This window comes from Acidihalobacter yilgarnensis, from assembly GCF_001753245.1.
Classification (GTDB): Bacteria; Pseudomonadota; Gammaproteobacteria; order DSM-5130; family Acidihalobacteraceae; genus Acidihalobacter; species Acidihalobacter yilgarnensis.
In genome coordinates, this window is the sequence record NZ_CP017415.1 from 3,183,049 (window position 1) to 3,240,719 (window position 57,671).

A 57,671-nucleotide genomic window follows, 5' to 3' on the forward strand; every position below is an offset into this window, starting at 1 on the left:
CCGACTTCACGGAGCACAAGCGCAATCAGCAGAAAATCCACCAGCTGGCCTTCTACGATCCATTGACCGGCCTGCCCAACCGAAGCCTGCTGCTGGACCGAGCCAAACACGCACTCGACAACTACGTGCGCAGCCAGTCGGTTGGCGCCCTGCTGTTCATCGATCTGGACAACTTCAAAATACTCAACGACACCCTTGGCCATGGGCAGGGCGATATTTTGCTGGGGCAGGCCGCCACCCGCCTCGGCGCCCAAGTGCGTCACAACGACACGCTCGCCCGACTCGGCGGCGATGAATTTGTACTGCTGATGGAAAACTTGGGCGAAACACTCGACACGGCGATTTCCGACGTGGAAAACATCGCGCGTAAACTGCTGCAGGCCTTCACCGAACCGTTCCAGCTCGACAACGGCATCTACAACATCACGGCCAGTATCGGCGTGGCGCTGTTTTCCGAAGCCGATCATCGCGTCGAGGAGCTGCTCAAGCGCGCCGACATGGCCATGTACGAAGCCAAGGCCAGCGGACGCGATCAAGTCAAGTTCTTCAACCCCATGATGCAAGCCTCGCTGTCGGCGCGTGCGGCCGTGGAAACCGAACTGCATGAGGCCCTCAAGCACGAACAGTTCATCCTGCTCTACCAGCCCCAGGTCGGTTGCGAAGGGCGCTTGCTCGGCGCAGAGGCACTGGTCCGCTGGCAACACCCGAGGGATGGCCTGGTCTCTCCCGCCGTGTTCATCCCCGTGGCCGAATCCACTGGCCAGATCCTGATGCTCGGCCGCTGGATACTGCATACCGCCTGCCTACAGCTCGTGGCCTGGCAAGGTAAGCCCGAATACGCCGGGTTGGTTCTTTCGGTCAACGTCAGCGCGCGTCAGTTTCACCACCCGGACTTCGTCTCCGAAGTCCTGCGGACTCTCGACGAAACCGGCGCAGATCCGACACATCTGGGGCTAGAGCTAACCGAGACCCTGCTGGCCGACGACATCGACAACCTGATCGCGAAGATGAAGGCACTCAAGGCACGCGGCGTACGCTTCTCGCTGGACGATTTCGGCACCGGCTACTCCTCGCTGAGTTACCTCAAGCGCCTGCCGCTGGATCAGCTCAAGATCGACCAATCGTTCGTCCGCGATCTGCTCGTCGACCCCAACGACACGGCCATCGTCCGCACCATCCTCGCGCTCGGCGAAAGCCTGGATCTCGAAGTCATGGCCGAAGGCGTGGAAACGATTGAGCAGCGCGATGCCCTGCTCAACCTCGGCTGTCGCCGGCAGCAGGGCTATTTCTTCGGTTATCCTGGCCCGCCCGAGGCCCTGCTGGATGGACGCGCAAACGCACGCTGACCCCGGCGTAACCCACCTCGGGGAACCCCACCCGCAGCGCACGGTCTGATTTCCACAATGCCACTCAGGTCAACCGGTGGCGACGCCACGGTTGCAAACAGGGGCACTGGGGCGCCTCATCCGACACCCGACGGGGGAATTGACCTTGGATCCAAGACGACTGGGCAAGACTGGACCACAGACCGCCACACTCGGACTCGGCTGCATGAGCATGTCAGGCATGTATGGCCCGACCGACCGCGCGGCCGCCATTCGGACCATCCACGCCGCACTGGAAGCCGGCATCACCCTGCTCGATACCGGCGACTTCTACGGCATGGGGCACAACGAACTGCTCATTGCCGAGGCGCTCAAGGGTCAACCGCGTGAAGCCGCCCTGCTCAGCGTGAAATTCGGCGCCCTGCGCGACCCCGCCGGTGGCTGGTCGGGCTTCGACGCCCGCCCCGCCGCACTGAAGAATTTCATCGCCTACTCGCTGCAGCGACTCGGTGTCGATCACATCGACATCTATCGCCCCGCGCGCCTCGACCCGCAGGTGCCCATCGAAGACACCATTGGCGCCATCGCCGACCTGGTGCAGGCCGGTTACGTACGCCACATCGGCCTCTCCGAGGTCGGCCCGGAAACCCTGCGACGCGCCGCCACCGTACACCCCATCTGCGACCTGCAGATCGAATATTCTCTGATCTCGCGCGGCATCGAACACGGCATCCTGCGAACCTGCCGCGAACTCGGCATCGGCATCACCGCCTATGGCGTGCTCTCGCGCGGCTTGCTCGGCGGACACTGGCGGCCCGGTGCCGCGACGACGGGCGACGGCCGCGCGCGATTCCCGCGATTCCAGTCCGGCAACGTGGAACGCAACCTCGCAGTCGTCGAAACGCTTGAGCGCATCGCTGCCATCAAGGGCGCCACCGTCGCCCAACTCGCTATTGCCTGGGTCGCAGCGCAGGGCGTCGACATCGTGCCCCTGATCGGTGCACGCCGCCCCGAACAGCTTGCCGAGGCACTCGGCGCGCTCGACCTGACCCTCGATGCGGCCGACCTCATAACCCTCGAACGCGCTACCCCGGAAGATGCCGTCGCCGGCAGCCGCTATCCGGCGCCCCAAATGAACTCGCTGGACAGCGAGCGAGGTGCCGGCGCCCCACCGGCATAAACGCACGCGTGTGCCCCGGAACCACTACTCCGGCATTCCACCCACGGCCAGACAATATCAACCTGCAGACCCAGTCATTGAAAATAACTATTTAGAACTTAGGAATAATTTATTTTATTAATTGCTCATGACGGCCTATACAGGTAGGTAACTGGCGAAAGCCACGTATCAGCCCCTATGGAGGAATCGTCATGTCAGCCAACCAATGCCCGTTTCATCAAACCGCCGGCGGTGGAACCGCCAACCACGACTGGTGGCCCAATCAGCTGCGCCTGGACATCCTGCGCCAGCACGCTCCCCAGTCCAATCCGATGCGCGGCATCGACTACGCCGCGGCGTTCAGGCAACTCGACCTCGAAGCTGTGAAGCGCGACCTACACGCGCTGATGACGGATTCGCAAGACTGGTGGCCGGCCGACTTCGGCCATTACGGCCCGTTCTTCATGCGCATGGCGTGGCACAGCGCGGGCACCTACCGCACCGGCGACGGTCGCGGCGGCGCCGGGACCGCCAATCAACGTTTTGCGCCAGTCAACAGCTGGCCGGACAACGTCAACCTGGACAAGGCGCGGCGCCTGCTCTGGCCGATCAAGCAGAAGTACGGGCGCAGTCTCTCCTGGGCCGATCTCATCATCCTCACCGGCAACGTCGCGCTGGAATCGATGGGCTTCAAGACCTTCGGGTTCGCGGGTGGTCGTGTGGACATCTGGGAGCCTGAAAAGGACACCTACTGGGGTTCGGAAAAGACCTGGTTGGACGATCAGCGCTACGCCGGCGAACACGAAGCCCTGGAACACCCCCTCGCCGCCGTGCAGATGGGCTTGATCTACGTGAATCCAGAAGGCCCCAACGGCCACCCGGACCCGATCGCCTCGGCCCATGACATTCGCGAGACCTTCGCGCGGATGGCGATGAACGACGAGGAAACCGTGGCGCTTATTGCCGGCGGTCACACCTTCGGCAAGACCCACGGCGCGGGTGACGCGGCGCTGATCGGCCCCGAACCCGAGGCCGCGCCCATCGAGGCGCAGGGCCTCGGCTGGCACAGCCGCTACGGCAGCGGCAAGGCTGGCGACACGATCACCAGCGGCCTGGAGGTCACCTGGACGCAATCGCCCACACAGTGGAGCCACTACTTCTTCGAAAACCTGTTCGGCTACGAATGGGAACTGACGAAGAGCCCGGCGGGTGCGCACCAGTGGATACCCAAGGATGGCGCAGGCACGGGCGAGATCCCGGACGCGCACGACCCGGCGCAGCGCCACGTGCCGACCATGCTCACCACCGACCTCGCGCTGCGCTTCGACCCGGCCTACGAGAAGATCTCGCGGCACTTCATGGACAACCCGGATGCGTTCGCCGACGCCTTCGCGCGCGCCTGGTTCAAGCTCACTCATCGCGACATGGGACCGCGCACACGCTACCTCGGCCCGGAAGTGCCCTCCGAGACACTGATCTGGCAGGACCCGATCCCGACAGTGGACCACGCGCTGATCGACGCGCACGACATCGCTGACCTCAAGGCGCAGATCCTCGGTGCGAATCTTTCGGTCTCCGAGCTGGTGTCCACTGCCTGGGCCTCGGCCTCCACCTTCCGCGGCTCAGACATGCGTGGCGGCGCGAACGGTGCCCGCATCCGCCTGGCACCGCAGAAGGACTGGGCGGTGAACGAGCCGACGCGACTGGCGAAGGTGCTGGCCGTGCTGGAAGGCATCCGCGACGCATTCGACCGCACAGAAACAGGCGGCAAGCGGGTTTCGATAGCCGATCTCATCGTGCTTGCGGGCAATGCCGGCATCGAGGAGGCCGCACGGCGCGCCGGCCACCCGGTCGACGTGCCGTTCACGCCGGGCCGCATGGATGCGACGCCGGCACAAACCGACGTGGACGCCTTCGCCGTGCTGGAGCCCATCGCCGACGGCTTCCGCAACTACCAGAAGGCGCGCTACACAGTGCCGGCCGAGGCGCTGCTGGTGGACCGGGCACAGCTGCTCACGCTGACCCCGCCCGAGATGACCTTACTCGTTGGTGGACTGCGCGTGCTTGGTGCCAACTTCGAGCAGACCCACCATGGCGTGTTCACCAGCCGACCGGAGATCCTGAGCAATGATTTCTTCGTGAATCTGTTGGACATGGGCACGGCATGGACGCCGACGTCCGAGGCGGAGGAACTGTTCGAGGGCCGCGACCGGCGCACCGGCGAACACCGGTGGACCGCGACGCGGGTCGACCTCGTCTTTGGCTCGAACGCAGAGCTGCGCGCCCTCGCCGAGTACTACGGCAGCGCGGACGCCCAGGCGCGATTCGTCGAGGACTTCGTCGCCGCGTGGACCAAGGTGATGATGCTCGACCGCTTCGACATGGCCTGATCGCGTCAATGGTTGCCCGCACGCCGGGCGGCGTCCCGACCTCGGACGTCGCCCCTTTATTCGTCACCACGTGGGAAACCAGCGTATCGTCGGCAGTTCGTCGGCAGTCGAATATCCAACGTCGATCCAGTGAAAAACCCGGGTCGATTCCATCCGCATGACCCAACCGAACACGTGAGGCACAACGACATGAGCGAACAACCCAAGATAGCCCGCAAGGGACCGTACGCCGTCGCCGTGGAGGCGAACAAATCCTACTTCTGGTGCGCCTGCGGATACAGCCGCAAACAGCCCTTCTGCGACGGCGCGCACACCCCCACCGGATTCACCCCGCTCCAGTTCACCGCTGAACGCACGGAAACCGTCCACCTCTGCGGCTGCAAGCGTACCGGCAACCCGCCCTTCTGCGACGGGACGCACGAGACGCTGTAACTTCCCCGCGGAAAACCGCTCCAGGCTGTTGGCCGACGCGGCCCGCTCGGCTACGCTAGACGACTCGGTTCATTTCACTGGACGGGGACAATCAGGTGGACACCCAATCGGGCATACGTAACCCGGGCGTCATGGCCGCGCTGGCCGCGGCCCTGCTGTTCGGCGCCGGAACGCCGCTGGCCAAGGCACTGCTGAACGACGTCGGACCGTGGCTACTCGCCGGTCTGCTCTACCTCGGCTCGGGCATTGGACTGATGGCGTACCGCATCGCCACGCGAGCCCCGCGCGTGTCCATTTCCCGCACCGAAACCCTCTGGTTCGCCGGCGCCGTGGCGGCCGGCGGCATCGTCGGGCCGGTCCTGCTGATGTTCGGTCTGACCCGCATGCCGGCCACCGGGGCGTCGTTACTGCTCAATGCCGAGAGCGTGTTCACCGCGCTGCTGGCCTGGTTCGCCTTCAAGGAAAATTTCGACCGGCGCATCGCGCTGGGCATGGCCGCCATCGTACTGGGCGCGGTGGTGATCAGCTGGCCGGGCGAAGCCCGCTTCGCCGGATGGTGGCCCTCGCTGGCGATCCTGGGCGCCTGCTTCGCCTGGGGCATCGACAACAACCTGACACGCAAGGTCTCGCTCAGCGACGCCACCTGGATCGCCGGCATCAAGGGGCTCGTCGCGGGCATCGTCAACCTGGGATTGGCATTGGCGCTGGGCGCCACCTTGCCGAGTCCGTCCGCGATCACCGGAGCGATGCTCCTCGGCCTGATGGCCTACGGCGTCAGCCTAACGCTGTTCGTCGCCGGGCTGCGCCATCTCGGCACGGCCCGCACCGGCGCGTATTTTTCGGCGGCACCGTTTTTCGGCGCCGCCCTCGCGGTACTGATGGGCGAGCCCTTCACCCTGAAGCTGCTGGTCGCAGGCATGTTGATGGCCTTGGGTACCTGGCTGCACCTGACCGAGCATCACGCACACCGGCATACACACGAGGCGCTGCTGCACGAGCACATGCACATCCACGACGAACACCACCAACACACACACCCGTTTCCAGTCGCCCCCGGCACCCGCCACAGCCATGCCCACCGACACGAACCGCAGACGCACACCCATGCGCACTTTCCCGACGCACATCACCGTCATGGCCACTGACTGCAGCGCCATAGGCGAAGTGACTGCGCATGCCCTCGCGCACCAGACAACTTGAACCATGAATGCCAGCTCGCGCCCACCGACCCGACGCATACCGATTCAGAACCCCGAGTGGGACGTGATCGCCACCGACGTCAAAAGGGTGATGCGCCTGACTACGGAACTGAACCGACTCGGCTTCGAGGGCGATGTGACAATCGGAGCGCTGGCCAGCGAATTGACCGGCCACTCGGTCGATGAGACCTTCACGCTGAACCCGCCGCTCTACACGGAGGGCGGGCGCAACATCCGCACGGGCGCAAGGCCATCATCAACCAGGGCTGCTCCGTCTACGACATGAGGGGGCTGGAGATCGCCGATTGGGTGATGATCGGACCGAACGTGAACCGGATCACCGCGAGCCACCCGCTCAACCCGACCAAGCAGCGAATTAATGGAATCGATTTCCGGCGACAGGCCGAGGGTGCCGATGTGCGGTCAGTAGCGCCGGGTGTTGCGCCCGCTCCAGTAGATGTTTTCGTCGTCGAGCGGAATGCGGCGAACCTTCTCCGGCAGCGGGTCATTCAGCATCGCGGTATATTCCGTGCCTGTGAGCGCACCGAATTCTGGAATCCTGCAGCAGGTGCCCATGGGATTTTCACCGCGCGGCTTCATGCTCTCGTTATACACCGCTACCACATCGCCCAGCTCCGCCCCGCGAATCATGATCGGCCCGTTTTGCGGGTTTAGAAAAGGACACGCAGCACCTTAGACGGCAGATCCTACTCGGTGTGGATATGGCCATCGAAGGCGTCATGCGTCTCCACCACCACGACATCATTTTCGTAGCTAGATATATCCCATCCGTCTTCCAAATCAAAACTCGTGATATCTAATTCGGCTGGATGAAGATTACAGCCCACCACCGCTATCAACTTGTATTTGCAATTGATATAACAGCGGATACGGGCGCTCGAATGTCACTTCTATGTGTAAATAACCGCATCACAATCGACTCTCTGCACATCGATGGCTCATTGAGTCTCGCCTAGGTTCCGGAATAGGGTGCAATGAGCGCAGATACGATCCGAGTGGTTGCCCACCACAAACAGAAACACCCGAAAACATCCAGATTCAGAAACATCAGATTAAATTTCATGTGGATACAAATTCATGCGTGAGAGCAATGAATTAAAATCAACAACCAAAACAATCAGCTATTTTGCAAAACCTTTAACTCACGTTTATCAATCAAGTTGCATCGTAATACATTGCATATTCAACATCGAATGCCCTGGACGAAATCCCATCAGGATGGACCTCCACATGCAGATCAGCGACGTAGAATCACTTCGCCATTGAAGAACAATTTTTCCGTGATCCGAGACGATACTTACCGAAGGCGCTGCGGCGGGCGCCCCAACGGATGTTTCGTAATTCGGCCACTCTGGCAGGAGTCTTATTGAATTTCAGCCAGAGCGACAATCAATCAAGCCATTGGAGTGGCCCGTGCCACCCCTCCCAGCACCGCTGCGGTTTCGATCAATAACAATCTAACCCGGCACGCGGGGCCACGCGCTAACGCATGGATCTACGCTTTACAAAAGCCCGGAATCAGTCGATGCTTGGCGAATGGGGATCGCCACTCGTGGATACCCTTGCATATACATGTACCAACTGACACACGACAGGTATCGAAGCGTTCCGAAAGAAGCGACGCCTGCTGCCCACCGCCCTTGAGACGCCGTTACACTTCAAGAGGCATGAGCGCCAACCTAAATTGTGCACACAACGACCGGGCGGCATTGCTCGACAAACAAGCCGGATCCATCAATCGGCACTGCGAGCACGACGGCCCTCTGAATTCGATTGACAACGACAGGACAAATCATATGAGCAAGGGCATGGATTCAAAACGAAGCGAAAAAAAGAAACCTGAAAAAACGCTCAAAGAGAAAAAGGCTCAAAAACTGGAAAAGAAAAAAATAAAACAACGAGATTGATGCTTGTTTTCCCACATCGTTCCATGCGCACACCGGAACGCATGACGGCCACTCGTACACATGGGGCCGATACCGCCGTGTTCATGCCCGCGCGTCAGCGCAGGCATGAACACGGCGGAATTTCGCATATAGCCGCCACACCAGAAAATATCTGAAACCTCATCGATTCATTTTACAGCAGATTCATTTTCCTGCCTTGGCTAAAGCGGCATGACCAAAATCGGCGAAATCAAAGAAATATGGCGCTACCCAGTCAAGGGCATGGCCGGCGAACCACTGATATCCGGCAGGCTCGGCGAGCAGGGACTGGATGGCGACCGCATTTGGGCATTACGCGACCTTGCCCGCAAAGAAATTCAAAGCTGAAAATTTCGGCCAGAGCTGCTTCGTTGCACCGCTCGAAGCAGGAATATGGAGCCCGATAGCGCGGATGAGCAGGTCGACATCACCTTTCCCGACGGGTCCGTTTCCGGCAGTGATCACGCGGATATCCATGCCCGCCTATCCGCACTGGTCGGTCATGCCTCCACGCTGGAACCGCTCCGCCCAATTTCGGATCTCGATTTTTACCGTCGTCACAAATTGGACGATCACACTTGGCTCGATGAACTAAAGGCCACCTTCGACCGCGAACCCGATGAACCGCTACCCGATTTCAGCCAGCTGCCACAATCGATGGTCGACTACGTCTCGGTTCCTGGAACATTTTTTTAGTGGCGCCTTTTCATCTGATCACGACCGCAACACTCGCCCACTTGAAACAACAGCATCCCCAGTCGGATTGGGATGTGCGGCGTTTTCGTCCCAATATCGTCATCGACACGCTCCCCGATGCGACGGGATTGCTCGAACAGGCATGGCTAGGCAAGCGCCTGAACCTCGGGCAAGCCACGATCGATTGCAGCGCGACCACACCGAGATGCGGTGCGGTCACCCGGCCTCAACCGGGTGTCGTCGCCGATCCTTCGATTCTCCGCACCATCGTCAAGGCTGCGGATCAAAACCTGGGTATTTATGGCGCGACCGTCGAAGGCGGTGATTTTCAGATTGGCGATTGCGTGTACCTCGTATAATCCTGCGTCGATTTCTGCGCCGATGTTCCCTGGCAATCCAGCGCCGCGAAGTTTTGCTTCACAGTCTGTGAAGCATGGCTTCACTCCGGATGCGATTGATATTACTAATAATTCCGCTCGCGCGGGCCGTTTACGAGTGAAGCCACACTGCGCGCCGGAACGATCAACTCAATTAAAATCAATCAGTTACAAAAATTTCTCGACTGGCTCGTCTCTTGCTATGTCTGTGTCTGCTACCTGCAGCCATACCAAAACACAGCATCAGCAAAGGAGTCACGACCATGTCACTCAAACAGCAGCTCGAAGCCGATTTCGAAAGCCGCAAACAGTGGGCACTCCGCCGCCAGATGGGCATCCCCAACAACCGCAGACTCTGGGTCTGCGCCTGCATGGACGAACGCCTGCCGGTGGACGAAGCGCTGGGTATTCGCGGCGACCGCGGCGATGCGCACGTCTTCCGCAACGCGGGCGGACTGATCACCGACGACGCCATCCGTTCGGCCATGCTCACCTGCAACTTCTTCGGCACACAGGAGATTGTGATCATCAATCACACCGAGTGCGGCATGATGTCGGCGCACACGGAAACACTCGTCAACGCGCTCAAGGAAAAGGGCATCGATGTTGACAACGTGCAGCTCGACCCGGACCTTCCAGAAATGACCCTCAAGGCCGGTGCCTTCGGCAAGTGGATCAAGATGTACAGCGATGTGGACGAAGTCTGCGCCAAGCAGATCGAATACGTCCGTAAACACTCGCTGATTCCCGATCACGTGACGGTGAGCGGCTGGATCTGGGAAGTCGAAACCGGACATCTACGCCCGCCGCACGTCCGTGTGGGTGAGAAGGTGAATACCGACAAGGCAATGGGCGCCAAATAGCCTACCGGCTGCAGGTAGCGTACGCCCGTTCACCCGAAGGAGATCGCCATGCCGATTTACGACTTTGCCTGCCACGATTGCGGCCACCGCTTCGAGGCGTCCTGCGCCTACCAGGCAGACAATCCCCCCTGCCCGGCCTGCCACGCGAAGACCGCGCGCCTGCCCGGCGCACCCGCTCTGCACGGGGCGTTCACGCGAGGGCGGGAAGCGGCCATGCGCAGCCTGAGCACCGGCACCGCAAGCTGCCCCGCCTGTGCGGCTGGACGACCGCACAGCCATGCGAAGTAAGGCTTCAGCAGTCATCTGCTGCGCGGCCTAGACTTGTCGCCTGACTGAACGCCGTCGAGGTCGAACATGTCCGCATCGCATCCATCACCCCTCAATCCTGTGGCCTTTCTGCAGGCCTTCATCGTCCAGAGCATCAAGGTCGCGGGACAACTCGGCAGCCTGGAGGCCCGCGATCGGTTGCGCTACATCGAGCACTTGGGGCTGGCCGCCGCGAGCTGCCTGGAATCGGCCGGGCGCGAACAGCAGTCGCTCGACGCCGACGCCCCGCTCGACCAAGACCGCTACGCCAGTCTGATCGTGGAGATCAAGAATCAGATCGGCGGCAAATTTTCGCGCACCTCCAGCGCGCCCGGCTACGTCAGCGTAGTCAATCACGTCTGTCCCTTTGGCGATGCCGTGATGCAGGCCCCCGAGCTTTGCCGCATGACCTCCAGCGTCTTCGGCGCCATCGGCGCGCGCAATTTCGGCTATGCCAAGGTTCATCTGCACAAGCGCATCGCCACCGGCGACGGCTGCTGTGAGGCACGAATTTTCGTCGAACCCGCATTGGCACAGGGACAGCCGGGAGACGAATACCAGTCCCGCGACGGCACCGTCAGTTCGTCGCTGGTGGGCGGAGAAGACCCCGAACTGCAGCGCAAGCTCAGCGACACCTGGTGTGCCAACCGCAAGACCACGAAGCACACCGCCCCCGCGATTCATATGGTTGCCGAGTCCCCCGCCATGCGTGCCGCGCTACGCGTGGCCAGGGTCGTTGCCCCGACCGACGCCAGCGTATTGATTACCGGGGAAACCGGCGTCGGCAAAGAGATCATCGCGCGCACGATCCACGCGCTCGGCAAGCGCCACGACAAACCCTTCGTCACCATCAACTGCGGCGCCATTCCCGAGGGACTGGTCGAGACCGAGCTGTTCGGTCACGAACGCGGCGCCTTCACTGGCGCCTACGACGTGCATCACGGCTATTTCGAGCGTGCCGACGGCGGCACGTTATTCCTCGACGAAATCAATTCACTGCCGCTCGCGGTACAGGTCAAGCTGCTGCGCGTGCTCCAGGAAGGCACCTTCGAACGCGTCGGCGGCAGCCAAACCCTGGCGGCGGACGTGCGCATCCTTGCGGCCACCAATCAGGACATGACCGGCCTGCTGCGTGAAGGCGGTTTTCGCCACGACCTCTATTACCGTCTCAACGTCGTACCGATCGACATCCCGCCGCTGCGCCGCCGCATCGACGACCTCTCCGCGCTGGCCAATCACATCCTCAGGCGCTTATCGGAAAAATACGGCGTTGCAGAAAAAATACTCGGCTCAGAGGCCTGGCATCAACTCGTCAGCCACGACTGGCCGGGCAACATCCGCGAGCTGGAAAATCTACTCGAACGCGCCTTCCTGTTCACCGAGGGGCCGTTGATCGAACATGTCCTCGAATTGCCCGGCGGCACATCGGCCGGCGCACCAGCCGATGGCGTCAACCTACGAGCACTCAAACACCAGGCCGCCAGCGCCGCCGAGCGCCGCGCGATTCAGGACAGCCTGCAACGCTATCGTGGCCAGATCCGCGCCGTCGCCCGCGAACTGGGCGTCACCACGCGTGCCGTACACCAGAAACTCAAATCACACGGCATCAAACCCGCCGAATACCGACACCCCGTTGCACGCTAACAGGCTGTTGAAAAACTCCCCAGATTGTCGAAGATGGGGTCTCGGATAAATAAGGACGATAGCGAAGATGCGAGGAGCTGATATTCAGCAGGACGGGCTGTTCAGCACGGTGAGTCCGGAGCAACGAGTGCCGAAGGATCACCCACTTCGGCCGATCCGGCAGATGGCCGATGAGGCGCTTGCGGCATTGGATGGCGACTTCGATGCGCTTTACGCAGGACTGGGGCGCGACTCGATCCCACCGGAGAAGCTGCTGCGGGCCCAGCTGCTGATGGTGCTGTACTCGATTCGAAGCGAACGCCAGCTGATGGAGCAGCTCGACTACAACCTGCTATTTCGCTGGTTCGTGGGCTTTTCGATGGATGACAAGGTCTGGCACCACTCGACGTTCACCAAGAACCGCGATCGGTTGCTTGAGGGCGAAGTGGCGCACCGCTTTTTTGCCCAGGTGCTCAAGCAGGCCCGGGGTGCGGATCTGCTGTCCAGGGAGCATTTCAGCGTCGACGGCACCCTGATCGAGGCCCTGGCTTCGCTCAAGAGCTATCGGCCGAAGGATGAAGACGAACCGCCGACGCAGGGCGGCGGCCGCAACCCCTCGGTGGACTTCCGCGGTGAGCGCCGCACGCGCGACACCCATGCCTCGAAGACCGACCCGCAGGCCTTTCTCTTTCGCAAGAGCCAAGGCACGACCGCCAAGCTCAGCTACATGGGCCATCTGCTGATGGAGAACCGCCACGGCCTGGTGGTCGATGCGCGGGTCAGTCAGGCGACGGGCCGGGCCGAACGGGAGGTGGGTGCCGAGATGGTCGAAGCGCTCACAGGCACGCATCGGGTGACCGTGGGCGCGGACAAGAACTACGACACACGGGGCTTCGTGCGGCGGCTTCGCGAGGCGAACGCCACGCCACACGTTGCGCAGAACGACACCCGGCGTACGTCGGCGATCGATGGACGTACCACGGCACATCCTGGCTACCGCAGCAGCCAGACGATCCGCAAGCGGATCGAGGAATGCTTTGGGTGGGCGAAGACGATCGGTGGGCTGCGCAAGAGCCGGTTTGTAGGTCCCGAGAAGCTCGACTTTCAGTTCGTGCTGACGATGGCCGCCTACAACCTGGTTCGGATGCGCAATCTGGGGGTGGCGGCATGTTGAGGGCTGTCATTCGAGGGATTACTGCGTCCGAAACACCGATTTCCAGAACCATTGACCCAACAATTGGCGTAATTCATCCGTATCGGCATTTGCAGACGATCTTTCGCGCCCAAAATGCCGAGAAATCGCGGCCAATTTCAACAGCCTGCTAATCGGGGAAAAGCGCGAGCGGTGAGGTGGAAGATAGAAGATGATCATGCAGGCGCTCGATCTACAGTCGAGCCCATTCGATGACATGGCTGACGGCGCGGCCTATGGCCACATCATGCGCATATCTGTTTCTGGACAAAAGACGTTACGGCTTTCAGCCAGAATCGGGCAGTCAAGAGCAATATCCGCGCGATTGCTTGTGTCCGGCAAACCCAGTGTTTCAGCCTGTCTGAATTGGGCACCGAGCATTGATTGAATGCTCGGTGCCCAGGGTACTCATCTAAGAATTTAGAATTTCGCAGTAATCGACAAGTATGCGCTTCTCGGTGCGCCCGGGTTGGCGATGATATACCCAGACGAAGTGGTGCCGAAATAGCCGCCGCTTGAAATGTACTCCGTGGAATTGTATTTCTTGTCCAGGATATTCAAGACCCTCAGGGAAATGGTCGCATACTTGAGTCCGGGAATTATCTGATTGAAAACCCGGGTGTCATCTGAAATTGACAGATTGACAAGATTGTAAGCGGGCGTTTTCTGATTCGTAGGCGCCCCATTGTTGTTGTCCCATAAATAGCTATGGCCTACGTACTGATCCCACAGCGTGGTGGTGATAGCTGAGGTCGAAAGATACCACTTGTAATTTGCGCCAGCATTGAAAGTAGTCGAGGGTGAGTTAGAAACTGGGTACCCATTGTAGTAGGTGTTATTCGTTGTCGATAAATACGAATCCCAGTTGCTCTTGAGCCAGCCAAAATTGGCAAAACCAGACCAATGCGTATCGAGTGTTCCGGCAAACTGGGCATCCACACCCTGCATGGTCGCCGCACCATATCCAAAAGTGGTGACGGGGCTGCCGGCGATGTTACGCGGAATCGTCTGATGATCCATCTTGGTGTGGAAGTACTCGATCGATGCTGTCATCTTCTTGAACCCGAGAACATGACGCCCCAGGAAGCGCCACCCCAGATCATATGTGGCGGCCCTAACAGGCTGCAGAGTACTGATGTTTATAGGGTAATTATCATAATTACCGGCGGTGGGGTTCTGGTAAGCGATGCCGTAATTGGCGAACACCGACATCGACTTTTCGAGTTTCCAATTAATGCCGACAGAAGGTTCGGTTTTGAGAAAGTTGCTGGAAACATTAGGGTTGGTATCGTAGCTGTAGTTGGGATCAGTGGGCACCCCGGCTGGATACAAATGGAGCGTCTCTGAGCGACTATTGTTCACCCAGTCCGTCTGAAAGCCGTTTATGCTAATGCCGGGTACGATGGTGAGCGCAGGCGTGAGTTTAATGGTGTCCTGTAAAAACGCGGCCGAATAGGTGCTATACGTCGTGTTGAAGTAAACAGCGCTGGGATTGTAATTGTTATAACCCAGCGTCGGTGCATAACCCAGGTAATTGCTTCTGGCCTTGGACATGATCAACCAGCCACCGAAACTGACCAGGTTTGCATCGCCGATCGCTTGATCGAAGACAAGCTTGTCACCAAGATTGTAAGAATGCTCGTGATAGTTTTCGACATTCGTCGTCGACCCGGCGTCATAACCCGAGTTCACTCGATAATGGTAAATATTCCCATTTCTGAACCAGAGACTGTTCGATAACTTGAGGCTGGATGATAGATCCAGATGCAGATGCGACCACGCCATGTAGTCCTTCACGTAGTTGTGCTTGAACCATACTGACTTCGGCAGCGCCGAATAGAATCCAGATGTCTGTTGGCTGTACAAAGGCCCAGTCCCATTCAGCCCATTGACATGAATCTCGCTATTGGGCACGACAGGGATCATGTTTGGGCGGAACTCGTCATTGTTGATCGCATACGCGCCCGCGCTGAATGATCCACCTGCAAACGACTTCTTGGTCTTCACATAAAACTGATAGGTATTGGATGGCCAGGTATCCGATGTATTTCTGATGGAATGACTCCCCGCGTGGGCCAGCCCGATGACCGTCGACCATCCATCAATTTCTCCCGTGTCATGCACCGCAGAAATCACATTGGTGCCAAAACTTCCGCCCGATAGACTGATGCTGGTATTAGCACTCGAAGTTGGCTGAATGGGGATGAAATTGATGGTGCCGCCAAGACTGTCATACCACCGATTGTCGGGATTTCCGGGGCCTTGTATCACGTTGGTGCCGGACATTAATCCGCCGACGGGTACTTCAGGAGAGTGCCAGCCCGTGCCTTGACTCAAACTGTTCAATGGGATGCCATCGAGTTCTGCGGTAATGCCATTCGTTTCCAGATCGCCGGGTATGCTGTTGTACCCAACTTTTACCCCACGCATCGAAATGGTGGCGCGAGAAGAAACGCTACTTGCGTTATAACTGCTGATCAAAACGTTGGGGAGAATACTGAGTGCCTGCATGCCACCAGCATCCGGGCCAAACAATAAAATATTGTTCTTGGATACCGTTTTTATCGTCTGTGTTGATGTCAGTTTTTTTTGATCACTGAGAACCGTGCTGTCTGAATGACCTGCTTGATGGCTTTTCTTGACATTAGCGTCAACGGTTCCAAGACTCATGACGTCGGCTGCATGCACAACCATTGGGCAACCCAATACAGATACAATCGCAGCAGCGACTGCACTTCGCTTAAACAGATACACGGTATTCTCCTGGAGTTTTTGTGATTTATTGCATGAAGACAAGGCCGCACGAGAATTTGAAGCAATCTTCATGTGTGCATCTTGAAATATCAGAGGATGCTCAATTATGTTGAACTGGAAACCGTGAATGATTGGTAACAGCAGAATGAACTAATTATTTTTTGAACATTAACATCTGGTAATTATAAGCATTGGTTATCGACTGGCGTACGAGCGCGCTCAAAAACTCAGATCAGGAGATATAAAAATAAGTTATCGTTTTCTGCGGATCACCAATTCAATCACCTTGGTCTCCAGATCGTGCCACGCGAGCGGGCACTAATCCGCGATACTGAATCCCGAGACAAGATTCGATCCTAGATTCATCGAGTGACATTCCGATCCTGAATATTGAGGTGGGTATTTGGGGGCATAATGAAACGTTTTATCGAGGACAATAAGCGACAGTAAACCACGTCGCTCTCAAAAGACTCGACGATTTCGTTGCCAAACAACACGGTTCGCGTCGTTGATGTATTTGACTTGGATGCATTGGGTTTCAAGGTTAATCCCAAGGCCACAGACCACCCTGGCCACCCTGGCCATCCTCCGGGGACGATGATCAAGCAATTCATCTACGGCCATCTCAACCGGGTACAGTCAACGCCCTCGTATCGCCATACTCCCACACACCAGAAACTCAAATCGCACGGCGTCAAGCCCGCCGAACACCGAAACCCCAGGGCACTAACCAGGTGAAAGCGAGAGGAGGAAGATAGAAAATGCTGATGGAAGCGCGCGATCTTCAGTCGAGGCCATCGGCGACGATGGCGGACGGATGCATCCTATGGCAGTATCATGCGAATATCTGTTTCTGGATAAGAAACATCGGCGGCATTCGGCCAACTGCACCCTCCTTGTTTACCACATTTGACCGTCAGCCTTCTCCCATGAACGGACATCAACCTTATCTGTCTGATGTATGTACAGGACAACGATTAAAGGGCAGTTGTATGGTGTCTGGAAAACTGGTGACGATTCAATCTGATGTTGCTAGGTGAGACTAAATAATTTAGGGGGCTGGGACGACCTCTCCGCTGCTTCGCAGTTCCGAGTCTGCCCCTAAGCCGGGCGTTAAATCGCGCGAGAAATTATGAACAGAAATGATGCGGTAGAACTCGCAGTTGAGAGCATCCTCAGGGACGGATGCAGTGATATTACGTCCGAGTCACTAGAGCTAGGTCTGATCGAGCAATTTCGGGCTGACTTCGAATCCGATGTGAAGGCAAAGCTGAAGCGTGGCAATGTCTTTGAGATGGAGTTTCGGCCTTTACAATACATTTTGACGCCAAAAAATAGGTACATTTTCGATTATAGGAAGGCGGCAATCATAAGTCCCAGTTGCCTAGCAAAATTCTTGGCCATTGTTTTTCAATATGCCGAGGTTGTTGAGAACGCCCGTATTCCGTCATCAGAGAATATTGTCTATTCTTGCCGATTCTCGCCGAATCCTGACGGCATCTTTGACAAAAACATCGGTTATTCAAACTGGCGCGAAAATACGAGAGAACGTGCAGAGTCTGAAGATTGTGAGTTTGTTGTGTCTTGCGACATCGCTGCGTTTTACGATCGCGTCAATATCCATCGCATCGAATCTACGCTTTTAAGTATTGGCGTCGATCCAGCGCTCGTCAGATACACAAACGATTTACTCCTCTTTTGGTCACGAAAGGATAGCTACGGGATTCCAGTAGGTAACGTAGCTAGTCGTATTCTTGCAGAGGCCGCACTTATCGACATTGATCAATATTTGCTGGCCGAGGAAATTAAGTTTACCCGCTACGTCGATGATTACAGGATTTTTGCTCCGAGTTTGCTTGTGGCTCAGGAGTGGATGAACAAACTGACCACTCGATTATTTCGTGATGGGTTGATGTTGAACACAGGGAAGACGCAGATCAGTAAGGCCAAGAAAAAAGGTCAGGAAGATGAGTCTGAGCAGCATGACGAGGAGCAGGCGGCGGAAACGGTTCTTAAGGTGATTACAAAGCTAACTGGTGGCTACAACAGAATCGCCAGAAAATTTGTTATGCCTTCTGAGGACAAGCATGAATCCTTCAAGGGTATCGATTTGGATAAGGAGCTTACGCTCTTGTCGAAGCAGACCATTGTCGATTTTTCTGGGATTCAGAAAGTGGTAATAGCAGCGTTGGTGCAAAAGAGGTTCGACCTTTTGATGCAGATTGCCACCGTTTGCAGTCGATACCTATACGGACTCGATTACTTCATCGATATGTTACTTAAAAATTCAAAGTTCATTCCGGAAGCTGAGCGTAATCGACTAGCAGATATGTACGCAACACTGATTGATACGGGAGAGCTTTATTCGTTTGAGTGGCATTGCGCTTCCGTAGCCAGATTATTGAGCTCATCAGTATACTTTCGAAAGAATGCACTTATTCAGCTATACAAAACGCCTGCAAAGGACGTTTCCACATACGCTTCGATGATCGCGCTCGAGGGATTGAAAGGGAGACTTACACGATCAGAATTTCTCACAATTCGTGAATATTTCGACAGGTCAGATGAGTGGGAAAGGCGCCGACTGCTCGCATTGTCTGATGCGCTCCCTGACGAGGAACGGAAGGCCTGGGGCAAAGCCGTCAAATCAACTCTGACAAACGATGTTCTTGGGACAAAACTTTGTGAGCAGGTAATTCGTGGCGGTGCGATCTAACAAATCGCTGCAGGTGACGATTGACCCGCTACGTACTGTTGCCATCACAAAAGCACGTATCGCCTCAAGCGCACCCGAGCTCAGGCGTTGAAGGACCGCTGTGTCGGGTCTGGGGCAAACAGCGGCGTGCCGATATACGACCGGCAGCAGTGGGTCGACTTCAGACAAAGCGGAGGATACGGTTCTGAGCTCAGCCACTAGCAGCCTGGTTTCAATCATCATCAAGAGTCTGTTTTTTTACCCAAGAAAGTGCATTCTGCGTTGTAGGTAGAGCAGAATTATTTCACTATCCAAGAAGGATTGTTACGTCATGAATGTACTTGCTATTTGGAAAAACCGCTTTTACGAAGGCGACTATAATGAGGTCCACGCAGTCGTTCCTATGCCGGTGTTGAGTACAGTCAAATGTGAATTTATTAAAGAGCCTACAACGCCTGGAGACCAAGTGGTATTCCGCGAGGATGACTTTGATCCTGTCACTCGGATTAGGCGTGGCCGGCTATATATAGGAGGGCCTACGCATCTTGATTTCGGCCAAGTAATTGTTAATGGGTTAAACCAACATAATTGGCTTACTATGCCCCCGTCAGTTTCTTATACTCCGTGGAATACGCCAAGTACACAAAACGATATTTTAGGTCAGCACATCCGTATTGGCAGCGACGGTTTCGAAACCTTATGGCGTATAATCGGAGTAGAGAAACTAACCATAGGTCATATCTTACTGACCCTTCGAGCCACTTCACTTCTGGGGACTATCCCTGACCTAGCTGACCAAATATGTGACTTGGCGCGCACTGCTGTCAATCGGTCTTTAGTAATAAGGCAGCTTGATGCATTAGTTGACACCTCACGGCGTCAACAGGAGATAGCAACGGTCGACGCAGCGAGAGAAACCGCTAGGGTAGTGTTAGCCGCATGGATCGGAGAGTGCGTTTCTGGAAAAGATCTAAAGGATGTAATTACCAATATTCCCGACGGAAGGGAGGTAATCCGAAGTGCTGCCTTCATCATTAACAGATTGCATCCACGCGGAAAATCCGCTGAACACGAATCGCGAGCAGCTGATGGCTCAATAGTACGCACTGTAGATCCTGAGGATGCAGAAACAAGTGTGCATCTTGTTGGTATGATTTTGCGTGAAATCGGCTGGACTTCACCAAATTAACCCTGCGTAAATGGGTATCAGGTGAATCACCTCCAGATTTTTGGGCCCTTCGTAGTCGTTCTTCCAATGTCCGCAAAGCGCGAGATTGCCGACGGCATCGGGGAATCATGCAAATGACTGATTAGGGCCTAATTCTACCGTTCATGACTCACATCCTGGTCACATCCAACTTTATTGATCGACATCGATCAGTTCTTAACGGCAGCCGGCCAACTGATTGACTGTTTCCAATGATTCATGCCGCCATACCCCGGCATTAAAAATGCCCAATCACACTCAATAATGTTGCGATTCGAACAAACTGCAATTAGCGCTTCTCTGTAAATCCATCATTTGTTTACGGCATTAAAACCCGGTAGTTCTGGAAGGCGTCGACAGAGAAATTGGATGAGTGCCATCGCTCGCTGCGGAAGATAGCGCCTGGATGGGTAAACCAAGTATAGAGGCTGTGAATCCAGCGTCCACTCTGGCAATAAATGAACGAGCGAGCCATCGTCAATCAAATCTTGCACCAACCAGGCGGGAGCCGTGCCCAAGCCCACCCCTGCCAGAAAACATTGCTTAAGCGCCAACGAACTATTGATCCGATAGCGGCCCACTGGCGTAACAACAACGATCTTATCGCCGCTGACAAACTCAAGCTGACTTAGCGATGCAATGCCGCCAAATCGGATATACGAATGCCTACTAAGCGCTTCGGGGTCGTCAAGAGGAGGGGCGGTTTCAAGATATGAGCTATGGGCTACTAAGAGACGGGGAGATGAAGCAAGTTTTCTAGCGATGACATTGGGAGGGAGATCCGCGCTTAACCGGATCGCCAAGTCAACGCCTTCCTCAACCAAATCCACGATTCGATCACTCAGAACGAGCTCTAGCTCAATTTCTGGGTAGTCAGTTAGAAATTCTATCGCAAGGCTATTGAGCCGTAATTCACCAAGCCCGACAGGAGCCGCGACGACGAGTTTGCCAACCGCCTGCGTTGTCTGACCGCGAACCTCGGCAACTGTGTCGGTATATTCTTCGAGCAAACCCTTGGTTCGATCATAGAGTCGACGGCCTTCGTCCGTGAGGACGAGGGCCGTCGTACTCCGCTTGATTAAGCGGACCCCTAACTCATGCTCTAACTTGGAAATTATTTTACTCATGGTGGGCTGGGTAACATCAGCTTCATGCGCTGCGGCTGTAAATGAACCTAGCTCAACGACACGAATAAAATTTTGCAGTGCCTGCAATGTGTCCACGTCATTCCTTTTGGGCATGATGCATATGCCATTCATACACATTACTTAGAAAAAAGGAATGACTTAATGTCCTGGTTCCCAAATCCAGGAAAACCAGACAATGAACTCATGCTTGACGCAACCCCTTACTGACACCCATATCGTCATAGTCGGCGGTAGTGCAGGTATCGGCTTAGCGACCGCTGCTACCGCCAAAGCGAGGGGCGCCTCTGCGACGCTCATCGGTCGCAATGCCGAGCGACTGGAACTGGCATCGAAGGACATCGGAGGCGCAAGAACAGGCGTTGCCGATATCAGCGACCGCACTCAGATTGAGACGGTTTTCGCAAACATGTCGCCGATAGACCATCTGGTCATCACTGCCGGTAGCCTTCAGGCAGGGCTTGTCGCTGAGTCAGATCCGGATCGTCTGTTACGGGCAGTCGACGAGCGTATCGCGGGAGCGCTTTACGTTATCAAGGCAGCCTTGCCGCTGATGTCGTTTCAAGGATCAATCGTGTTAACGGGTGGACAATATTCGGATCGCCCCACAGGTCAAGGAACAGCACTCACCGCGATGGCAGTACGCGGCATCGAAGCACTAGCGCAGTCGCTTGCACTCGAACTGAGTCCTATCAGGGTCAATGTTATTGCCCCTGGTCTGATTGACACCGCCTTATTCGATAGTCTTGGAGCTGACATCCGAGCCGGGATTTTTCGAGCGGCAACGAAGTCTTTACCTGTCGGTCGCGTCGGAACTCCGGAAGAGGTCGCTGACGCGATCATATTTCTGCTTACCAATGGCTACATGAATGGCGAGGTCTTACATATCGACGGTGGCGGTCGGCTTGTCTGATGCAATACGTTCTAGAGCCTCGATATTTCCAATACATTGGTGATGTGAATCGCCACGGGCTCTTAGGCGCTTTCAAGCCATGGTTAATGGCTTCACTACGGACACCGACCATCAACGCAGGACACAACTGGTTGCACAGCATCGACCGCAGACCCCGCAAATCACGCGGTGTCGTCATTCAGATTAATCTCCCAACACTTGCCGATTCCGGGCGCGAGGCTTCGGAATCGGCGAGGCCCGAACGACCGCGTTAGGCTGCTTGGCTGGGCGCGAAGCGCCGGGTGAGATATTCGATGATGGCGTCCGATTCGTACATCCAGCGCACCTCGCCATCCGTCTCCTCGATGCGCAGGCAGGGCACCTTGATCTCGCCACCGCCACGATGCAGCGCTTCGCGGTTTTCGGGGTCGTGCTGGGTGTCGCGCAATTCGATGTTCAACGACATCCGCTTCATGGCGCGGCGGGTCTTGATGCAGAACGGGCAGGAGCGGAAGTGGTACAGCGTGAGCGCACGGGTTTCTTCGTCGATCTTCGCCTGCACGTCGGCCGGGCGGTCGATGCCCTTGGGGGTGGTCATGCGGTCGATGGTGATGACGAATGGCGTCAACACTAAACGGACGGTTCTGAAGAAGAATCGGATTAGGGGTCTCATGGGCCAGCTCTTGATGTAAAACGAGCCAGTTTACCGGGTCGGTCACGCAAGTCCACCACGGCCCCGGAGATCGGCGGCGACCCCGCTCAGCATCGGCGCAGCACGCAGATCAGGCGTGGGTCGAATTACCATTGCGCCGGCTGTCGGCGGATACAAAGCCGACCTTCAGTATCAGGCGTAGCCGCGCTTCCGTGTCGAGGGGCCGGTACGCGGCGCGCTGACGGTCTCGCACGGTGACGGCCAGGTATTTTGTCGAAGACGCCTTCGACATACCGCTGCGCGGACACGCTGCCGGCTGCACCCTCGGCCGGTTCTGTCGCGACAATCCTATTCGACCCATCAGCTCGCGGGGCCGCGCCGGACGAGGCGGAAGTAACCGAAGCGCTGTGCCGCGCCGCCGGGGGTCTGGTGGGATTCTTCGCGCATTTCAATCAGATCGAAGTCGTCTCCGAACAGGGCGAGGACGCGGTCGACATCGTACTGCACCACCTCCAGCCCACTGCAGCGTTCGGGGCCGCCGACGGCGAAGGCGGCGAGGATCAAGTGGCCGCCGGGGCACAGCGCGCGCAACAACGTGTCGCGGTAGCGGCGGCGGTCGTCGGCCTCGGTGAGAAAGTGGAACACGGCGCGGTCGTGCCAGAGGTCGAAGGCGTGCGGCGGATCAAACGTGGTCACGTCGGCCTCGAACCATTCGACCGCGTCGGCGCACGCGCCGAGCCGGCGTCGGGCATGTTCAAGCGCGGCACCGGCAAGATCGAGCACGGCCGGATGCTGGTATCCCGCCTCAAGCAGGCGGTCGACCAGCACCGATGCGCCGCCGCCGACGTCGATGATCGCCGCATCGTGCGGGCAACCCGTGGCCTCAATCAACGCCAGCGACAGCGCTGGCTCGGCCTGATACCAGCTCACCTCCAGCGGTGACTTGTCACGGTAGACCTGTTCCCAATGCCTCTTGCGATCCATCTGCCCTCCTTGTCCGTGCGTGTCGGGTGCGTCTAATTATGCCGCGTGCCCAGACCGGCGTCGCGCACTGCTCGGGGGCGGATCGACCCGGCGTGCACCCCGATAAGGCATATCGGGCGCCCCGATTCCCGAATACGGCATACGAATACCGGCGACAAAGCCGCGCTCATACAGCATGGCCGCATTGGCACCATTCATGCTTTACCGATGACAAGGCATTCAAGGCATACGGAGCCAGCCGCACAGACAAGCCATAGACGACATAGCATTCAAGGCGACTAGGGTTCCGCCCGGACCACCGGGGACTGGACCGAGAGTGGCCGGCCCCGGATGCGGGGCTACACGGCGGGATAAAAGCCCGGGAGAGCGAATACGCACACGTATTCACTCCTCGGGCTTTTTTTCGCGCGGGTGTCGGCACGGGCACCCCGCTTCGGCACCCCCAGGGGTGCCCCAACACGGAGAGTGATTGTCATGAAACGCAGCAAGAAACTGATCGCCACCTTGATGCTCGCCCTGCTCGCGCCGGTGATATTCATGTCCACCGCGCGCGCCGAAATCACGCTCGGCATCAGCGACTGGCCGGGCTGGGTGGCCTGGTACATCGCTCAGGAAAAGGGTTACTTCAAGAAGTACGACGCGCACGTGAAGCTGGTCTGGTTCCCGAACTACATCGACTCGGTCAACGCCCTGTCCGCCGGGCAGCTCGACGCCAACAGCCAGGCCCTCATCGATACGTTGGCCCCGCTGGAAAAAGGTCTGCCGCTCAAGACCATCCTGGTCACCGACAATTCGGCCGGCAACGACGCGCTGATGGTGAGCAACAGCATCAAGACTTTCGCCGACCTTAAGGGCAAGACCATCGGCCTCGAACAGTATTCGATCGAGAACTACCTGGCCGACACCGCGCTGCACCGTCACGGCATGACCCAGAAGGACGTGAAGATCGTCAACATGAGCACTGGCGACGCCGCCGCCGCGCTGATCTCCGGTCGCATCGACGGCGCCGGCGTGTGGAATCCCTGGATCAATCGCATCACGAACAGCCACAAGGGCCACCCCCTGTTCACCAGTAAGGACGCGCCCGGCCTGATCCCTGATCTCGTGGTTGCTCGCGAGGCGGCGATCAAGGCGCATCGCAAGGACTTCGAGGGCATGGTCAAGGCCTGGTTCGCGGTGGTCCGTTTCGTGCACGCGCACCCGGAGGCCGCGGCGAAGATCATGGCGCCGCACGTGGGCCTGCAGCCCAAGGAGTATGCCCTGTCGCTGGCGGGCACCCGCTTGTTTGGCGCCAAGCTGAACCGCGAAGCGATGAAGCCAGGGCACTCGCCGGTATCGCTGTACAACAGCACGCCCGACACGGCGAAGTTCCTGATCAAGGCCGGGGCCATCTCCAAGATGCCGGAGCCCGCGATGTTCATCGACCCGAGCCTGGTCGAACACGCGTCGAAGTGAGTCCGACCCCCTTCGCGGCCCCAGCGTCCCATTCTCCAAGCGAGGTATAGACATGAGCGCGATACGAGAAACCAGCCTGACGCCGACACCCGCCGCGCTGGCGACGGCACCGTCGGCCGGAAAGGCGACCCGTCCCGTCGCGAAGGGGGACGGCCTGTGGGCCGTCCGCGGCGACCTGCCGCGCTGGCAATATGTCTCCATCGCCCTGTTCAGCTTTCTGCTGATGCTTGGCAGCTGGTGGGGATTGTCCGACAGCGGGTGGGTGCCACAACTCTTCCTGCCGTCGCCACCGCAGGTGGTTCACCGTCTGGCCCAGTGGTACGGGCAAGGCAACCTGATCAACGACACCCAGATCAGCATCTTCCGCGTCACCGCGGGCTTCGTGCTCTCGGCGGCGATGGCCATCCCGCTCGGCCTGTACATCGGTAGCTTCAGGCCGGTGCAGGCCTTCTTCGAACCCATGGTCGAATTCGCACGCTACCTGCCCGCGGTGGCCTTCGTGCCGCTGGTCCTGCTGTGGGTGGGCATCGGCGAGGGTGCCAAGATCAGCATCATCTGGATCGGCACCTTCTTTCAGATGGTGCTGATGATTTCCGAGAACGTGCGCCACGTGCCCGCCGCGCAGATCGAGGCAGCACAGACCATGGGCGCGAATCGCGGCGAAATCGTTTCGCGCGTGATCTTCCGCTCGGCCCTGCCCGACATCGTCGACACCCTGCGCGTGACCCTCGGCTGGGCCTGGACCTATCTGGTGGTGGCCGAAATGGTCGCCGCCAATTCCGGCCTGGGATACGCCATCCTGCAGGCGCAGCGCTTCCTGCAGACCGGCAAGATCTTCGGCGGCATTCTGCTGATCGGCACCATCGGTCTGATCATGGATCAGCTGTTCCGCCTACTGCACCGCCGGGCTTTCCCCTGGCTGCACCGTGCCTGAGGCGCCACACATGACACACGCGAGCACACCCAAGATCGCCGTGCGCGGCCTCGGCAAGCACTTCATCACCCGCGAGCGCGCGTTTCATGCGCTCGATGCCATCGACCTCGACGTGCGCCCCAACGAGTTCCTCGCCCTGGTCGGCGCCTCCGGCTGCGGCAAATCGACCCTGCTGCGCATCATCGGCGGGCTGGAAACCCTCACCGAGGGCGAGATACGGATCGACGGTCAACCCATCCACGGCCCCGGCAAGGACCGCGTGATGGTGTTTCAGGACTACAGCCTCTATCCCTGGCTGACCGTGATCGAAAACATCCGCTTCTGTCGCCAGCTCGATGCGCACGTGCGCGACGCGAGCACGGCCGACGCCGCCTCGGCGGTCGACCGATCCTATGCCCTGCTCGCGCTGATGGGTCTGGAGAAGGTCAAGAACAGCTACCCCAACGCGCTCTCCGGCGGCATGCGCCAGCGCGTGGCCATTGCCCGCGCACTGATGTCACGCCCGGAAGTCCTGCTGATGGACGAACCCTTCGGGGCGCTGGACGCGCAGACCCGCGAGGTTATGCACGACCTCATCCTGCACGTCTTCGAACTGGAGAAGACCACCATCGTATTCGTCACCCACGACGTCGACGAGGCGATCTATCTCGCCGACCGCGTGGTCGTGCTCGCCCCCAATCCCGGCCACGTCGATTCGATCTACGACATCGACCTGCCACCCCCGCTGGAGCGAAACCAGGATCTCAAGCTCGCGCCGGATTTCCTCGCGCAGAAAAAGACGATCCTCGATCGTATCCGGCAAACCACCGGCGTCCAGCGCGACCTGGAAATGCTCGAACGCATGACCCGGCACCTGCGCAATACCGCCCAAACGAACCAAGGAGACTGAGCATGTACGTCAAAAAACCCCGTCAACCTGGGTTCGCCCGTCCCGCTACGGGTCACCGTCACCACCCCTCGTTCGACCGTTCCGGCCTGCAGGGCTGGAAGATGGCGCACCACGAAGCGGACCTTCCCGACGTGGCCTGGCAGGCCGAACAGGAACGCTGCCTACGCCTGGGTCTGCCCGGCGCCGAGAGCCTCGACGACAAAACGATCCCAACCTTCGCGCGCGGCGAGCTGCCGCACTTTGCGGGTATCAATACCTTCATGAAGGCGCCCTACGTGGAAGACGTGCGCGACGTGGGCAAGTACGACGCCGCGATCATCGGCGCTCCCTTCGACGGCGGCACCACCTACCGACCCGGCGCACGCTTCGGGCCGCAGGGCATTCGCCGCATCTCGGCGCTTTATACGCCTTACAACTACGAAATCGGCGTGGATCTGCGCGAACAGATGAACATGTGCGATGTCGGCGATATCTTCACCATTCCCGCCAATATCGAAAAGACCTTCGACCAGATCAGCAACGCGGTCGGCCATGTGTTCGCCAGCGGTGCCATGCCGATCATCCTCGGTGGCGACCACTCCATTGGCTTCGCCACCGTGCGCGGCATCGCCCGTCAGACCGACAAGCGCATCGGCATCATCCACTTCGACCGCCACGCCGACATCCAGGAAAAGGATCTCGACGAGCGCATGCACACCACGCCGTGGTTCCACGCCACCAATCTGCCCAACGTACCGGCGACCAACCTGGTGCAGATCGGCATCGGCGGCTGGCAGGTCCCGCGCGAGGCGGTCAAGGAGGCGCGCAACCGCGAGACCACCATCATCACCATGCACGACGTGGAACGCCTTGGCCTCGACAAGGTCGCCGAGATTGCCCTGGAGTACGCCTGGAAGGATGCCGATGCGGTCTATCTGAGCTTCGACATCGACAGCGTCGACGCCGGCTTCGTGCCCGGCACCGGCTGGCCCGAACCGGGCGGCTTCCTGCCGCGCGAAATCCTCTATCTGCTCGGCGCGGTGGCCAAGGAGGGCATCTGCGGCATGGAGGTGGTCGAGGTCTCTCCGCCCTACGACATTTCCGACATCACCTCGCTGATGGCCACCCGCGCGATCGTCGACGTGCTCGGCACGCTGGTCGCGCACGGCAAGATGGGTAGCCACCGCCACATCATCCGCGGCTGGGGCGAATAGCCTGACGCGAGATTGCGGTATAGGCTTGATCCGGTCACCCGCCCGGGCGCGGGTGGCCGGATCAACGAGCGGACCGGACACAAGGAGCACCACATGTCTGCCACGACGATGCCGCGCCCGGCGCGGCCATCCTGGATCATCGGCACGCTGCTGATCGCCCTCAATCTGCTGGCCTGGGGCCTGCTGGCCGGGCTCGCCACCACCGATGCGGCGCTGCTCGGCATCGGCGCGCTGGCCTATGGCTTCGGCCTGCGTCACGCCTTCGACGCCGATCACATCGCGGCCATCGACAACGTCACCCGCAAGCTGCGCCACGAGGGCCAGCGGCCGTTGGGCGTCGGCCTGTTCTTCTCCCTCGGCCACTCCACGGTGGTTTTCGGCCTGTCCGCGGCGCTGGTGCTGGCGGTGCGTGCCACGCAGGCGCAGCTACCGATGCTGCAACACTGGGGCGGACTGGTGGGTACGCTGGTCTCGGCCGCCTTTCTCACCCTGATCGGCCTGATTAATCTGTTCGTGTTTTCGCGCCTGTGGCGCGCCTTCCGCGCGCGCCGTCGCTGGGGCGAACCCGCGCCGAGCGACGCCGAACTGGAATCGCTGCTGCAGCGCCGAGGGCTGTTCGCGCGGCTGCTGCGCGGCGTCTACCGGCACATCGACCGCAGCTGGAAGATGTATCCCGTCGGCCTGCTGTTTGGCCTGGGCTTCGACACCGCCAGCGAGATCGCCATCCTTGGCATCTCGGCCGCCGCCGCGCAGAACGGCCACCTGCCGCTGTGGGGTGTGATGGTGTTCCCGTTGCTGTTCACCGCGGCGATGAGCCTGATGGATACCCTGGACGGTATCGTCATGCTGCGCGCCTACGACTGGGCGCTGGCCGATGCCGAACGCAAGCTCTACTTCAACACGGCATTGACCGGGCTTTCCGTGCTGCTCGCGCTGACCATCGGATCGATCGAATGGCTGCAATTGCTGGCCCCGCGCTGGGGCTACACCACGGGCTGTGGGGTGCATTGGAGACGCTGGACTTCAGCCAAATCGGCATCGCCGTGACGGTCATCATGCTGGCTGGCTGGGCGCTGGCCTTCGCCTATTACCGCCGCGCCCTGGCGACGGCACGCATGTGAACCCGGCACCTGAGGTCAGTCGGCTGGCCAATGGCGTGCGCGTAGTCAGTCTGCACCAGCCTGGCCGCGCGAGCGCCGCGGCGGCCATCGCCTGGGGCGGCGGCGCGCATGCCGAGGGCGCTGGGGAAGCAGGGCTCGCGCACCTCGCGGAGCATCTGTTATTCCCCGACGACCCGGACGATCTGGCCGCCTTCGACGCCATGGGCGGACGCGTCAATGCCTGGAGTAATCACGAATACAGCGTGTTTCACGCCCACACCTCGATGGCGCGACTATCCGAGGCCATCGGCCGATTGTCACGGCGTCTCGCGCTCGGCACAGACGTGGTCATTGAGGACGATTTTCAACGCGAGCGCGAGGCCATCCGGCGCGAGCGCTTCGCCGAAGGCGATACGGCGCTGGAACAGGCCCACGCCCGCTGCCTCGGCAGACCGCCCCCCTGCCCTCCGGCCGACACGCTGGCGCACGCCACACCAGAGGCACTGCGCCGCTTCATCGCCCGCGAGCTGCGCGGCGACGCGTTGTGTGTGGGCGTGGCCGGCGATTTGACGCATGCCGAAGCCGTGGCCGCCTGCGCCGCCCTCGGCGAATTGCCCACATCCACAAACGCATCGACGGCAACCGATTCCGCTCTGCACTGGCGCAGCGGACTGCGCGAGGCACTGGCCGACGGCGGCCCACCGGGGCTGCTCTGGCTGATGCCGGCTCCGCGGCGTGGGACGACGGAGGCAAGCGCACTCGCACTGGCCGAACGCGCCCTGTGCGGCGGGCTTTCCGCCCCCCTATTTCGCACCCTGCGCGCACGCGGGCTGGCCTATGGCCTTCACTCCATGCGTGACGAACGCGGCACGGGCGGTTATTGGGCCTTGCAGGTCGTTTGCCTCCCGGCGATGGCGACCGCCGTGGCCGGGATCGTGGAGACGACGCTGAACGCAGCCACGAGTGGGCTGGCACCCGATATGCTGGCTGCCGCCTGGTCCGCACTGGCCTGCGAATCGCTGCTCGCCGGCGACGACCCGGCTATGTGCGCGGAGCATCTGGCACTTAGCGGCCTGCTCGGCACGCCGAGCGCTCCCGCACCACCGGCGCGCCCGGCACCCGACGCCGTACGCGCGGCGCTGGCCAACGCCTGGGCACGCCACGCGCGCTTCGTCACCGGCGCGGCGCCCGCCCTGTCGCGACAGGCGCCGACTTAACGCTCACTCAACCGGCACGCCCGCACCAAACACCCTCGCGCCGGCGCACCCAGAACGCGGCACTCAGACTCGACAAAATCAGCATGCCCAGCGCGAGATAAACCGTCTCCGCCCCGAAGCGCAAAAAAAGCTCGATGCCGACCATCGGTCCGAGGCTACCGCCGATATCGCCGAAAATCTGGTACATCCCCATCGCGCGCCCATAGGCAGCCGGCGGCGTCACATCGCCCAGCAGGGCCAGCAGCGGCAAGCTCACTCCATTAAAGGTGCCTCCAATCAGCAGCACGCCGACCAATAACATGTCGGTACCGTGCGCGAATGCGAGCACCATGAAGCCAGCCGCCAGCCCCGTCAGCGCAGGAATCAGCAGGCTACTGCGCAGGTGCAGGCGGTCGATGATCCGCCCGAGGGCCAATCCCGCGAGCGAGGCACCCCCCATCATCACACCCATGGCGAGTCCTGCACTGCCCTGGTTGGCCAGTCCGAACAACTCAATGTGCCGCGCCTGCACCAGCAGCACCAGGGTAGCCAGCATCACACCCTGCACACTCAGGAAGATCAGCAGGTTGAAACCCCAGGCGGTGGCCATGAACGGGAAAGCCGGCAGCGCGGCCAGCGCGCGCAGACGCGTCATCAGGCCCTCGTGCGACGCGGGCACCCGCACACTGTGTGGCACCTGCGGGATCAGGCGTGCGGCAATCGCCGCCGCCACAAAGGTGCTCGCCGCGCCGACGAGAAAGGCGGTGTCGTTGGAATAGCGTTCGGCTAACAGTCCGCCGAGTGCCATGCCCATCGGCGCTCCCAAGCTCATGGCGATACGCACGCTGGCCATCTTGCGTCCACGATCCTGGCGCGTGGAAACGCCCAGCGCAGTGGCCTGGATGCCGACCATCAGCAGGGCCGAGCCGATTCCGAAGATGGCGCGACCGAACAACAGCCAACCAGCGGCCGGGCCCACGCGTAGCGCCAGACTGAAGCACAGAATGCCGATCCCCTCAATGAGCAAACCAAAGGTGATCGGCCCGCGGCCACCCAGTCGGTCGATGAGATGGCCTGCCGGGGCGTCGAAGGCGAGACGGGTGATGCGGTTGGCCGAGAGAATCAACCCGATCATGAAGCCGGAGATGCCGAGCTGCGGACCCAGCGCCGGCAGGATCGGGAACACCAGCCCGGCACCCAATCCACCCATCAAGGCAACCGGGGTCAGCCGCCACAAGGTACCGCGCGGCGTGTGCGCGCTCAGTGCGCGGTCGCCAGCGCGTCGAGCACGGTAGCCGTCTCACGCACCCGACCAATGCGCGGAAAAATGCGTCGCAAAGCGTTGTCGTGGCTCTCCTGCGTACGTCCCGTCATCGCGTCGGATACGAAGATCAGTCGATAACCGCGCTCATAGGCGTCGCGCGCGGTGCTTTCGACGCCAAATTCGGTGGCGATGCCGCAGAGGATCAGGGTGTCGATGCCGCGGCGACGCAACTGCAGATCGAGATCGGTGCCATAAAAGGCGCCCCACTGGCGCTTGAAGATCACCACATCACCAGCCTCGGGACCAACCTCGTGCACCAGATCGGAAAAACCCGCTGGCGGCGGGCCGGCCGGCATCGGCTGGTCGGCGTCGGGACTCAAGCGATCGCGTCCGTCGGCACCACCACCGACGTGGACCAACACGCGTGTGGCATCGGCTTCGCGCGCTGCTGCCAGCAGGCGCGCGCAGCGCTCGACGACCACCCCAGGTACGTGGGGCACGGTGTCCATCCCCACGATGCCGCGTTGCAGGTCGATGGCAATCACCGCGCTGCGTGCGGATTCCAGTTGCAGATCTTCGTTCATGACGTTCACTCCTGTCTTTGGCGCTCCAAGCCTCACTGCCGAGGACGCGTCGATACGTTTCTGGACGGTACGGAATCAACAGCGGCGCATCTCACGACCCTGCCGATTGGCCATCACGATGCCAGCGACGATCAGGATCGCACTGACGGCGTCCGCGGCACTAATCGGCTCGTCGAGCAGCAGCCAGCCGCCGAGTCCACTGAACACCGGGATGGCGTAATAAACCACCGCCGCGCGCGAGGGGCCGATGCGCGCAATGGCCGCGTTCCAGGCCAAATAAGCGACCACCGAGGCAAACACGCCCACGTAGAGAATCGCCAGCAGCACCGGCGTATCCGGTATCCGGGCGGGCAAATCCCACGCGGACCAGAGGTAGATCGGCGTGAGAAACACAAGCCCGAGCACGAAGCTGCTCAACGCGAAGCTCTGCAACCGCACACCCGCCGGCCGCTGCCGAACCAGCAGGGTATAGCCGGCGAAGCTCAGGGCTGCCCCCAGCATCACCAGATCGCCAGACCCCAGCGCCAGATGCAACAGGTGCTCCGGCTGGCCATCGGTGACCAGCCAGATCACGCCACCTAGGGATAGCGCCACGCCCGCGAGGCGGCCTGAGCCCAGAGGTTCGCGGTGGAACACCCGCGTCAGCAGGATCACAAACACCGGCGAACTGGCCGCGATGATCGACAGATCGACCGCCGCCACCGTGCGCCCGGCGACATAGATCGCGGTGTTGAAGACGCTCACCCCAAGCAGCGAAGTCAGCGCAAGATAGCGCCCGTGAGCGCGCAGCGCAGGCCAGTCCTCGCGCAGGCCCCGCCAGCTGAAGGGTGCCAGTACCGCGATCGCCACCACCCAGCGCCAGAAGGCGAGACTGACTGGCGATAGTGCATCCGAAAGACCGCGCACCACCAAAAAATTGCCCGACCACACCACTGTCGCGAGCAAGGCAAGCGCATAACCAGCGGTTGCCCGGCGGGTTCGCGTCGCCTCGTCTTCCATGCGTCAATCTCCTATTCCGCCATCAGACAACAGGCGCGCCGCGGGGTTCTGCGCGCGGTTCAGACAGTCCACCCAACGTCTACCCATCCCGATCCTGAAGCTGGGTCAGCAGGTGGCGCTCGATGACCCGCCAGACGCCCATCTCCCCACCACCGTACGCTCACGCACGGTCATACGGACCCGGGATTCGCCTGAGCATTCGTCCCGGCTGGCTCGGTCATGTCCAATGCCGGCTCGTGCTCCAGGCCCGCCGCCAGATGGTCGATGAATACCCGGAATTTGAGCGGCATGTAGCGGGTTGGCGTGTACAGCAGCCAGAGATCGCCGCAGTAGCCCGTGATGAATTCCCATTCGGGCAGCACGCGCACGATTTCGCCACGGTGCAACGCGCGTCGTGCGGTAAAAAAAGGCAGGCTGCCAATGCCCAGATGCGCCTGCACGCCTTCGAGGCGGACCTCCGTATGGTTGGCCCAATAGCGACCGCGTACGTTGACCGTTACCGCTTCGTCGCCACACTTGAACCGCCAGCGCGCGTCGCCGGGCATTTCACCCAGGCACAGACAGCTGTGCTCGACGAGGTCGCGCGGGTGCGTCGGCGTGCCGTGCTTGGCCAGATACTGCGGCGTCGCACAAATCGCGTGCTCGATCTTCGATAGACGTCGGCCGGCCAGCCCCGGCGGAGGCCGGTCCGTCACCCGCAACACCATGTCGACATCGCCGTCGATCAAATCCACATGGCGGTCATCCAGCACGAGGCGAACGTCGGCCTTGGTATAGGTGTCGAGAAAACGCAGGATGTGCGGGTGGATCAGCACCCGGCCGATCGCCTTCGGCGCGCTCACCCGTATCGAACCACTGACCTCACGCCCGTACTCCTCGCTGATCGACACGATCGACCGAGCTGCGCTCATCATATCCAGACAGCGCTCGTGGATGGCCTGACCGCTCTCGCTCAGACGCAGGCGACGGGTCGTGCGCTGCAACAACTTCGTGCCCAGCGCGCGCTCAAGCCTTGAAATGCTGCGACTCACGGACGAGGTCGACATCCCGAGCTCGCGTGCCGCGCCCGTAAAACTGCCGCGTTCCACGACCCGGACGAAAATGGCCATTTCACCCAATAACGAAATCGGAAGATTATTGCTCATGGCGCAACAGTCATTTGAGAAATGGCCATGTTATCAGCTTAAGGAGCGGTCGATATACTCGTTGGCGCATCAACCGCGACCCGATGGCCATGACCCTACGCAAATATTTCCTCAGTGACCAATCGGCCTCCAGCGCCCGCGTACTCTCCTGCAGCGGTAACGATGGCGCGTACCGGATCATCCTGCGCGAAACCCTATTTCACCCGCAGGGCGGCGGACAACCCGCCGACCAGGGGTGGATCGCCGATGCCCGGATACAGCACGTCACCCAGGAACAGGACGTAATCATCCACCACGCGGAAACGCCTGTGACCCCAGGCAACGTCGAGACCCGGATCGACGAGGTACTCCGGCACCTACATTCTCGGCTGCACTCGGCGGGCCACCTCATCGGCAATCTCGGTGCCCTGCTCGGTTGGCGTCCAATCAAGGCCAATCATGCGCAGGACAAGGCCAGCGTGACCTTCAAGGCCGGCGACCACGCGCAGACGCTAGACGAAACGGCCTTGCAGGAACGCCTGCACGGGTTGGTCCGCCAGAACCTCCCAAGACAAGTGGTGGTCGATGCGGACGGCTTCCGCACGATCGGCTTCGGTGGCCTGCAACCTTTCCCCTGCGGTGGCACGCATGTCACCTCGACCGGTGAAATCGGCGAGATCGTGCTGCGCGGCATCAAACACTCGAAGGGCAGCACCACCATCGCATACGACGTGCGGGCATAAAAACAAGCACAGACAAAAAAACCGTCAGCCGCCGCGCTCAGATCCACACGATCCACCGGAGGCGCCATGCTTAACGAGAACAGCACACTCGATCTGCCCCTGCTTAAACGACTGGTCGACGGAACGGATACTGCAGCGGTCATCAGACAATACATCCCTCAAGAACTCGCCGTGCTGCTCGGCGAAAAAATTCTGGGCAAGGGTTTTTCCCGGTACATCAACGCGCCGAGCATTGGGCGCATCGGCATGGCCTTTTACGAAACGGAAAGAAAACGCGGGCTCATGGAAAAATATTTCGATGATGCCGTGAGGGGTATTCACGAACTTCGCGAGAAATGCGCGCCCTATCTCTCACCCATGGACACGCTCCGCTGCATGCTCGACGAGCTATGGCCAGTCGGCGCAAATCTCGCCAGCCTGTACGGCAGGAAAATGCACGTCGGGCTCTCCAGGATCGTCGAGCCCGGCATCCATTTCCTCGCCCACCACGACATCCTTGAAAAGGATGCGCCAGGCACCGAGGAGGCGCGGAGCCTGCGGGCGCAACTGGCCTGCAATATCTATCTGAAAATGCCCGATGAGGGCGGCGCCCTGCAAATCTGGGATCGATTTCTCACGCCCGACGAATTCGACGGAATCCGTGGCGATTGCTACGGCATACACCCGGACGTACTCGGCCACCCTGACGTCGAGGTGCGGCCGGAACCCGGTGATCTGATCATTTTCGACTCGACAAGAATGCACGCCGTAACGCCTGGCCGGCACCAGTCGCGCCTGAGTTTATCGTGTTTTATCGGTTATCGCGGTCCGACGGCGCCGCTCGTCGTATGGAGCTGAACATGCATATCAACTATCTGAATGAATTCATCACGCTGGCGACAATTCACTTCATGGCCGTCGTCATTCCCGGCCCCGATTTCGTGATCACCGTGCGCCAAAGCATACGCTTCGGACGGCTGGCCGGGATTGTCACGGCCATCGGCATTGGTGCGGGTATTTCTTTGCACGTGCTGTATACCCTGATCGGCGTGGGCGCCCTCATTCACACCACGCCGTGGCTGCTGGGCACTGCCAAAATCGTCGGTGGGCTTTATATCGTGTATTTGGGTTTCAAAATGCTCCGGAGCCACGCCAGCCCGATCCAATCGATCCCCGAATTATCGGCTTCCGGCACGGACATGACGCAGCACCCCGCGCAGAGCATCAAAAAAGCCTTTTGGATCGGATTTCTCACCAACGCCACCAACCCGAAGGCCACGCTATTTTTCCTCGCCATTTTCACGACGGTGATCAACCCCGGCACGCCCATGAAAATCCAGATCCTGTTCGGTCTCTGGATGTGCGCCGTCAATGCCCTGTGGTTCGTATTCGTCAGTATTTTCTTCACCCACCCGCGCACACGGCAGGTATTCGAGCGCATGGGCCCCTGGTTCGAACGCACCATGGGCGCCATCCTCATCGTCTTCGCCGGCAAACTAATGCTTTCGCTGTAGGTGGGTCGTGGCGCGCAAAACCCGAGCCTCGCGGCGCCATCGTCAGAATGGCCCGTGCGGCTCACCTGCCGCACTCACTCCCCCTCGCGGCGCCACTCGAAGTCCATCTGCCGCGCGGTTCTCAGCGCCAATGGCTCGCCGGCCAGCCGGGCGACGAGGTGCAGGCTCATATCGATCCCTGCGGTGATGCCTGCGGAGGTGACGCGGTCGCCGGCATCAACCCAACGCACGCCCGGCACGACATCGAGATCCGGGTAGGCATCTCGCAAGTCGCCCAAATCCTCCCAATGCGTGGTCACCCGGCGACCGCGCAGCAGGCCGGCCTCGGCCAGCAGGAAGGCGCCGGTGCAGACCGAGGCCGTCAGTTTGGCCTGTGCGCCCGTACGGGCGATCCAGTCGATCAGCGCGGGGCGCTGCAGGGCGCCGCTGACGTCGCCGCCTGGCACTAGCAGCAACGTCGGGGACGGACATTGCGCGAGCGCGTGGTCGGGGTTCACCTGCAAGCCGCCGCGCGCACGCACCGGCGCGGCCGTCTCGGCAACCGTAAAGACCTCGAAGGGCGCTGGCTGACCATCGCGCAGCGCCAGCCGCGAGGCGGTGGACAGCACCTCGAACGGACCGGCGAAGTCGAGTACCTCGACCTCATCGAACAACAGGATAGCCGCATGCAAAGCCTTATCCCCCCGCCTACGTCCGCCGTCTCCACTTGTATCCGGCACCGTGCCCCGCGCCGCCGAACTGGTTTTGCGCATCCCGGCCGTAATGGCGGCATGCCATTTCAGCGTGCGCGGTCGGTCGCCTGCCGATATTCGGGGCGCGGCGTCAGCAGAAAGGCGTGTTCCTCGCCATGGTAGCGACCCACGCCCACGATCTGTCCGCGCGCATTGATCGCGTTGGCCATCACCAGCGTCCAGCCACTGCCCTTCGGAATCAGCGCGTCGAGTGGCCGCATACCCGTCGTCGAGGTCCACAGAAAGGCGCGCATCGCACCCTTGCCGGTCATGGACATACCGACCACCTCGTCCCACTCGTTGACGCCAAGACCGGTACTGGTGCCGCCGAGTGTGCCGAGGTCGCGCATCCCAGCGTCCGGCGTCCACAGGAAGGCGTGCATGACATGGGCCGAGGTTTCGGCGGCGCCAGTGATCGCACCGCGGCTGTCGATCGCTGTGGCATTACTGTTGCGCCCACCCAGGGTGCCGAGATCGGTCATGCCGCGCTGCAATGTCCAGATGAAGGCCCGCATTGTGCCGGATCGTGTCGTCGACTGGCCGACGATTTCATTGCGATCATTGATCGCAATGCCGTCGCTGCTATGCCCGCCGAGCGTGCCGAGATCGCGCATGCCACGTCCCGGTCGCCACAGGAAGGCATGGCCCCGCCCTTTGCGGGTATCGGCGGTACCGGTGATTTCGCCGACGGCATTAATGCCGAAGCCAACGCTGTTACGCCCACCCAGGGTGCCCAGGGCGCGCAACCCGTAACGCGGCCGCCACAGAAAGGCCTGCTCCACGCCAGTGCGCATGCCCATTTCCCCGATCACCTCGCCGCGCACGTTGATGCCGAAGGCGCGGGCGTTGTGCGCCCCCGGCAGCAGCCCCAGATCCTGTACCTCGCGACGGAGACGCCAGCGCACGGCATGCAGCACTCCGTGCCGGTTGACCGCAGAGCCGGCGGCCTCGCCGCGCGCGTTGATGGCCGTGGCCTGACTGCCATGCCCGCCGGGCAGTAGGTCGAGATCGGTGATACGGTAGCGCGCGTCAGCCTGGGCGGCGAGGCCGAACAGCAGGCCGGCCAGCAAAACGATGGCGGACGCGGGAGGTAGTAGTCTGCATGGGTTCATGGATGCACCACAGTACGGGAATAGAGATTAATGACGAGCACCCCGGCGATGATCAGCCCCATGCCGATCCAGGCCGCCAGATCGGGAATCTGCTTATAGACCAGCGCGCCCGCCAGGGTCACCAGCACGATGCCGAGCCCGGACCAGATGGCGTAGGTGATGCTTACCGGCAGGCTACGCAGCACCAGGCTCAGGCAATAGAACGCGGTGCCGTAGCCGAGCACCACGATCGCGCTGGGCAGCGGACGGGTGAAACCCGCCGCGCTCTTGAGGGCGGTAGTGGCAATCACCTCGCTGATGATCGCCACCAACAAATACACATAGGCCATACGATGATGCCCGCTCGAATTCCGGATCGGCGGGAACGGCCTTGCCGCCCCGAAGTGGGCTGAGCTTACCCGAGCGCGGGGGCGGGGAAATAGAGGGCAGCATGACTACCATCACGCGACCGGGGCCGTGCACGCCCTGAACCAGCACCCCGCCGATGTCGGCGGAGCGCGAGGGCCCCGAGTGCAAACCGACCGCCGAGGGCAACGCGCCGCCCAGGCGCGCGAGTGCCGAGGGCAGGTCCGCAACCACGTCGCCGGTTGCCAACCAGATCAGGTGCGTCGGCGGCAACAGATGCGTGCGCCGGCCCTCACGGGCGTCCAAAATCAGCGTGCCCGACTCGGCCACTGCCAGGCGCGCGCGGCTGACACCGAGCGCGGCAGTCTCCGGCGGCGCGGTGGGCAGCGGCGGCGCCAGACTCTCCGGCACCCATTGACTGACCGCGGCGCTCTCGAAATCGACCGCGAATCCGGTCAACCAGTCGCGCGCTGCTGTTTCGTCGGCGAATACCAACCATTCGATACCGTTGTCGCCGAAGCGGCGCTCGAGCAGCGCGCGCGCGTCGGCGACGGATGGTCGCGGTGGCGGCGACATCAGACCGGGGTCGGGACGGCGCGCTGCCGCCTCGCGGATACGCGCCAGCATTGTGGGTTTCATTTTTTGTCTCTCTCGGCGTTATCCGCTGGCGGCAGTACGCGGAAACGCGTCCATTCCGTGAGCACCGGCGCGCCGCCGAGGGCATGACCCAGCGGCCCGCCCAGCATACGCATCGTGCGATGGAACAAACCAGGGTGCGTTGCGACCCAACGATAGGCCTTGATCGCCATCGTTTCGCCGGTGAAGCCGAGTCCGGCATCGGCCGCGCGCTGACGCCAGGTGACCAGCATCCGCGGCAGTGGGATGCGGACCGGGCAAACGTCCTCGCAGGCACCGCACAGAGTCGAGGCCTGCGGCAGCATCCAGGCGCGTTCAAGACCGAGCAACGCTGGCGCCAACACCGCACCGATGGGCCCGGAATAGGCCCATTGATAGGGGTGCCCACCGGTCTGGCGGAACACCGGGCAGGTGTTGAGGCAGGCACCGCAGCGGATGCAGGCCAGCGCCTCACCCTGCTCCAAATCACCGAGCAGCGCACTGCGGCCGTTGTCGACAAAAACCACGTGCACCGCCTCGGGGCCATCCGGTTCGTCGGCGCGGCGCGGGCCGGAAATCAGGCTGACGTAGTTGCCGAGCCGCTGGCCAGTGGCCGCGCGGCTAATCAACGGCAACAGGCTACCGAGATCGGCAAGCCGCGGCACCACTTTCTCGATACCGACAAAGGCCACATGTACGCGCGGAATCGAGGTGCTGATACGGATGTTGCCTTCATTCTCGACCAGCGCCACGGTACCCGTGTCGGCGACCACAAAATTGGCGCCGGTGATACCCATGTCAGCGGAGAGAAAGGCCTCGCGCAAACGTTCACGCGCCGCGGCGGCAAGCGCGTCTGGATCGGCGTCGCGGGCGGTGCCGAGCTGGGCCTCGAATTGCTCCGCGATGTCCTCAACGGAACGGTGAATCGCCGGGGCGATGATGTGACTGGGATGCTCGCCGGCGAGCTGGATGATGTATTCGCCGAGATCGGTCTCGAACACCTCGACGCCCTGGCGCGCAAGCGCCGCGTTGGTGCCGATCTCCTCGGAGAGCATGCTCTTGCCCTTGACCACGCGCCGGACCTCGTGGCGTCGCACCAGGGTTTCAAGCACCGCGAGCGCCTCGTCGGCGTCATCCGCCCAGTGTACTTCGACGCCGTGAGCGGTCAGATTTTCCTCCGCCTGACTCAGATAACGATCCAGATTGGCGAGCACGTGTCGGCGCAGGCCGGCCGCCCAGTCGCGCAGCGCAACCTCGTCGATCTCGCCGTAGGCCTGTTCGCGATTGGCGTCGAAATGCGTCGTGGCGCGGGTGACGGCCTCGCGTACACCGGGGGTGTCGCGCAGAATGGCATTCGCGTTCGCACGGTAATCGATGCGTGACTCATGCGCCATCGGCGGCCTCCCGCAGCACGCTGGCCAGATGTCGGACCGGCAACGAACGGCCGGTAGCGGCGGCTCGCCCGGCGAGCTGCAACAGGCAGCCGGGGTCGGCGCTGACCAGCAGCTCCGCCGCTGGCAACGTATCCAGCTTGCGATCGGCCATGGCGGCGGACACCTCTGGCATCTTCACCGCGAAGGCGCCGCCGAAGCCGCAGCATTCGTGCTGCGCTGGCCAGGACAGGAGTTCCGCCCCGGCGGCGCGCAACAGGTTTTCGGCGGCACCGGCCGCGCGCAGCTCGCGCAAAGCATGGCAACCGTGGTGCACCACCAGCCGTCGGCCTGCCAGCGAATCCGAAGGCGGATGCCAGCCCACCACGTCGTCGAGAAATTGTGCCAGTTCGTAGCTGCGAGTGGCGAGCGCGTCGGCTGCCGGCGCCGCGTCCGAGCCGGCCATCAGCCCAGGGGCGAAACACCGCAACATGCTGGCGCAGCTGCCGGAAGGCAGGACCACGTAATCAGCACCGTCGAAGGCGTCGAGGCACTGCCGCATCATCGCGCGTGCATCCGCGTGGTGACCGGTGCTGTAGGCCGGTTGGCCGCAGCAGGTAGCCGCCGTCGGCGTCGTCACCTCCGCGCCGGCGGCACGCAACAACCAGCGGGCGTCCTCGACCGCACGCGGATAGAAACCCTCCGCCATGCAGGAAGGAAACAGGGCGACGCGCAGGGCGGCGCTCAAAGACTGCCGCCGCACGCGCGGCAGGGCCATGGAAACGCGACGACCTGACAGCTCATGCAGCCTCTCTCGTTGTGCTTGGCGGACTCAGATGCCGTCGCGACGCGCCTCAAACCGTGGTCGCATCCTCCGGCGCCACGCGAATCAGACGCTTACCGAGATTACCCCCGCGGAGCAGATCGATAAAGGCCTCCGGGGCATTTTCCAGACCGTCGACGACATCCTCACGGTGGTGGATTCGGCCCTCGCGCAGCCACTGACCGACATCGCGGTTGAAATCCGCCAGTCGGCCCAGATGATCGCCGACGATGAAACCCTGCACGCGCAACCGTCGCGCGAGCACGCTCATCACGAAGCGTGGCAAGCGATCCGGGCCTGTCGCGGGGGCCGTGTCATTGTAATGTGCGATCTGACCGCACACGGGTACGCGCGCGCCGAGATTGAGCAGCGGCAGTACGGCTTCGAGCACGGCACCGCCGACGTTCTCGAAATAGACGTCAATACCCTGCGGGCAAGCCGCCTCCAGCGCCTCGGGGAAGTGCAGGTCGTGATAATCCAGCGCGACATCCGCGCCGAGTTCATCGCGAGCGTAGGCGCATTTGTCGGCAGAACCCGCGATCGCGACCACCCGACACCCGCGCAACGCTGCGAACTGAACCACCATCGAGCCCACCGCACCCGCCGCCGCGGCCACCGCCACCGTCTCGCCGGGTTGCGGATCGGCAATGTCGAGCAGCCCCACGTAGGCAGTCAAGCCCGTCATGCCCAGCGTACCGAGAAAGGCCTGCGGCGGGGCCACGGCCGGGTCGACGCGGCGGATACGTTCGCCGTTTGAAAGCGCGTAATCCTGCCAACCGTTGAAGCCGGCCACGAGATCGCCGGGCGCGTAGCCATCGAGCCGCGAGCTCACAACCCGGCTCACGCTGCCGCCGACCATGACCTCGCCCAAGCCCACCCCCGGCGCGTAGGACGGGCCGTCGTTCATCCGCCCGCGCATGTAGGGATCGACCGACAGGTACAGCGTGCGGCACAGCATCTCGCCCGCCTCGGGCTCTGGCACCGGCCCGTTCTCCAAGCGGAAATCCTCGGGCACTGGCATGCCGACGGGACGCCGCGCCAGCACGATCCGGCGATTCGTTACCGGGTCGGCCGCGCTCATGCGCACAGCTCCAGAATCTCGCGGCTGATGTCCGGGGTCACGTCGGCATGCCCGCCGAGTCTAATCATGCCGTGGCGTTCGAGTCCCTCCAGCAGCGGCGGAATGGCCTCGCGGCCGATGCCGTAGTCGGACAGACGGGTCTTGACGTTCATCGATTCAAAGAAGTGCCGGGTGCGCTCAATGGCCTGATCGATCACCACCTCTTCGTCGGTCGCATCGATACCCCAGACACGCCGGCCGTACTGCACCAGTTTGTCCCGCTTGGCGACACGCCGACGCCGCAGCGTGCCCGGCAGCACGATGGCCAGCGTCTGTGCGTGATCGAGCCCGTGCAGCGCGGTAAGCTCATGGCCGATCATGTGCGTTGTCCAATCCTGCGGCACACCGGCTCCGATCAGCCCGTTGAGCGCCAGGGTGGCGCACCACATCACATTCGCGCGAGCGTCGTAATCATCAAGCTGCGCCAGCGCCTTGGGGCCCTCTTCGATCAACGTCTGCAGCAGACCTTCCGCGAAGCGATCCTGCAGCGGCGCATTGACCGGATAGGTCAGATATTGCTCGACGGTGTGGGTAAAGGCATCGACCACGCCATTGGCGACCTGCCGCAGTGGCAACGTGAAGGTCGTGGATGGATCCAGCACCGAAAAGCGCGGGTAAAGCAGCGGACTGCGGAAAGGCAGTTTTTCATGCGTGGCCTCGCGGGTGATCACACCACCGGCATTCATTTCCGAGCCGGTCGCGGGCAAGGTCAGCACCGAGGCCAGCGGCAGCGCGCGCTTGATCGGTGCCTGTTCGGACAACAGTGCCCAGGCATCGCCTTCGTGGTAGCGGGCCGCGGCAATGAACTTGGTGCCGTCGATCACCGAACCACCGCCGACGGCGAGCAGGAAGTCGATGGAGTCCTCGCGGCATCGTTCAACCGCGCGCATCAGCGTCTCAAAGCGGGGATTTGCCTCAATCCCGCCGAACTCGAATACGGTGAATCCGGCGAGTGCGGCCATCACCTGGTCGTAAACGCCGTTGGTCCTGATACTGCCGCCACCATAGGTCATCAATACCCGGCTACCCGCGGGAATTTCGTCGGCGATACCTGCAATTTTGCCCTTTCCGAATAGAATCCGAGTCGGATTGTAAAAGGTGAAATTCTGCATGCTGACCTCCCTTGGCCGGATTAGACACGAATGGATCGACGTCGTCGGTGACGACGTCCGGATGGATGGACGATGGGTGTCAGTCGCGTGGCGCGAAGACATCGTCCAGGGTCATATCGATCGCCTGTGTCAGACCATCGGTTGATGGTGCGAGCTTCATGGCGAGCAAACCGCCTTGTCAGACATCCCACAAGTAGGCTGCCAGTACCGCCGCATCCCGATCGCGCCGGACCGTGCCCTGCCACTGCGCACGGGAAATCTGCAGCGCGACACGCACCCGCCACTCGGCCACGGATTCAGCCATGCGCGTCCGACAGTCTGGGCTCGCGCCTCCCAGCTCGGCGGCGAGATTGCCGATCAGACAGCCACGCAGGCCGTTGGCCTACAAGGCCAAGACGCGCGCTCGAAAATACCCGCGCAGAGCAGCCAGGGCATCATCGCCGGCGCGGGCGAAGTAAGCATCCCAGTCTGCAAACACACCCTCGGCGTAATGGCCAATGCTCTCCGCCGCAAAGGCATCCTTACTGGGGGAGTAGTGATAAAACGACCCCTTGGGCACGGCTTCCGCAGTCAACATATTCTGCAGGCCGGTTCCGTGATATCCGGTTTCACATAGGCTGGCCAGCCCGCGTTCAAGCAGGCGCTCCCGATTACCGTGACTGCGCTTGGGTCGTGACATACAACGCACAATACGACCGGTCGTCTAGGAATAAAACCGGCGGTTCGTGACGTTTTACAACGCCTTGGCATGCCGTAAAGTAAAGTAAGCGGCTCGACCCACTAGCCGGGACACCCCGTATGCAACAGGACTGCGTGATCATCGGTGCCGGCCTCAGCGGCCTGTACATCGCACGGGCATTGGCGCTTGCCGGCGCGGACTTCACCGTTCTAGAAGCCCGCGAACGGGCCGGCGGGCGTATCCTCAGTCGAGCGCCGACACGACTGGCAGCGACGGCAGATGCCCGCTTCGACCTCGGCCCGGCATGGGTATGGCCTCACTTCCAACCCCTGATGGACGAGCTGATCCAGGCGCTCGATCTACCGCTGTTTGCGCAGGCGATCGAGGGCGCGGGACTGTATGAGGACGCGTCGCAAGCCGAACCGCAGCGCATGGAAGGCCAGTCGCCGCACGGCGAATCGCGGCGAATCGCAGGTGGCGCCGGTCGCTTGATCGAAGCGCTATGCGCCAGCCTGCCAGCTGGACGAATGCTACTCGGGCACACCGCGACCCGCATCGAGGCCATCGCTGGCGGCGGCGTGGCGATACACCATCGCGACGCCACTGGCACCGCGATCCGGCAGGCGCGCCGGGTCGTGCTGGCCTTGCCGCCACGCCTGATCGCCTCGGAAATCACCTTCGAGCCGCCCCTGCCATCCTCCTTGCAAAAACACCTGACCTCGACCCCCACCTGGATGGCCGCGCACGCCAAGCTCGTGGCCCTTTACGAACACCCTTTCTGGCGCGAACAAGGGTTATCCGGCGAGGCCTTCAGTCGACGTGGGCCGCTGACCGAAATCTACGACGCCTCGCCGCACGAAGGCGGTCCCCACGCATTGTTCGGGTTCTACGGCGTGCCGGCGGCCGCACGCCGCGCACTCGGTCACGAGGCATTGATCGCCCGCGGGCTCGATCAGCTCGAACGTCTGTTCGGCCCGCAGGCCCGCACACCTATTGAATGCCTGATCAAGGACTGGAGTGAATCGCCCCTAACCGCGACCCCTGCAGATGAAGTCCCCCCGCCCGGACACCCCGACTACGGCCTGGGCGGCCTCGGCCGCTCGCTGTGGGACGGGCGCCTACTATTCGCGGGCACCGAATCCGCCGAACGCAACGGTGGCTATCTTGAGGGTGCAGTCGAAGCGGGCGTAGAAGTGCTCGCGCTACTCGATGACCTCAACACCCAATAAGCCCCTCAACTCCTCCTCATCATACGACCCGCAGCCTAACGTCACGGCTCCTTCTCTCAATGATTCGGATGATGCACCCGAGAACCGTCAGCCTCGAAGCCCCCCTCGTCGAGTGCAGTCGGGGCAAGCCAAGTACGCAGCCGCACGACGCCCGAATACCTCCACTCAACTTTTGGTATACTCTTCAAACCTTATAAATTATATTCATAATAGAGGTTAAGAGCTTGTTTACAAAGGCGATAAGCCTAAACACCCTTAGCTGGGACGGGCAGAATACGGTGCGCATCCGAGCTGAGCAACTGCGCATCCTGTACGACGCAATGCCAATCGCCTTACTCGCTGCATTGCTCAACGCCGCTGTTCTCGGCATCGTGCAAAGCCCCTTGATCCCCATGGAAATCATTTCCACCTGGCTGGGTGCCGTTGCGCTGCTCACGGCCTGGCGTTTTTTCGGCTACTACCGCTATACCCGCTACCCGCCACAGATATCCGAGCAATCGCGCTGGGTTGCGCGCCTCCTCGTCGAAGTGTTGTTTTCCGGTATTTTATGGGGCGCGGCCGCCTTCCTCCTCTACCCACCCGACGACCCGCTGCACCAGATGTTTCTGATTTTCGTGCTCGCCGGTATGGGTGCAGGCGCAGTGACCACGCTTTCGGCCATGTTCAGCGCCGCACTCGCCTATCTCATACCCGCCCTACTCCCGTTGATCGCCAGTCTGTTGCTCACGAGCAGCTCAGTGAGTCTGCCCATGGCCTTCATGGCGGCCTTGTTTCTGGTCATGGTCACGCTCTCCGCCCTGCGCGCGCGCAACACCCTCCTCGAACTGCTGCACGCGCGGGATTCACAGATACAGGCCGACGCCGATCTGCGCCTTGCAGCCACCACCTTCCGCAGTCAGGAAGGCATTCTGATCACCGACCGTGCCGGATACGTTCTGCGCATCAATGAAGCGGCCAGCCGGTTGTCTGGCTACTCCGAGGAGGCGCTTGTCGGACGCCCGGCCCGTGAGCTGCTATCGACCGACGAGGCCGGCGAAGCTGAGCGCCGTTCAATGATCAATGCACTTGAGCACAAAGGCTTCTGGGCTGGCGAATGTCGGCTCGTCACCCATGACGGGCGTCGTCTGCCGGTGAGCGCCACCGTGGCCGACGTACGCGATGAGAGCGGCGCGACGAGCCACTTTGTAGGTCATTTCCAGGATCTTTCGGCCTACAAACAGGCACAGGAAAATCTGGATTTTCAGACGCATCATGACACGCTCACCGCCCTGCCCAACCGACGCCTGCTGAGCGAGCGTCTGGGTCGTGACCTTTCGCGGTGCCGTCGCCACGCTCGACATGGCGCCGCCGTATTTATCGATCTCGACCACTTCAAGCGCATCAACGACGCCCTCGGTCATCGTGTGGGCGATCACCTGCTCGAAGCCGTCGCACGCCGACTGAGCGAAAATATTCGCGACGAGGACACGGTCGCGCGCTTTGGCGGGGACGAATTCGTGGTCGTGCTCACCGGTCTCGACGCACAACTAGCACACGCGACCGAACAGGCACGTCAGGCAGCAGATAAGCTCAGAGAAATCATCGCCGCCCCTTACCAGCACCAGGGCAACCCTTTGCACCTGACCGCGAGCCTCGGCATCGCCATCTATCCAGTGGATCGCGAGGACGCAGAAACCGTACTGACACGCGCCGATACCGCTCTTTACCAGGTCAAGGAACGCGGGCGCAACGGCCTGGCCTTCTACCAGCCCGGCATGCTTGACGCCGTGCGCACCCGCTTGAGCATCGAAAATGCCCTGCGCCATGCATTGGAAGAGGATGAATTCGAGTTGGTCTTCCAACCCCAGGTCGATTCCGACAGCCGACCGGTCGGTGTCGAGGCACTGCTGCGCTGGAATCGCCCCGGATACGGCCGCGTCATGCCCGCCGAGTTTATCCCCGTGGCCGAGGACAGCGGCCTGATCCTACCGGTCGGCAATTGGGTGCTGCGCACGGCCTGCGCGACGCTTTCCCGCTGGCGTCATCTCATGCCCGGCAACCCAACCCTGCCGCTATCGGTCAACGTCAGCCCCCGCCAGTTCTTCCAGGCGGACTTCGTCCCGCACGTGCTCGACTGCCTCGGCACATACGGTCTGAGCGGCAACCATCTCGAATTGGAACTGACCGAGAGCGTGCTCCTCGACGACATCGTGGAAACGCGCAGCAAGATGCGTGAACTCGCCGGGCATGGTATCCGCTTCGCCCTAGACGATTTCGGTACCGGCTATTCTTCGCTGCGCTATTTGCAGCAACTCCCCATCACCACCTTGAAGATCGACCAATCCTTCGTGCGCGAGCTGCGCACGAACGACGACAATACGGCCATCATCCGATCGATTCTGTCGGTGGCACAACATCTCGGGTTGAAGGTGGTGGCCGAAGGTGTGGAAACGGATGCGCAGGCGCGCCTGCTGGATGACCTCGGTTGTCGCATACATCAGGGCTACCGTTACAGCGTGCCGATTGGCGAACGGGAATTTCTCGCCTGGATCGGTTCCCGAGGTGCCGGTCGGCAGACCCGGGAACCAGCGACACGTTAGAGGCTACCGGCAGGCACCGGCTGATTCGCCCCCGGCATACCGGGCAGCTTGAGCAGTGTGGCGATAAAGCGCATCAGGTCGCCGTTGGAGTAGCTGCTGGCATCGGGGATACGCGCCCAGATATGGTCGCGCGGACCGACGATCACCATCTCGTCGTGATCAACCACGTGGTAATCCGGCTTGTACTGACTGGCCAGCGGATTGACCGCCGTCGCGTAGAGATATTCCCCATGCTGTCGCTGTGCGGCAGCCAGCTTGGCGTATTCAGCGGCGCCGATCTGACGATAGCGAACACCATAACCGTCGGTCACGAGCTTGCGCATCGTGGCAGGATCGGCCGTCAGGAACCGCCACTCCGCGGTCACCGGGTTCAGCCCGGCAATCTGCTTGATAAAGGCGCTCATTTCACTCGGCCCGGTATGTGCCGGATCGACGTTGTAAGACACGAAGACGACATGTTTCCCCAGCAGACCGTCGTTATGGAGTTCCTGGTAAAGATTCATCAGGTTGGAGACGACCAGCGGGCTGTAGTGATTACCCAGCGGCGACAGGAAGGTCACGATACGTACCTTGCCAAGCAGATCCTGTGTAGTCACCGACTTGCCGTTCTGATCCACGAAGCCCTTGACGGCGGGCGCGAGCGGGCCACGCTTGAGCGCCATCGGCGGGCCTTCCGCCCGCACCGCGGCCTGGGCCTGCTGTGCCTTCGAGGCCGTCGAGTGTAAGTGCACAATCCCCAGAATACTGGTGAATGCCGATCCAATCAGCAGCCCTATGAACACGCCGATACCAGCGCTGTACCAGAATCCCTGCCGGTCGGCGTCGGTACGCAAAATCGATCCGAAGATGCGCATATTCATGCTCCATTGGCCTTGAGCAGGCCTTCGATTTTCTTCAGTATCACCGGCACCGGCACCGTATCGGCATCGTTCATCACGTAGCGCACGTTACCGTGTGGGCCGACCAGAATCAGCGAGCTGCTGTGGGTCACGTCGAAATCGGGATTGACCTTGTTGGCCAGCTTGTTCTGCATGTTGGGCATGTAATTGTACGTACCTGCCTTCTGCTGTTCGGCGAAAATCTTGTTCTCCGCCTCCAGCGAGATCATCTGGAAATACTCATGGTATCCATCGCGGACAACCCGGCTCATCGCTGCGGGGCTGGCGGTCAAAAATTGCCACGTCGGGCTTTTCGGATCGCCGCCATATTCGCGCATGAAGGCAGCCATTTCGGCCGGTGAAGTCTTACCCGCAGCCACGTTGAAGGACACCATCCGCACGCGGTCAGCGAGCCCGGCCTGTTTCACCTGCTGTTCGAGATCCACGATGTGCGAGGCGATCACCGGGCACATGCTCGAACATAGCGGAAACAAGAAAGACACCACGCGAACTTTGCCATCGAAGGCGCTGGATGAAATCTTGTCTCCATTCTGATTGACGAAGCCCGTATAGCTCGGTGCTTTGAAGATAACGTCCGGGACGTCACGGGCAAGGCGAGCCGTGGGGTGCGGATGGAGCGGCGGTGGCGCGGGCCCGAGCGACAGCAGTGCCGAAAAGGCGAGCATCGTGATGAAGCCAACAAGGCTGCCGAGACCCAAGCCCAACAGATGCGCGCGCCCCAATCTGGCGACGGGCGCCGGCGCGGGTTTATCCGATACCCATTCTGACACTGGTAATCCTCCTGAACTGATTCGTAGGTGGCCATCTTCGCCTCACGCCGTTGGCAACGGGGTGGCCCGCGCCGTCTGCCGCGGCGCTGTTCGAGCGACTATAGGGTGGGTTTGGCCATCGATACAGTGACAAAGTGTCGCATGCGAAGTTTCGCCTGAAATATCGCGACGGCATCTTAACCCGAGATGGCGGGATACCGCTGGCGGTCTCCCGCCAGCGGCGACGGGATCACCAGTTGCCGGAAATGATCGCGGCCAATATCCAGGTGGTGCTGTCCAGGATCAGGAAACCGGCGATGACCGCCGAGCCCAATGCCAAACCGCTCAGCAACATGTAGGCCGTGGCCACCTCCTGCGGCAGGTGATCGTGGATATATCGCCGATCCGCGGTACGCAGGATATTCGGCACGATGCGCTTACCCGGTAGCGGCGCGGCACCGCTCCGACGCAGGGTGCGCAGGTAGAGCGACAACGCCAGACTGATTTCGATCGCGCCCAGGACGACGGCCACCTCGGCCAAAATCCACTTTGAGAGCATCTCCGTCGAACGCAGGTAGTCTCTCGCATCGAGGCGTTGCGTCTGGTCCTGGCTTTCCCAGCCAACCTGCGGACCCGTGGGCACCTCAGGGGCCTTCTGCAAACCCTGCAGACTGGCGACAGCAAAGACCAACGTCAGTGCAAAAGCAAAGGCCACGAAGGCCAACCAGAAATTACGCACGCGTCTGACCGCGCGCAGATCGGCATCACCCGAGCCACCCGCCGCACCGGGCATGACCTGTTCTTGACTGATCATCTCATTCTCTCCCTGATAGCCTGAATTATGTTTTCATGCCGTCAGACCCATCTGTTGGCTCCCCAAACGGCGAACGACAGTATATGCCCGGCCGCGACGCCGATTCCATCACCATGCCCGCCCTGGGGATGAACCTTTACGGGTTGGCAAATGACGGGCGCGGGTCTGGCGCGTGCGGCGGCAAAGAGGGCGATGTGCGGAGCAAGGCGGGGCGGGGCGGCGCCGCCCCGCACACACCTCAGAAGAGGAAGTAGCGCTGCGCGAGTGGGAGTTCTGCAGCCGGATCGCAGGTCAGCAACTCGCCGTCGGCACGCACTGCGTAGGTCTGCGGATCAACCTCCATGCGGGGCATGTAGTCGTTGAGCTTCATGTCGCGCTTACCAATGTCGCGGGTCCCCTTCACCGCAACCACGCCTGAACGTAAACCCAGCGCCTCGGCCACCCCGGCCTCCAGCGCGGCGCGCGAGACGAAGCTCAGCCGCGTTGCGGCGCGCGCGCCGCCAAAGGCCGCGAACATCGGCCGGTAATGCACCGGCTGCGGCGTGGGGATCGAGGCGTTGGGATCGCCCATGGGCGCGGCGGCGATCATGCCACCCTTGATGATCATCGCCGGCTTGGCGCCGAAGAAGGCCGGCTTCCACAACACGAGATCCGCCAGCTTACCGACCTCGACGGAACCGACCTCGTGGGCAATACCGTGGGCGATGGCCGGGTTGACCGTGTATTTGGCAACGTAGCGCCGCGCGCGCAGGTTGTCGTGCCGCGATGGATCGCTGCCCAGACTACCGCGCTGGACCTTCATCTTGTGCGCAGTCTGCCAGGTGCGGGTAATGACCTCGCCGACCCGACCCATGGCCTGCGAGTCGGAGGCGATCATGGAGAAGGCGCCGAGGTCGTGGAGGATGTCCTCGGCGGCGATGGTCTCGCGGCGAATGCGCGAATCGGCAAAAGCGACGTCCTCGGGAATGTTCGGATCGAGGTGGTGGCAGACCATGAGCATGTCGAGATGCTCGTCCACGGTATTCACGGTGTAGGGCCGCGTCGGATTGGTGGAGGACGGCAGTACGTTGGGTTCGCCGCAGGCCTTGATGATGTCCGGCGCATGCCCGCCGCCGGCACCCTCGGTGTGATAGGTATGGATGGTACGGCCCTTGAAGGCGGCCAGGGTATCCTCGACGAAACCGGATTCGTTCAGCGTGTCGGTGTGGATGGCGACCTGCACATCTTCGCGCTCGGCAACGGCCAGGCAGTTGTCGATGGCCGCGGGGGTGGTGCCCCAGTCCTCGTGTAGCTTGAGGCCCATAACGCCGGCCGCCACCTGCTCGGTCAGCGGTGCGGACAGGCTGGCGTTGCCCTTGCCGAGAAATCCGATATTCATCGGAAAACTCTCGGCGGCCTCCAACATGCGGTGGATGTACCAAGGCCCTGGCGTGCACGTCGTCGCGTTGGTACCAGCAGCCGGCCCGGTGCCACCACCCAGCAGGGTGGTGACGCCGGACATCAGCGCCTCCTCAATCTGCTGCGGGCAGATGAAGTGGATGTGCGCGTCGATCCCCCGGCGGTGACGATCAACCCCTCGCCAGCGATGATTTCGGTCCCCGCGCCGATAATCATGTCCACGCCCGGCTGGATGTCCGGATTGCCGGCCTTGCCGATACTCATGATGCGGCCGGCCTTGAGACCGATGTCAGCCTTGACCACACCCCACCAGTCGAGGATCAGGGCGTTGGTGATGACCGTATCGGCGACCTCAGCGGCGAGACGCTGACTTTGGCCCATACCGTCGCGGATGACCTTGCCGCCACCGAATTTGACTTCCTCGCCGTAGATCGTACGGTCCTCCTCCACCTCGATCACCAGTGCGGTGTCGCCGAGGCGCACACGGTCGCCCACGGTGGGCCCGTACATCTCCGCATAGGCGCGGCGGTCGATCGTGCGGCTCATGCGTCCAGTGCTCCCATGATGCGTCCGTTGAAACCGTAGACCGTGCGCGTACCGGCCAGCGCGACCAGCTCAACTTCGCGCGTCTGCCCGGGCTCGAAGCGCACGGCGGTGCCGGCCGGAATGTTCAGCCGGAAGCCACGCGCGGCCTCCCGATCGAAGTCCAGCGCGGCGTTGGTCTCGTAGAAATGGTAATGCGAGCCGACCTGAATCGGGCGGTCGCCAGTATTGGCCACGCGCACAGTGAGCGTCTCGCGACCGGTGTTGATCTCGATCTCGCCTTCGGCGGGCAGCAGCTCTCCGGGAATCATCGGCGGCTCACCATTTGCGATAAGGCAGGAATTTGCCGTTGTAGGTAATCTTCACGCGGTCGCCCTTGGGATCGGATACCCGCTCGATATCCAGCTCGAAATCGATAGCACTCATGATGCCGTCACCGAATTCCTCATGGATCAGCGCCTTGATGGTGCTGCCGTAGACCTGGGTGATTTCGTGCAGGCGATAGATCAGCGGGTCAGTGGGTACGTCGCTGTCCAGCGAGCCCTTGAGCGGAGACTCGGTCAGCGGTGCAACGTAGGCCGGATCGAGTCCGAGCAAGGCGACCGCGGCGGTGGCCTCGTCTTCGCTCATCGACTGCTGCCCCAACAGCGCGGAGGTGGTCCATACGGGATGACGGCCTACAACCTTGGCGAGCGCGGCCCAGGTCAAGCCCTTGGCGCGTTTGGCCTCAAGCACGGCCTCGGTGACTTCTTCTCGATACATGCGAATGCTCCTGGGCTAACGTGTTGCCCCGTCAGGGGATCGGGTGATGCACGGTGACCAACTTGGTGCCGTCGGGGAACGTGGCCTCCACCTGGACCTCGGGGATCATTTCCGGGATACCCTCCATAACATCGTCGCGACCCAGTATGGTGGTCCCGTAATCCATCAGCTCGGCGACGGTCCGGCCGTCGCGGGCACCCTCCAGGATCGCGGCGCTGATGTAGGCGACCGCCTCCGGGTAGTTGAGCTTGAGACCGCGCGCCTTGCGCCGCTCCGCCAGTAGAGCCGCTGTGAACAGTAACAACTTGTCCTTTTCCTTGGGCAGTAATTCCACTTAAATCTCCTGGGTGATTCCGTTCCGGCCGCCGATCCGTTCAAGTACGCCAAATACGCGGCGGGCAGGCTGGGCGGTCGAAGACTCTCGGACGCAGCCATGCCCACAACGCTTCGAACCAAGCCCGCGCATCCGCAGCCTCGCCACCGAGACAACGCGCCACCAACAAGCCATCCACCACCGTGACGCCGCCACGTCCAATCAGCGGCTCGCCTAACCCAGCTTCGAACAGGGCATCCATCTTGAAGCACTCGGGCACGGTACATAATAATGTGGCGCTCACTGCATATCCCTGCAGGCCCCAGACCGCGGCGAGCAGAGGATCGCCGGTATCCAGCGCCAAGCGCTCGATCAGTAGCGGCCGGCCGTCGCGGCTCACCTCCAGCCGCTGACGCCAATACCCCCGTCCAAAGCCGGTGCCCGCCGCGGGACGACCGAGGCAGACGATCTCCCACCCCAGATACCGCGCGCCCCCCGTCAGTTCGACGTAGGTGGACAACTCGGCCCTAGCGTCTTCGAAAACGATCGTCTCCTGCGGCAACCATTCAAGCACGCCACCGGCTGCCACCCGTAAATGCTGCGTCAAACGTGCGTGCGCCCGCGGGCTCGAATAAAATTTGCCGGCGGATGGCGTCGTCAACAACGCATGCGCACCAGGGTCAATCTGTACCTCGACCCGCAGGCGGTCGCCACCGACCACCCCCGCAGGCGGATGCAGCAGATAGGCATGGCAGACGTCGCCCTCGGGATGGAAAGGGCGTTGAATCAGCAACGGACCGACGTGTTGCCGGTGCCGCACATAACTGCGACCGTCGCGCTGGCCGAAGGCGAGCGTCAGGCTCGCCTTCCAGCCTTCGCCCGCGATGCCATCCTCGGCCAGCATCTCGGCGGCGGCCGTCATACGCCGCGCCTCCGCCGCCGTTTCCGTTGGGTCACACCCTGACTCCCGAACAATGTCTGCTGATGGAAGGGTATCCAGCAAGGTGCATGCCACCCTGTATATGTGCAGGCAACACAGGAAGCCCGACGCCGCTCGCACAAAAATAGTGCGCTAGGGGACTGGCGGCACAAACCCAAGGCACGCGTTAGAATGGTCGGTCGTTGGCGGGCGGCATTTGCAGATGAAAACCCTGTTCGCGCAAATTGCCCAGTACCTGCTCCGCATCCGCCTGAGCCAGTCGACGTACCGGGGTCAATTCGAACTCCAGGGCGAACTCGGCCATACCGAACATCTGCATCAGCGCATCGGGCACCGCTGAGAAATCGTCCTGGCAAGGCAGGTAAAGGTAAGCGTCCGCGCGGCGGCGACTCCGGTACACGTAACAAATCATGGCGACGCAGCTCCAGTGGTCGTGGCGGGAAGATCGACCGTCGTTACGGACCGTGTTGGCGCCCGCACGCTGCCGACAGGCGCATACACCTCCACCCTCGCCAGCCGACTCCAGGTCAGTGCGTAGCCCACGGTCCCCGTGGATTGGGCGGCATCGACCGTGATGCCATCCCCGCCCACCGCCACCAGCACGCCTTCGATCACGCCACCGCCCATGACATGCACTCGTATCTGCCTGCCAGTGTAATGCGCAAGCACATCGAATGCAGCGGCCTGATAACGCAACACAGGTGTTGGCGCAGGCGTCGAAACGGACTTTTCCGTGACGGTGGTTGCGGCCGGTGCGCGTCGCCGTGCGCTCGTCTCCTCTGCGCGCAGCGCTTCCACCTCGGCGGCATTGGGCACCGGGATATCCCGATCGGTGGTAAACGGCAAGGTAATGCGCCCATTCCAGCCGTAGACGGTCAGCACCGGCGCCAGTGAGGATTGCTGAAGGTAGTCGGCTACCGGCGCGGCAGCGCCGCCATAGAGCGACGCGGTCATCAGCAGCAGGCTGGCCGCAATGGTGTAGACACTGTATTGGGTCTGCCGCCAGCGCGTCATCGCATACCACAGCAATACCGGCGGCAGCAGCAAGGCGAACAGTCCCCACAACAATGCCTCGCGAAAGGCGCAACGGATCAGCGCAAGGCTGCCTATGATCAGCAACGCCAGCGATGCCACGAACAACCAGATCACCGACTGCGTCATGCCCCTCCCCGACGGATACCCGTCAGTCTTCCAGATAGGTGTATCCGCTCAACCCGGTCTCAAGTTCGGCCAGTACGCGCGCGGCCTCCTCCGAGGGTAGCCCGGCAGCTTCCACCTTGCGGCGATAGGCAGCCAGCAGTTCCTCGGGGTCGAAATGCACGTAGCTTAGCAATTCCGAGATCGCATCGCCCGCCTCGACAGGCGCCAGTCGGTAACCACCTTCCGGGTCGAGATCGACATTGATCGCATCGGTGTCGCCGAAGAGATTATGCAGATCGCCGAGAATTTCCTGGTAGGCCCCCACCAGGAAAATGCCCAGTAGATAACGCTCGCCGCGCCGCCAGGCATGCAGCGGCAGGCTGGTCTCGAGGTCAGCACCGACCACATAGCGCTCGACGTGGCCATCGGAATCGCAAGTCAGATCCTGCAGCACGCCGCGGCGCGTCGGTCGCTGGTCGAGCCGGTGCAGTGGCATGATCGGAAATATCTGATCGATGGCCCACACGTCCGGAATTGACTGGAATACCGAGAAGTTGCAGAAAACCTTGTCCGCGAGGCGTTCACGCAGATCCTCCAGCATGTCGCGCTCAACCTTGGATTGCCCGTCCAGCCCTGCCGACAACCGCTGACAGATGATCACGTATAGCTCCTCGGCACGGGCGCGTTGAGCCAGATCGAGCACGCCATGCGTGTACATGCCTTGTGCTTCGCTCAGCCAGTAGGCCGCGTCGTGGTAAATTTCGCCCGCCGGCTGCGTGCCGGCAGCTTCCGCCAAGCGCCAAAGGTCTTGCAGAATCACCGGTTCGTCCTCACCCGGCGCCCCGCCAAGCTCCGGTTCGCCGGCCGACTCCACGTCGATCACCTCGGTCACAAGCACCGCGTGATGCGCCGTCATGGCTCGTCCCGCCTCGGTGAAGATATCCGGCGGCGGCATGTCCTCGTCGCGACAGACTTCGTGCAGGGTGCGCACGATGTTGGCGGCATATTCCTGGACGCTGTAATTCATCGAGCAATAATTGCGCGAGCGCGAGCCCTCGTAGTCCACGCCCAGTCCGCCGCCGACATCCGCGATGCGCAATGGCGCGCCCAGGCGACGCAGCTCGGCGTAATAGCGCGCGGCCTCGCGTACACCACGCTGAATGTCGCGGATATTCGCCAGCTGCGACCCCATGTGGAAATGCAGCAATTCCAGGCAATCGAGCATCGACGCCTCACGCAGCCGTTCGATCAGGCGCAGCGCCTGCGAGGCCGAGAGGCCGAACTTACCCTTTTCACCACCCGTGTTCTGCCAGTTGCCGCTACCGACGGAGGACAGACGCACGCGTAGACCGAGCAAGGGGCGCACACCCAGCTCACGAGCTGCCTCGACGACCAGGGCCAGCTCGGAGGGTTTCTCGATGACGATGTAGGGGCGATGACCGAGGCGGCGCCCAAGCAACGCCAGCCGCATGTATTCGCGGTCCTTGTAGCCATTGCAGACGATTACTCCGCCCGGACGTGCGAGGGCGAGCACCGCCATCAGCTCCGGTTTACTGCCAGCCTCCAATCCCACACGCTCGCCACCGT

General features: G+C 61.3%; 57 protein-coding genes, 1 pseudogene and 1 riboswitch (2 of these 59 only partly in view). Of the genes and pseudogenes, 28 read left to right on the plus strand and 30 right to left on the minus strand.

Annotation, left to right across the window (positions count from 1 at the left end; translation table 11 throughout):
- The 6 genes from BI364_RS15365 to BI364_RS15390 form a co-directional block, all read left to right on the plus strand.
- Nucleotides 1–1,346, plus strand: the 3' portion of a protein-coding gene (locus tag BI364_RS15365; RefSeq protein WP_083251453.1) for an EAL domain-containing protein. Its footprint begins 1,276 nt before the window's first position; 1,346 of the gene's 2,622 nt are visible here — the last part of the coding sequence; the start codon falls outside the window, past its left edge; the stop codon is at nucleotides 1,344–1,346.
- A 145-nt stretch (nucleotides 1,347–1,491) separates the two neighbouring features.
- Nucleotides 1,492–2,505 (plus strand): aldo/keto reductase, encoded by a 1,014-nt coding sequence (locus BI364_RS15370; RefSeq protein WP_197495741.1) that lies wholly within the window; start codon nucleotides 1,492–1,494, stop codon nucleotides 2,503–2,505.
- Nucleotides 2,506–2,696: 191 nt separating this feature from the next.
- On the plus strand, nucleotides 2,697–4,874 hold the full coding sequence (gene katG, locus BI364_RS15375) for a catalase/peroxidase HPI (protein ID WP_070079485.1): 2,178 nt from the start codon (nucleotides 2,697–2,699) through the stop codon (nucleotides 4,872–4,874).
- A 189-nt stretch (nucleotides 4,875–5,063) separates the two neighbouring features.
- Complete coding sequence (locus BI364_RS15380; RefSeq protein ID WP_070079486.1) at nucleotides 5,064–5,306, plus strand: CDGSH iron-sulfur domain-containing protein; 243 nt, start codon at nucleotides 5,064–5,066, stop codon at nucleotides 5,304–5,306.
- Between the two features lie 95 nt (nucleotides 5,307–5,401).
- Nucleotides 5,402–6,451: a DMT family transporter gene (locus BI364_RS15385; protein WP_322111767.1), complete on the plus strand. Its 1,050-nt coding sequence runs from the start codon at nucleotides 5,402–5,404 to the stop codon at nucleotides 6,449–6,451.
- Nucleotides 6,452–6,569: 118 nt separating this feature from the next.
- Nucleotides 6,570–6,791 (plus strand): LbetaH domain-containing protein, encoded by a 222-nt coding sequence (locus BI364_RS15390; protein WP_156782795.1) that lies wholly within the window; start codon nucleotides 6,570–6,572, stop codon nucleotides 6,789–6,791.
- Nucleotides 6,792–6,928: 137 nt separating this feature from the next.
- Here BI364_RS15390 and BI364_RS15395 read toward each other — a convergent pair whose 3' ends face one another.
- Complete coding sequence (locus BI364_RS15395; RefSeq protein ID WP_197495742.1) at nucleotides 6,929–7,156, minus strand: hypothetical protein; 228 nt, start codon at nucleotides 7,154–7,156, stop codon at nucleotides 6,929–6,931.
- Nucleotides 7,157–8,193: 1,037 nt separating this feature from the next.
- On the opposite strand from BI364_RS15395, the gene BI364_RS18085 reads away from it, so the two are divergent.
- From BI364_RS18085 to BI364_RS15420, 8 genes are all read left to right on the plus strand, one after another.
- Nucleotides 8,194–8,433 carry a hypothetical protein gene (locus BI364_RS18085; protein WP_156782796.1) on the plus strand — a complete coding sequence of 80 codons (240 nt, stop codon included), beginning with the start codon at nucleotides 8,194–8,196 and terminating at the stop codon, nucleotides 8,431–8,433.
- Between the two features lie 210 nt (nucleotides 8,434–8,643).
- Nucleotides 8,644–8,799 (plus strand): MOSC N-terminal beta barrel domain-containing protein, encoded by a 156-nt coding sequence (locus tag BI364_RS18450; RefSeq protein WP_197495743.1) that lies wholly within the window; start codon nucleotides 8,644–8,646, stop codon nucleotides 8,797–8,799.
- Between the two features lie 45 nt (nucleotides 8,800–8,844).
- Nucleotides 8,845–9,147 carry a hypothetical protein gene (locus tag BI364_RS18455; RefSeq protein ID WP_197495744.1) on the plus strand — a complete coding sequence of 101 codons (303 nt, stop codon included), beginning with the start codon at nucleotides 8,845–8,847 and terminating at the stop codon, nucleotides 9,145–9,147.
- Complete coding sequence (locus BI364_RS18460; protein ID WP_197495745.1) at nucleotides 9,147–9,506, plus strand: MOSC domain-containing protein; 360 nt, start codon at nucleotides 9,147–9,149, stop codon at nucleotides 9,504–9,506. Before BI364_RS18455 ends, BI364_RS18460 begins: the two co-directional genes overlap by 1 nt.
- A 281-nt stretch (nucleotides 9,507–9,787) precedes the next feature.
- A complete protein-coding gene (locus BI364_RS15405) occupies nucleotides 9,788–10,387 on the plus strand; it encodes a beta-class carbonic anhydrase (RefSeq protein WP_070079489.1) in 600 nt (199 codons plus the stop codon).
- Between the two features lie 48 nt (nucleotides 10,388–10,435).
- A complete protein-coding gene (locus BI364_RS15410; RefSeq protein WP_070079490.1) occupies nucleotides 10,436–10,675 on the plus strand; it encodes an FmdB family zinc ribbon protein in 240 nt (79 codons plus the stop codon).
- Between the two features lie 66 nt (nucleotides 10,676–10,741).
- Nucleotides 10,742–12,337, plus strand: a complete 1,596-nt coding sequence (locus BI364_RS15415) for a sigma 54-interacting transcriptional regulator (protein ID WP_070079491.1) — start codon at nucleotides 10,742–10,744, stop codon at nucleotides 12,335–12,337.
- Nucleotides 12,338–12,404: 67 nt separating this feature from the next.
- Complete coding sequence (locus BI364_RS15420; RefSeq protein ID WP_070077189.1) at nucleotides 12,405–13,490, plus strand: IS5 family transposase; 1,086 nt, start codon at nucleotides 12,405–12,407, stop codon at nucleotides 13,488–13,490.
- A 438-nt stretch (nucleotides 13,491–13,928) separates the two neighbouring features.
- Here BI364_RS15420 and BI364_RS15425 read toward each other — a convergent pair whose 3' ends face one another.
- A complete protein-coding gene (locus BI364_RS15425; protein ID WP_083251454.1) occupies nucleotides 13,929–16,334 on the minus strand; it encodes a TonB-dependent receptor in 2,406 nt (801 codons plus the stop codon).
- Between the two features lie 1,060 nt (nucleotides 16,335–17,394).
- Here BI364_RS15425 and BI364_RS15430 point away from each other — a divergent pair.
- Nucleotides 17,395–18,978, plus strand: coding sequence for an RNA-directed DNA polymerase (locus BI364_RS15430; protein WP_070079493.1), 1,584 nt, complete (start codon nucleotides 17,395–17,397; stop codon nucleotides 18,976–18,978).
- A gap of 310 nt (nucleotides 18,979–19,288) precedes the next feature.
- On the plus strand, nucleotides 19,289–20,146 hold the full coding sequence (locus tag BI364_RS18090; protein WP_156782797.1) for a hypothetical protein: 858 nt from the start codon (nucleotides 19,289–19,291) through the stop codon (nucleotides 20,144–20,146).
- Nucleotides 20,147–20,475: 329 nt separating this feature from the next.
- Here BI364_RS18090 and BI364_RS15435 read toward each other — a convergent pair whose 3' ends face one another.
- A complete protein-coding gene (locus BI364_RS15435) occupies nucleotides 20,476–21,387 on the minus strand; it encodes a LysR family transcriptional regulator (RefSeq protein WP_070080141.1) in 912 nt (303 codons plus the stop codon).
- 112 nt (nucleotides 21,388–21,499) lie between these two features.
- Here BI364_RS15435 and BI364_RS15440 point away from each other — a divergent pair, with 112 nt between their 5' ends.
- Entirely contained in the window at nucleotides 21,500–22,222 is a 723-nt protein-coding gene (locus BI364_RS15440) for an SDR family oxidoreductase (RefSeq protein ID WP_197495747.1), read from the plus strand.
- 250 nt (nucleotides 22,223–22,472) lie between these two features.
- Here the strand turns inward: BI364_RS15440 and BI364_RS15445 are convergent, their stop codons facing one another.
- Entirely contained in the window at nucleotides 22,473–22,874 is a 402-nt protein-coding gene (locus tag BI364_RS15445; RefSeq protein ID WP_070079495.1) for a glutaredoxin family protein, read from the minus strand.
- Between the two features lie 339 nt (nucleotides 22,875–23,213).
- A complete protein-coding gene (locus BI364_RS15450) occupies nucleotides 23,214–23,837 on the minus strand; it encodes a class I SAM-dependent methyltransferase (protein ID WP_070079496.1) in 624 nt (207 codons plus the stop codon).
- 267 nt (nucleotides 23,838–24,104) lie between these two features.
- Nucleotides 24,105–24,204: riboswitch (guanidine-I (ykkC/yxkD leader) on the plus strand.
- Nucleotides 24,205–24,311: 107 nt separating this feature from the next.
- Here BI364_RS15450 and BI364_RS15455 point away from each other — a divergent pair.
- From BI364_RS15455 to BI364_RS18095, 6 genes are all read left to right on the plus strand, one after another.
- Nucleotides 24,312–25,292, plus strand: coding sequence for an ABC transporter substrate-binding protein (locus BI364_RS15455; protein WP_070079497.1), 981 nt, complete (start codon nucleotides 24,312–24,314; stop codon nucleotides 25,290–25,292).
- A 52-nt stretch (nucleotides 25,293–25,344) separates the two neighbouring features.
- Nucleotides 25,345–26,226, plus strand: coding sequence for an ABC transporter permease (locus BI364_RS15460; protein WP_070079498.1), 882 nt, complete (start codon nucleotides 25,345–25,347; stop codon nucleotides 26,224–26,226).
- A 10-nt stretch (nucleotides 26,227–26,236) separates the two neighbouring features.
- Nucleotides 26,237–27,115, plus strand: coding sequence for an ABC transporter ATP-binding protein (locus BI364_RS15465; RefSeq protein ID WP_070079499.1), 879 nt, complete (start codon nucleotides 26,237–26,239; stop codon nucleotides 27,113–27,115).
- Between the two features lie 2 nt (nucleotides 27,116–27,117).
- Nucleotides 27,118–28,308, plus strand: coding sequence for an agmatinase family protein (locus tag BI364_RS15470; RefSeq protein WP_156782798.1), 1,191 nt, complete (start codon nucleotides 27,118–27,120; stop codon nucleotides 28,306–28,308).
- A 93-nt stretch (nucleotides 28,309–28,401) separates the two neighbouring features.
- Nucleotides 28,402–29,355: a HoxN/HupN/NixA family nickel/cobalt transporter gene (locus tag BI364_RS15475; protein WP_156782799.1), complete on the plus strand. Its 954-nt coding sequence runs from the start codon at nucleotides 28,402–28,404 to the stop codon at nucleotides 29,353–29,355.
- 70 nt (nucleotides 29,356–29,425) lie between these two features.
- Nucleotides 29,426–30,625 (plus strand): insulinase family protein, encoded by a 1,200-nt coding sequence (locus BI364_RS18095; protein ID WP_070079501.1) that lies wholly within the window; start codon nucleotides 29,426–29,428, stop codon nucleotides 30,623–30,625.
- Between the two features lie 7 nt (nucleotides 30,626–30,632).
- On the opposite strand, the gene BI364_RS15485 is transcribed toward BI364_RS18095, so the two are convergent.
- The 4 genes from BI364_RS15485 to BI364_RS15500 form a co-directional block, all read right to left on the minus strand.
- Nucleotides 30,633–31,841: an MFS transporter gene (locus tag BI364_RS15485; protein WP_156782801.1), complete on the minus strand. Its 1,209-nt coding sequence runs from the start codon at nucleotides 31,839–31,841 to the stop codon at nucleotides 30,633–30,635.
- 23 nt (nucleotides 31,842–31,864) lie between these two features.
- Nucleotides 31,865–32,452, minus strand: coding sequence for a hydrolase (locus BI364_RS15490; RefSeq protein WP_070079503.1), 588 nt, complete (start codon nucleotides 32,450–32,452; stop codon nucleotides 31,865–31,867).
- A 75-nt stretch (nucleotides 32,453–32,527) separates the two neighbouring features.
- Nucleotides 32,528–33,451 carry a DMT family transporter gene (locus BI364_RS15495; protein WP_070079504.1) on the minus strand — a complete coding sequence of 308 codons (924 nt, stop codon included), beginning with the start codon at nucleotides 33,449–33,451 and terminating at the stop codon, nucleotides 32,528–32,530.
- A 170-nt stretch (nucleotides 33,452–33,621) separates the two neighbouring features.
- Entirely contained in the window at nucleotides 33,622–34,596 is a 975-nt protein-coding gene (locus tag BI364_RS15500) for a LysR family transcriptional regulator (RefSeq protein ID WP_070079505.1), read from the minus strand.
- 89 nt (nucleotides 34,597–34,685) lie between these two features.
- Here BI364_RS15500 and BI364_RS15505 point away from each other — a divergent pair, with 89 nt between their 5' ends.
- The 3 genes from BI364_RS15505 (at nucleotide 34,686) to BI364_RS15515 (ending at nucleotide 36,811) form a co-directional block, all read left to right on the plus strand.
- Nucleotides 34,686–35,318: an alanyl-tRNA editing protein gene (locus tag BI364_RS15505; RefSeq protein WP_070080142.1), complete on the plus strand. Its 633-nt coding sequence runs from the start codon at nucleotides 34,686–34,688 to the stop codon at nucleotides 35,316–35,318.
- A 66-nt stretch (nucleotides 35,319–35,384) separates the two neighbouring features.
- Nucleotides 35,385–36,155, plus strand: coding sequence for a 2OG-Fe(II) oxygenase (locus BI364_RS15510; protein ID WP_070079506.1), 771 nt, complete (start codon nucleotides 35,385–35,387; stop codon nucleotides 36,153–36,155).
- Between the two features lie 2 nt (nucleotides 36,156–36,157).
- On the plus strand, nucleotides 36,158–36,811 hold the full coding sequence (locus BI364_RS15515) for a LysE family translocator (protein ID WP_070080143.1): 654 nt from the start codon (nucleotides 36,158–36,160) through the stop codon (nucleotides 36,809–36,811).
- A gap of 74 nt (nucleotides 36,812–36,885) precedes the next feature.
- Here the strand turns inward: BI364_RS15515 and BI364_RS15520 are convergent, their stop codons facing one another.
- The 10 genes from BI364_RS15520 to BI364_RS17655 form a co-directional block, all read right to left on the minus strand.
- Nucleotides 36,886–37,482, minus strand: coding sequence for a DJ-1/PfpI family protein (locus tag BI364_RS15520; RefSeq protein WP_070080144.1), 597 nt, complete (start codon nucleotides 37,480–37,482; stop codon nucleotides 36,886–36,888).
- Nucleotides 37,483–37,589: 107 nt separating this feature from the next.
- Nucleotides 37,590–38,654, minus strand: coding sequence for an HAF repeat-containing protein (locus tag BI364_RS15525; RefSeq protein WP_070079507.1), 1,065 nt, complete (start codon nucleotides 38,652–38,654; stop codon nucleotides 37,590–37,592).
- Nucleotides 38,651–38,944 carry a DMT family transporter gene (locus BI364_RS15530; protein ID WP_233279536.1) on the minus strand — a complete coding sequence of 98 codons (294 nt, stop codon included), beginning with the start codon at nucleotides 38,942–38,944 and terminating at the stop codon, nucleotides 38,651–38,653. Before BI364_RS15530 ends, BI364_RS15525 begins: the two co-directional genes overlap by 4 nt.
- On the minus strand, nucleotides 38,829–39,638 hold the full coding sequence (locus BI364_RS18810) for a LutC/YkgG family protein (RefSeq protein ID WP_233279537.1): 810 nt from the start codon (nucleotides 39,636–39,638) through the stop codon (nucleotides 38,829–38,831). The genes BI364_RS15530 and BI364_RS18810 overlap by 116 nt, the downstream gene beginning before the upstream one ends.
- Nucleotides 39,635–41,008: a LutB/LldF family L-lactate oxidation iron-sulfur protein gene (locus BI364_RS15535; protein ID WP_070079509.1), complete on the minus strand. Its 1,374-nt coding sequence runs from the start codon at nucleotides 41,006–41,008 to the stop codon at nucleotides 39,635–39,637. Before BI364_RS15535 ends, BI364_RS18810 begins: the two co-directional genes overlap by 4 nt.
- On the minus strand, nucleotides 40,998–41,747 hold the full coding sequence (locus BI364_RS15540) for a (Fe-S)-binding protein (protein WP_197495748.1): 750 nt from the start codon (nucleotides 41,745–41,747) through the stop codon (nucleotides 40,998–41,000). Before BI364_RS15540 ends, BI364_RS15535 begins: the two co-directional genes overlap by 11 nt.
- A gap of 91 nt (nucleotides 41,748–41,838) precedes the next feature.
- Entirely contained in the window at nucleotides 41,839–42,888 is a 1,050-nt protein-coding gene (locus tag BI364_RS15545) for an NADP-dependent oxidoreductase (RefSeq protein WP_070079510.1), read from the minus strand.
- Nucleotides 42,885–44,039 (minus strand): iron-containing alcohol dehydrogenase, encoded by a 1,155-nt coding sequence (locus tag BI364_RS15550; RefSeq protein WP_070079511.1) that lies wholly within the window; start codon nucleotides 44,037–44,039, stop codon nucleotides 42,885–42,887. Before BI364_RS15550 ends, BI364_RS15545 begins: the two co-directional genes overlap by 4 nt.
- Before the next feature lie 178 nt (nucleotides 44,040–44,217).
- The gene (locus BI364_RS17650; RefSeq protein WP_083251458.1) at nucleotides 44,218–44,412 is read right to left on the minus strand and encodes a TetR family transcriptional regulator C-terminal domain-containing protein; all 195 of its coding nucleotides are present in this window, start codon (nucleotides 44,410–44,412) and stop codon (nucleotides 44,218–44,220) included.
- A gap of 9 nt (nucleotides 44,413–44,421) precedes the next feature.
- Nucleotides 44,422–44,718 (minus strand): TetR/AcrR family transcriptional regulator, encoded by a 297-nt coding sequence (locus tag BI364_RS17655; RefSeq protein ID WP_083251459.1) that lies wholly within the window; start codon nucleotides 44,716–44,718, stop codon nucleotides 44,422–44,424.
- Between the two features lie 119 nt (nucleotides 44,719–44,837).
- Between BI364_RS17655 and BI364_RS15560 the strand changes: the two genes are divergently transcribed.
- Complete coding sequence (locus tag BI364_RS15560) at nucleotides 44,838–45,947, plus strand: flavin monoamine oxidase family protein (protein WP_070079512.1); 1,110 nt, start codon at nucleotides 44,838–44,840, stop codon at nucleotides 45,945–45,947.
- 278 nt (nucleotides 45,948–46,225) lie between these two features.
- Nucleotides 46,226–48,526 carry a putative bifunctional diguanylate cyclase/phosphodiesterase gene (locus BI364_RS15565; RefSeq protein WP_156782802.1) on the plus strand — a complete coding sequence of 767 codons (2,301 nt, stop codon included), beginning with the start codon at nucleotides 46,226–46,228 and terminating at the stop codon, nucleotides 48,524–48,526.
- Here BI364_RS15565 and BI364_RS15570 read toward each other — a convergent pair.
- The 11 genes and pseudogenes from BI364_RS15570 to speA form a co-directional block, all read right to left on the minus strand.
- Nucleotides 48,523–49,386, minus strand: coding sequence for an SCO family protein (locus BI364_RS15570; protein WP_070079514.1), 864 nt, complete (start codon nucleotides 49,384–49,386; stop codon nucleotides 48,523–48,525). The genes BI364_RS15565 and BI364_RS15570 overlap by 4 nt on opposite strands.
- On the minus strand, nucleotides 49,383–50,195 hold the full coding sequence (locus tag BI364_RS15575; RefSeq protein WP_070079515.1) for an SCO family protein: 813 nt from the start codon (nucleotides 50,193–50,195) through the stop codon (nucleotides 49,383–49,385). Before BI364_RS15575 ends, BI364_RS15570 begins: the two co-directional genes overlap by 4 nt.
- 229 nt (nucleotides 50,196–50,424) lie before the next feature.
- Entirely contained in the window at nucleotides 50,425–50,988 is a 564-nt protein-coding gene (locus tag BI364_RS15580) for a hypothetical protein (RefSeq protein ID WP_070079516.1), read from the minus strand.
- A gap of 238 nt (nucleotides 50,989–51,226) precedes the next feature.
- Nucleotides 51,227–52,932 (minus strand): annotated as a pseudogene (gene ureC, locus BI364_RS15585) (urease subunit alpha).
- A complete protein-coding gene (locus BI364_RS15590) occupies nucleotides 52,929–53,240 on the minus strand; it encodes an urease subunit beta (RefSeq protein WP_070079517.1) in 312 nt (103 codons plus the stop codon). Before BI364_RS15590 ends, ureC begins: the two are co-directional and overlap by 4 nt.
- A gap of 7 nt (nucleotides 53,241–53,247) precedes the next feature.
- A complete protein-coding gene (gene cynS / locus BI364_RS15595) occupies nucleotides 53,248–53,697 on the minus strand; it encodes a cyanase (protein WP_407639363.1) in 450 nt (149 codons plus the stop codon).
- A 25-nt stretch (nucleotides 53,698–53,722) separates the two neighbouring features.
- Nucleotides 53,723–54,025 (minus strand): urease subunit gamma, encoded by a 303-nt coding sequence (ureA, locus tag BI364_RS15600; RefSeq protein WP_070079519.1) that lies wholly within the window; start codon nucleotides 54,023–54,025, stop codon nucleotides 53,723–53,725.
- Between the two features lie 40 nt (nucleotides 54,026–54,065).
- Entirely contained in the window at nucleotides 54,066–54,926 is an 861-nt protein-coding gene (locus BI364_RS15605) for an urease accessory protein UreD (RefSeq protein ID WP_070079520.1), read from the minus strand.
- A gap of 184 nt (nucleotides 54,927–55,110) precedes the next feature.
- Nucleotides 55,111–55,356, minus strand: a complete 246-nt coding sequence (locus BI364_RS15610; RefSeq protein ID WP_070079521.1) for a YcgL domain-containing protein — start codon at nucleotides 55,354–55,356, stop codon at nucleotides 55,111–55,113.
- Complete coding sequence (locus tag BI364_RS15615) at nucleotides 55,353–56,105, minus strand: hypothetical protein (protein ID WP_070079522.1); 753 nt, start codon at nucleotides 56,103–56,105, stop codon at nucleotides 55,353–55,355. Before BI364_RS15615 ends, BI364_RS15610 begins: the two co-directional genes overlap by 4 nt.
- Nucleotides 56,106–56,127: 22 nt before the next feature.
- Nucleotides 56,128–57,671 carry the 3' portion of a biosynthetic arginine decarboxylase gene (gene speA / locus BI364_RS15620; RefSeq protein WP_070079523.1) on the minus strand. 334 nt of this gene lie beyond the right edge of the window, so the window shows 1,544 of its 1,878 coding nt (coding positions 335–1,878); its start codon lies beyond the right edge, outside the window — the gene reads right to left on this strand; the stop codon is at nucleotides 56,128–56,130.

Excerpts from the sequence above, each read along its gene's own strand:
- katG (WP_070079485.1), top strand. The coding sequence starts at position 2,697 with ATGTCAGCCAACCAATGCCCGTTTCATCAAACCGCCGGCGGTGGAACC.
- BI364_RS15380 (WP_070079486.1), top strand. The coding sequence starts at position 5,064 with ATGAGCGAACAACCCAAGATAGCCCGCAAGGGACCGTACGCCGTCGCC.
- BI364_RS15395 (WP_197495742.1), bottom strand. The coding sequence starts at position 7,156 with ATGATTCGCGGGGCGGAGCTGGGCGATGTGGTAGCGGTGTATAACGAG.
- BI364_RS18085 (WP_156782796.1), top strand. The coding sequence starts at position 8,194 with ATGAGCGCCAACCTAAATTGTGCACACAACGACCGGGCGGCATTGCTC.
- BI364_RS18450 (WP_197495743.1), top strand. The coding sequence starts at position 8,644 with ATGACCAAAATCGGCGAAATCAAAGAAATATGGCGCTACCCAGTCAAG.
- BI364_RS18455 (WP_197495744.1), top strand. The coding sequence starts at position 8,845 with ATGGAGCCCGATAGCGCGGATGAGCAGGTCGACATCACCTTTCCCGAC.
- BI364_RS15405 (WP_070079489.1), top strand. The coding sequence starts at position 9,788 with ATGTCACTCAAACAGCAGCTCGAAGCCGATTTCGAAAGCCGCAAACAG.
- BI364_RS15410 (WP_070079490.1), top strand. The coding sequence starts at position 10,436 with ATGCCGATTTACGACTTTGCCTGCCACGATTGCGGCCACCGCTTCGAG.
- BI364_RS15415 (WP_070079491.1), top strand. The coding sequence starts at position 10,742 with ATGTCCGCATCGCATCCATCACCCCTCAATCCTGTGGCCTTTCTGCAG.
- BI364_RS15420 (WP_070077189.1), top strand. The coding sequence starts at position 12,405 with ATGCGAGGAGCTGATATTCAGCAGGACGGGCTGTTCAGCACGGTGAGT.
- BI364_RS15425 (WP_083251454.1), bottom strand. The coding sequence starts at position 16,334 with ATGAAGATTGCTTCAAATTCTCGTGCGGCCTTGTCTTCATGCAATAAA.
- BI364_RS15430 (WP_070079493.1), top strand. The coding sequence starts at position 17,395 with ATGAACAGAAATGATGCGGTAGAACTCGCAGTTGAGAGCATCCTCAGG.
- BI364_RS18090 (WP_156782797.1), top strand. The coding sequence starts at position 19,289 with ATGAATGTACTTGCTATTTGGAAAAACCGCTTTTACGAAGGCGACTAT.
- BI364_RS15445 (WP_070079495.1), bottom strand. The coding sequence starts at position 22,874 with ATGAGACCCCTAATCCGATTCTTCTTCAGAACCGTCCGTTTAGTGTTG.
- BI364_RS15450 (WP_070079496.1), bottom strand. The coding sequence starts at position 23,837 with ATGGATCGCAAGAGGCATTGGGAACAGGTCTACCGTGACAAGTCACCG.
- BI364_RS15455 (WP_070079497.1), top strand. The coding sequence starts at position 24,312 with ATGAAACGCAGCAAGAAACTGATCGCCACCTTGATGCTCGCCCTGCTC.
- BI364_RS15460 (WP_070079498.1), top strand. The coding sequence starts at position 25,345 with ATGAGCGCGATACGAGAAACCAGCCTGACGCCGACACCCGCCGCGCTG.
- BI364_RS15465 (WP_070079499.1), top strand. The coding sequence starts at position 26,237 with ATGACACACGCGAGCACACCCAAGATCGCCGTGCGCGGCCTCGGCAAG.
- BI364_RS15470 (WP_156782798.1), top strand. The coding sequence starts at position 27,118 with ATGTACGTCAAAAAACCCCGTCAACCTGGGTTCGCCCGTCCCGCTACG.
- BI364_RS15475 (WP_156782799.1), top strand. The coding sequence starts at position 28,402 with ATGTCTGCCACGACGATGCCGCGCCCGGCGCGGCCATCCTGGATCATC.
- BI364_RS15490 (WP_070079503.1), bottom strand. The coding sequence starts at position 32,452 with ATGAACGAAGATCTGCAACTGGAATCCGCACGCAGCGCGGTGATTGCC.
- BI364_RS15495 (WP_070079504.1), bottom strand. The coding sequence starts at position 33,451 with ATGGAAGACGAGGCGACGCGAACCCGCCGGGCAACCGCTGGTTATGCG.
- BI364_RS15500 (WP_070079505.1), bottom strand. The coding sequence starts at position 34,596 with ATGAGCAATAATCTTCCGATTTCGTTATTGGGTGAAATGGCCATTTTC.
- BI364_RS15505 (WP_070080142.1), top strand. The coding sequence starts at position 34,686 with ATGACCCTACGCAAATATTTCCTCAGTGACCAATCGGCCTCCAGCGCC.
- BI364_RS15510 (WP_070079506.1), top strand. The coding sequence starts at position 35,385 with ATGCTTAACGAGAACAGCACACTCGATCTGCCCCTGCTTAAACGACTG.
- BI364_RS15515 (WP_070080143.1), top strand. The coding sequence starts at position 36,158 with ATGCATATCAACTATCTGAATGAATTCATCACGCTGGCGACAATTCAC.
- BI364_RS15525 (WP_070079507.1), bottom strand. The coding sequence starts at position 38,654 with ATGAACCCATGCAGACTACTACCTCCCGCGTCCGCCATCGTTTTGCTG.
- BI364_RS18810 (WP_233279537.1), bottom strand. The coding sequence starts at position 39,638 with ATGAAACCCACAATGCTGGCGCGTATCCGCGAGGCGGCAGCGCGCCGT.
- BI364_RS15535 (WP_070079509.1), bottom strand. The coding sequence starts at position 41,008 with ATGGCGCATGAGTCACGCATCGATTACCGTGCGAACGCGAATGCCATT.
- BI364_RS15545 (WP_070079510.1), bottom strand. The coding sequence starts at position 42,888 with ATGAGCGCGGCCGACCCGGTAACGAATCGCCGGATCGTGCTGGCGCGG.
- BI364_RS15550 (WP_070079511.1), bottom strand. The coding sequence starts at position 44,039 with ATGCAGAATTTCACCTTTTACAATCCGACTCGGATTCTATTCGGAAAG.
- BI364_RS17655 (WP_083251459.1), bottom strand. The coding sequence starts at position 44,718 with ATGTCACGACCCAAGCGCAGTCACGGTAATCGGGAGCGCCTGCTTGAA.
- BI364_RS15560 (WP_070079512.1), top strand. The coding sequence starts at position 44,838 with ATGCAACAGGACTGCGTGATCATCGGTGCCGGCCTCAGCGGCCTGTAC.
- BI364_RS15570 (WP_070079514.1), bottom strand. The coding sequence starts at position 49,386 with ATGAATATGCGCATCTTCGGATCGATTTTGCGTACCGACGCCGACCGG.
- BI364_RS15580 (WP_070079516.1), bottom strand. The coding sequence starts at position 50,988 with ATGATCAGTCAAGAACAGGTCATGCCCGGTGCGGCGGGTGGCTCGGGT.
- BI364_RS15590 (WP_070079517.1), bottom strand. The coding sequence starts at position 53,240 with ATGATTCCCGGAGAGCTGCTGCCCGCCGAAGGCGAGATCGAGATCAAC.
- BI364_RS15605 (WP_070079520.1), bottom strand. The coding sequence starts at position 54,926 with ATGACGGCCGCCGCCGAGATGCTGGCCGAGGATGGCATCGCGGGCGAA.
- BI364_RS15610 (WP_070079521.1), bottom strand. The coding sequence starts at position 55,356 with ATGATTTGTTACGTGTACCGGAGTCGCCGCCGCGCGGACGCTTACCTT.
- BI364_RS15615 (WP_070079522.1), bottom strand. The coding sequence starts at position 56,105 with ATGACGCAGTCGGTGATCTGGTTGTTCGTGGCATCGCTGGCGTTGCTG.